The sequence below is a fragment of the Massilia rhizosphaerae genome, assembly GCF_016093545.1.
In the GTDB taxonomy this organism is placed as follows: Bacteria; Pseudomonadota; Gammaproteobacteria; order Burkholderiales; family Burkholderiaceae_D; genus Telluria; species Telluria rhizosphaerae.
The window spans coordinates 1-57,671 of record NZ_JADKYX010000027.1; the positions used below are offsets into that span (position 1 = coordinate 1).

40 protein-coding genes (1 of these 40 running past the window's edge) are annotated in these 57,671 nt (G+C 69.2%); 19 read left to right on the forward strand and 21 right to left on the reverse strand.

The features are described 5' to 3' along the window. Positions 1 to 764: 764 nt before the first annotated feature. On the reverse strand, positions 765 to 1,658 hold the full coding sequence (locus ISF28_RS27645; protein WP_198120400.1) for a LysR family transcriptional regulator: 894 nt from the start codon (positions 1,656 to 1,658) through the stop codon (positions 765 to 767). A gap of 103 nt (positions 1,659 to 1,761) precedes the next feature. Between ISF28_RS27645 and ISF28_RS27650 the strand changes: the two genes are divergently transcribed. Further along, on the forward strand, positions 1,762 to 2,367 hold the full coding sequence (locus ISF28_RS27650; RefSeq protein WP_198120401.1) for a glutathione S-transferase family protein: 606 nt from the start codon (positions 1,762 to 1,764) through the stop codon (positions 2,365 to 2,367). Between the two features lie 7 nt (positions 2,368 to 2,374). Continuing rightward, entirely contained in the window at positions 2,375 to 3,274 is a 900-nt protein-coding gene (locus ISF28_RS27655; RefSeq protein ID WP_198120402.1) for a pyridoxamine 5'-phosphate oxidase family protein, read from the forward strand. 9 nt (positions 3,275 to 3,283) lie between these two features. Here the strand turns inward: ISF28_RS27655 and ISF28_RS27660 are convergent, their stop codons facing one another. From ISF28_RS27660 to ISF28_RS27680, 5 genes are all read right to left on the reverse strand, one after another. After that, complete coding sequence (locus tag ISF28_RS27660) at positions 3,284 to 4,414, reverse strand: DNA topoisomerase IB (RefSeq protein WP_198120403.1); 1,131 nt, start codon at positions 4,412 to 4,414, stop codon at positions 3,284 to 3,286. A gap of 106 nt (positions 4,415 to 4,520) precedes the next feature. Next, on the reverse strand, positions 4,521 to 6,677 hold the full coding sequence (locus tag ISF28_RS27665) for a PEP-CTERM sorting domain-containing protein (RefSeq protein WP_198120404.1): 2,157 nt from the start codon (positions 6,675 to 6,677) through the stop codon (positions 4,521 to 4,523). A 185-nt stretch (positions 6,678 to 6,862) separates the two neighbouring features. Continuing rightward, positions 6,863 to 8,503 carry a Na+/H+ antiporter gene (locus ISF28_RS27670; RefSeq protein ID WP_198120405.1) on the reverse strand — a complete coding sequence of 547 codons (1,641 nt, stop codon included), beginning with the start codon at positions 8,501 to 8,503 and terminating at the stop codon, positions 6,863 to 6,865. 72 nt (positions 8,504 to 8,575) lie between these two features. Further along, positions 8,576 to 10,816 carry a hybrid sensor histidine kinase/response regulator gene (locus tag ISF28_RS27675; RefSeq protein ID WP_198120406.1) on the reverse strand — a complete coding sequence of 747 codons (2,241 nt, stop codon included), beginning with the start codon at positions 10,814 to 10,816 and terminating at the stop codon, positions 8,576 to 8,578. A 5-nt stretch (positions 10,817 to 10,821) separates the two neighbouring features. After that, the gene (locus ISF28_RS27680) at positions 10,822 to 11,991 is read right to left on the reverse strand and encodes a pyridoxal phosphate-dependent aminotransferase (RefSeq protein ID WP_198120407.1); all 1,170 of its coding nucleotides are present in this window, start codon (positions 11,989 to 11,991) and stop codon (positions 10,822 to 10,824) included. Between the two features lie 200 nt (positions 11,992 to 12,191). On the opposite strand from ISF28_RS27680, the gene ISF28_RS27685 reads away from it, so the two are divergent. Then, complete coding sequence (locus ISF28_RS27685; RefSeq protein ID WP_198120408.1) at positions 12,192 to 12,548, forward strand: hypothetical protein; 357 nt, start codon at positions 12,192 to 12,194, stop codon at positions 12,546 to 12,548. A gap of 56 nt (positions 12,549 to 12,604) precedes the next feature. After that, positions 12,605 to 13,210 carry an isochorismatase family protein gene (locus ISF28_RS27690; protein WP_198120409.1) on the forward strand — a complete coding sequence of 202 codons (606 nt, stop codon included), beginning with the start codon at positions 12,605 to 12,607 and terminating at the stop codon, positions 13,208 to 13,210. 23 nt (positions 13,211 to 13,233) lie between these two features. On the opposite strand, the gene ISF28_RS27695 is transcribed toward ISF28_RS27690, so the two are convergent. Genes ISF28_RS27695 through ISF28_RS27705 form a run of 3 tightly spaced genes read right to left on the reverse strand, consistent with a single transcriptional unit; the run spans position 13,234 to position 17,473 of the window. Continuing rightward, the gene (locus tag ISF28_RS27695; protein WP_198120480.1) at positions 13,234 to 14,727 is read right to left on the reverse strand and encodes a tetratricopeptide repeat protein; all 1,494 of its coding nucleotides are present in this window, start codon (positions 14,725 to 14,727) and stop codon (positions 13,234 to 13,236) included. 8 nt (positions 14,728 to 14,735) lie between these two features. Continuing rightward, complete coding sequence (locus ISF28_RS27700) at positions 14,736 to 16,997, reverse strand: xanthine dehydrogenase family protein molybdopterin-binding subunit (RefSeq protein ID WP_198120410.1); 2,262 nt, start codon at positions 16,995 to 16,997, stop codon at positions 14,736 to 14,738. Then, entirely contained in the window at positions 16,994 to 17,473 is a 480-nt protein-coding gene (locus tag ISF28_RS27705; RefSeq protein WP_198120411.1) for a (2Fe-2S)-binding protein, read from the reverse strand. The genes ISF28_RS27700 and ISF28_RS27705 overlap by 4 nt, the downstream gene beginning before the upstream one ends. Before the next feature lie 160 nt (positions 17,474 to 17,633). Here ISF28_RS27705 and ISF28_RS27710 point away from each other — a divergent pair, with 160 nt between their 5' ends. Beyond that, positions 17,634 to 19,997, forward strand: coding sequence for a diguanylate cyclase domain-containing protein (locus ISF28_RS27710; RefSeq protein ID WP_198120412.1), 2,364 nt, complete (start codon positions 17,634 to 17,636; stop codon positions 19,995 to 19,997). On the opposite strand, the gene ISF28_RS27715 is transcribed toward ISF28_RS27710, so the two are convergent. The 6 genes from ISF28_RS27715 to ISF28_RS27740 all read right to left on the reverse strand — a co-directional run bounded on the left by ISF28_RS27715 (position 19,979) and on the right by ISF28_RS27740 (position 25,139). After that, entirely contained in the window at positions 19,979 to 21,307 is a 1,329-nt protein-coding gene (locus ISF28_RS27715) for an erythromycin esterase family protein (protein ID WP_198120413.1), read from the reverse strand. The two genes, ISF28_RS27710 and ISF28_RS27715, sit on opposite strands and share 19 nt — an antisense overlap. A 7-nt stretch (positions 21,308 to 21,314) precedes the next feature. Next, the gene (locus tag ISF28_RS27720; RefSeq protein ID WP_198120414.1) at positions 21,315 to 22,505 is read right to left on the reverse strand and encodes an SRPBCC family protein; all 1,191 of its coding nucleotides are present in this window, start codon (positions 22,503 to 22,505) and stop codon (positions 21,315 to 21,317) included. Continuing rightward, the gene (locus tag ISF28_RS27725) at positions 22,477 to 23,196 is read right to left on the reverse strand and encodes a phosphoribosyltransferase (protein ID WP_198120415.1); all 720 of its coding nucleotides are present in this window, start codon (positions 23,194 to 23,196) and stop codon (positions 22,477 to 22,479) included. Before ISF28_RS27725 ends, ISF28_RS27720 begins: the two co-directional genes overlap by 29 nt. A gap of 94 nt (positions 23,197 to 23,290) precedes the next feature. Beyond that, a complete protein-coding gene (locus ISF28_RS27730) occupies positions 23,291 to 23,758 on the reverse strand; it encodes an Hsp20/alpha crystallin family protein (RefSeq protein ID WP_198120416.1) in 468 nt (155 codons plus the stop codon). Between the two features lie 282 nt (positions 23,759 to 24,040). After that, entirely contained in the window at positions 24,041 to 24,883 is an 843-nt protein-coding gene (fghA, locus tag ISF28_RS27735) for an S-formylglutathione hydrolase (RefSeq protein ID WP_198120417.1), read from the reverse strand. Between the two features lie 79 nt (positions 24,884 to 24,962). After that, positions 24,963 to 25,139 carry a hypothetical protein gene (locus ISF28_RS27740; protein WP_176936514.1) on the reverse strand — a complete coding sequence of 59 codons (177 nt, stop codon included), beginning with the start codon at positions 25,137 to 25,139 and terminating at the stop codon, positions 24,963 to 24,965. Positions 25,140 to 25,322: 183 nt separating this feature from the next. Between ISF28_RS27740 and ISF28_RS27745 the strand changes: the two genes are divergently transcribed. The 6 genes from ISF28_RS27745 (at position 25,323) to ISF28_RS27770 (ending at position 30,259) form a co-directional block, all read left to right on the forward strand. After that, positions 25,323 to 25,541 carry a hypothetical protein gene (locus ISF28_RS27745; RefSeq protein WP_229519433.1) on the forward strand — a complete coding sequence of 73 codons (219 nt, stop codon included), beginning with the start codon at positions 25,323 to 25,325 and terminating at the stop codon, positions 25,539 to 25,541. Positions 25,542 to 25,987: 446 nt separating this feature from the next. After that, on the forward strand, positions 25,988 to 26,269 hold the full coding sequence (locus tag ISF28_RS27750; RefSeq protein ID WP_198120418.1) for a hypothetical protein: 282 nt from the start codon (positions 25,988 to 25,990) through the stop codon (positions 26,267 to 26,269). A gap of 8 nt (positions 26,270 to 26,277) precedes the next feature. Continuing rightward, positions 26,278 to 26,616 carry a PepSY domain-containing protein gene (locus tag ISF28_RS27755; RefSeq protein WP_198120419.1) on the forward strand — a complete coding sequence of 113 codons (339 nt, stop codon included), beginning with the start codon at positions 26,278 to 26,280 and terminating at the stop codon, positions 26,614 to 26,616. Between the two features lie 10 nt (positions 26,617 to 26,626). Next, complete coding sequence (locus tag ISF28_RS27760) at positions 26,627 to 27,094, forward strand: DUF2271 domain-containing protein (RefSeq protein ID WP_198120420.1); 468 nt, start codon at positions 26,627 to 26,629, stop codon at positions 27,092 to 27,094. A 17-nt stretch (positions 27,095 to 27,111) separates the two neighbouring features. Beyond that, a complete protein-coding gene (locus ISF28_RS27765; RefSeq protein WP_198120421.1) occupies positions 27,112 to 29,307 on the forward strand; it encodes a PepSY domain-containing protein in 2,196 nt (731 codons plus the stop codon). Continuing rightward, positions 29,288 to 30,259 carry an FAD:protein FMN transferase gene (locus tag ISF28_RS27770; protein ID WP_370663512.1) on the forward strand — a complete coding sequence of 324 codons (972 nt, stop codon included), beginning with the start codon at positions 29,288 to 29,290 and terminating at the stop codon, positions 30,257 to 30,259. The genes ISF28_RS27765 and ISF28_RS27770 overlap by 20 nt, the downstream gene beginning before the upstream one ends. Positions 30,260 to 30,662: 403 nt before the next feature. Here ISF28_RS27770 and ISF28_RS27775 read toward each other — a convergent pair whose 3' ends face one another. Further along, positions 30,663 to 31,307 carry a phosphohydrolase gene (locus ISF28_RS27775; RefSeq protein WP_229519434.1) on the reverse strand — a complete coding sequence of 215 codons (645 nt, stop codon included), beginning with the start codon at positions 31,305 to 31,307 and terminating at the stop codon, positions 30,663 to 30,665. Between the two features lie 125 nt (positions 31,308 to 31,432). Between ISF28_RS27775 and glpD the strand changes: the two genes are divergently transcribed. After that, a complete protein-coding gene (glpD, locus tag ISF28_RS27780) occupies positions 31,433 to 32,989 on the forward strand; it encodes a glycerol-3-phosphate dehydrogenase (protein WP_198120422.1) in 1,557 nt (518 codons plus the stop codon). A gap of 32 nt (positions 32,990 to 33,021) precedes the next feature. On the opposite strand, the gene ISF28_RS27785 is transcribed toward glpD, so the two are convergent. After that, the gene (locus ISF28_RS27785; protein WP_198120423.1) at positions 33,022 to 35,709 is read right to left on the reverse strand and encodes a M1 family metallopeptidase; all 2,688 of its coding nucleotides are present in this window, start codon (positions 35,707 to 35,709) and stop codon (positions 33,022 to 33,024) included. A gap of 175 nt (positions 35,710 to 35,884) precedes the next feature. Here ISF28_RS27785 and ISF28_RS27790 point away from each other — a divergent pair, with 175 nt between their 5' ends. Then, positions 35,885 to 36,508, forward strand: a complete 624-nt coding sequence (locus tag ISF28_RS27790) for a glutathione S-transferase family protein (RefSeq protein ID WP_198120424.1) — start codon at positions 35,885 to 35,887, stop codon at positions 36,506 to 36,508. Here ISF28_RS27790 and ISF28_RS27795 read toward each other — a convergent pair whose 3' ends face one another. After that, a complete protein-coding gene (locus ISF28_RS27795) occupies positions 36,509 to 37,363 on the reverse strand; it encodes a CheR family methyltransferase (RefSeq protein ID WP_198120425.1) in 855 nt (284 codons plus the stop codon). Further along, entirely contained in the window at positions 37,363 to 42,276 is a 4,914-nt protein-coding gene (locus tag ISF28_RS27800; protein ID WP_198120426.1) for a response regulator, read from the reverse strand. Before ISF28_RS27800 ends, ISF28_RS27795 begins: the two co-directional genes overlap by 1 nt. Positions 42,277 to 42,695: 419 nt before the next feature. Here ISF28_RS27800 and ISF28_RS27805 point away from each other — a divergent pair, with 419 nt between their 5' ends. Next, the gene (locus tag ISF28_RS27805) at positions 42,696 to 43,427 is read left to right on the forward strand and encodes a helix-turn-helix transcriptional regulator (RefSeq protein ID WP_198120427.1); all 732 of its coding nucleotides are present in this window, start codon (positions 42,696 to 42,698) and stop codon (positions 43,425 to 43,427) included. Here ISF28_RS27805 and ISF28_RS27810 read toward each other — a convergent pair. Both ISF28_RS27810 and ISF28_RS27815 read right to left on the reverse strand, forming a co-directional pair. After that, complete coding sequence (locus tag ISF28_RS27810; protein ID WP_229519436.1) at positions 43,402 to 43,617, reverse strand: helix-turn-helix domain-containing protein; 216 nt, start codon at positions 43,615 to 43,617, stop codon at positions 43,402 to 43,404. The genes ISF28_RS27805 and ISF28_RS27810 overlap by 26 nt on opposite strands. Before the next feature lie 222 nt (positions 43,618 to 43,839). Beyond that, on the reverse strand, positions 43,840 to 45,879 hold the full coding sequence (locus ISF28_RS27815) for a prolyl oligopeptidase family serine peptidase (RefSeq protein ID WP_198120429.1): 2,040 nt from the start codon (positions 45,877 to 45,879) through the stop codon (positions 43,840 to 43,842). Between the two features lie 108 nt (positions 45,880 to 45,987). Here ISF28_RS27815 and ISF28_RS27820 point away from each other — a divergent pair, with 108 nt between their 5' ends. The 5 genes from ISF28_RS27820 to ISF28_RS27840 form a co-directional block, all read left to right on the forward strand. Continuing rightward, positions 45,988 to 48,474: a CHASE domain-containing protein gene (locus ISF28_RS27820; protein ID WP_198120430.1), complete on the forward strand. Its 2,487-nt coding sequence runs from the start codon at positions 45,988 to 45,990 to the stop codon at positions 48,472 to 48,474. A 70-nt stretch (positions 48,475 to 48,544) separates the two neighbouring features. Further along, a complete protein-coding gene (gene recC, locus ISF28_RS27825; protein WP_198120431.1) occupies positions 48,545 to 51,958 on the forward strand; it encodes an exodeoxyribonuclease V subunit gamma in 3,414 nt (1,137 codons plus the stop codon). Then, entirely contained in the window at positions 51,955 to 55,593 is a 3,639-nt protein-coding gene (gene recB / locus ISF28_RS27830; RefSeq protein WP_198120432.1) for an exodeoxyribonuclease V subunit beta, read from the forward strand. The genes recC and recB overlap by 4 nt, the downstream gene beginning before the upstream one ends. Further along, positions 55,583 to 57,523 carry an exodeoxyribonuclease V subunit alpha gene (gene recD, locus ISF28_RS27835; RefSeq protein ID WP_198120433.1) on the forward strand — a complete coding sequence of 647 codons (1,941 nt, stop codon included), beginning with the start codon at positions 55,583 to 55,585 and terminating at the stop codon, positions 57,521 to 57,523. Before recB ends, recD begins: the two co-directional genes overlap by 11 nt. Positions 57,524 to 57,564: 41 nt before the next feature. Then, positions 57,565 to 57,671, forward strand: the beginning of a protein-coding gene (locus tag ISF28_RS27840; protein WP_198120434.1) for a DUF488 domain-containing protein. The gene runs 457 nt beyond the window's last position; the window shows 107 of its 564 coding nt (coding positions 1–107); its start codon is at positions 57,565 to 57,567; the stop codon falls past the right edge of the window.

Below are 57,671 nucleotides of genomic sequence, written 5' to 3' on the forward strand. Positions count from 1 at the left end.
GGAAGATGCCGCAGCGTACGTGGAAGCAGGCCGCCAACCAATTCGCCATCATGTTCGGCGAACGCTTCACAAACGCAATTACCTAACTACGAATTCTGGCCCCGCACACAGAATTTCTGACAGGTCCGAAGCCCACTCTCTGCGCTAAGCCCCGAGCCGGAAAAAACGACGATCTTGTTTTGCTGAACTTCGGGTTTCATTCATATTCCGCTGGGCAGGATAGAACTGTTTCAAAAGGCGTAGAGGGCGCGACCGTCCGCTCTTGGCCTCAGTGTACGACCCGTATTGCTCTTCTGGCACGTTGGAGTTTTGATAGGCGCACTCAGCGATTTGGCGAGCATGCAAAACCGGTCACGAAAGCGGTTGCAAATAACGAAGGTTGATTCATTGACGAGCAAGGCGGCCGGCCGACACCCGGCCATGAGTTCGTATCACCACATCCTGCTCGGCACCAAACGTTTTCCTTAAACCGCGCTCTCAAGCCGGCCGCACCCGAGGACCACTGGCTGGTGGCCTGCATCGGCAAAAAACCGTTCCAGTCCGGCGTCGCCCTGGCCACGATGTACGGCGTATGTGTGATCTTTGCCTACCACGTTCGCATCGAATACTTTCCGAGCGCTGCAGCGGCGGATCATCGGATGCTTCCTCGTGGCGTTCGGCCGCGAAGAACGAGGCGTCGCCGTTTTATGTCCTGGCGTCTTTTGCCGGTCGCTGCGGCGATATGCATTCTCGGTCCGGACACCCGGACGGGCCCGCGCGGCCGCTCAGCGGATCACCGCCAGCGCCGCGAATTCCTCGACCGCGAAGTCGACGAACGCGCGCAGCCGCGGCGCCATGTGGCGGCTGCTGCGCAGCACCAGGTGCACGGGCACCGGCTCCGGCTCGTAGTCGACCAGCAGGCGGCGCAGCAGCCCGGCCCGCAGGTCCGGCTCGACCTGGTACGACAGCGCGCGGGCGATGCCGAAGCCGTCGCGCGCGGCCGCCAGCATGGCCTCGACGTCGTTCACGCGCAGGCGCGGGCTGTAGCGCACGACGTGTTCGCGGCCCGCGCCGGCGAAGCGCCACTCGGCCACGCTGCGCACGGCCGTCGACATGATCAATTCATGGTCCGCCAGGTCGGCGGGCGCGCGCGGCGTGCCGCGCCGGTCGAGGTAGGCGGGGCTCGCGACCGTCACGCGGCCGACCTCGCCCAGCCGGCGCGCCACGAGGCTCATGTTCGACAGCGCGCCGATGCGCAGGGCGGCGTCGATGTCTTCCTCGATCAGGTCGACGTTGCGGTCGGACAGCAGCAGGTCGACCTGGATGTCCGGATGGCGCAGCAGGAAGCGCGTGACGATGGGCGCCACGTGGCGGCGGCCGAACGCGGTCGGCGCCGTGATCCGCAGCAGGCCGCGCGGCGCGCCGGCGCCCGGCGGCTGCAACGCCGCGTCGTAGTCGGCCAGCAGGCGGCGCGCCTGTTCCGCCAGGCGCAGGCCTGTCTCCGACGGCGTCAGGCGGCGCGTGCTGCGTTCGAACAGCCGGGCGCCGGCGCGCGTCTCGAGCTGGGCCAGGATGCGCGTGACCGCCGCCGGCGAGCGCCCCAGCTTGCGCGCGGCGGCCGCCATGCTGCCCGCGTCGAGGATGGCGATGAACACGTGCAGCTCGTCGAGTCGGTCCATGATTATTGCAAGTGTCGAAATGCTGAATTGCCATTATGCCGGATTCCGGTGTGAATTAAGCGGCAGTACGATGCATGCATCCTCAACGACCCGCGAGACGATCATGACCCACGCCCGCATCCTCCACGGCACCCGCCTGTCCGGCCACACGCACCGCGTGCAGCTGTTCCTGCACCTGCTCGACCTGCCGTACGCCTTCGCCGACAGCCCGGCCGACGTGCGCCGCTCGGCCGCGTTCCGCTCGCTCAATCCGCTGGGCCAGATTCCCGTGCTGCAGGACGGCGACGCCGTACTGGCCGACAGCAACGCCATCCTCGTCTATCTCGCGAAGCGCAACGCGGCCGGCACGGCGTGGCTGCCGGAAGACCCGGTCGGCGCGGCCCGCGTGCAGCGCTGGCTGTCGCAGGCGGCGGGCGAGATCATGTTCGGCCCGGCCGCCGCGCGCGTCTCGGCACGCTTCTACGACACGGGCGTGCCGCCGGCGCTGTCGCAGGCGCTGGCCGCCCGCGTGCTGGGCCTGATGGACGGCGAGCTCGCGGCGCGCGACTGGCTCGCGGCCGACCATCCGACCATCGCGGACGTCGCATGCTACAGCTACGTCGCGCATGCGCCGGAAGGCGGCATCGCGCTCGATCCTTACCCGCACGTGCGGGCCTGGATCGCCCGCGTGCAGGCGCTGCCGGGTTTCGTCGCGATGCCGCGCGAGTGAGGCGATCATGGATGGCGACCGCATTCCCACGCCGTTCCACGCCGGCGAGCTGCAGGCGCAGGCCATGGCGGGCATCGAACCGTTCAGCCCACCGATCCGCAACCGCATGCCGGACCAGCACCGCACCTTCTTCCCGCTGCTGCCGTTCGTCTGCGTGGCCGTGGCGGACGGAGGCGGGTGGCCCCTCGCGACGTTCGTGCAGGGACCGCCGGGCTTCGCCCATTCGCCCGATCCGGCGCGGCTCGAGGTCGCCGCGCTGCCGGCCGCCGACGACCCGGCGCGGGAACGGCTCGCGGCCGGCGCCGCGGTGGGCCTGCTCGGCATCGATTTGGGCACGCGCCGGCGCAACCGCCTGAATGGCGTGCTGGCGCGGGTGGACGGCGCCGGGTTCGCCGTCGACGTCGCGCAATCGTTCGGCAACTGTCCGCGCTACATCCACGTGCGCGCGCTCGTGCCGGCGGACCGCGCGCCGGGACCGGCGACGGCGTTCGGCGCCGACGTGCCGGCGCGGGCGCGCGCGATGCTGGCCGCGGCCACGACCTTGTTCGTCGCCAGCGCCAGCGGCGCGGACGCGCAAGGCGCCGCGGCGGGCCTGGACATCTCGCACCGGGGCGGCCCGGCCGGCTTCGCGCGGCTGGAAGGCAACGTGTTGTCCGTGCCGGATTACGCGGGTAACCGCTACTTCAACACGCTGGGCAACTTCGTCGCGAATCCGCATGCGGCCATCGTGCTGGCCGACGTGGCGACGGGCGACGTGCTGCAGCTGCAGGGCGTCGTCGACGTGGACTGGACGGCGGCCCAGCCGGAGCGCGTGCCGCCCGTGGAGCGCATGTGGCGCTTCCGGATCGTGCGCGGCTGGCTGCGGCCGGGGGCGTTCGGGCTGGCCGAGCGGGCACCCGACGCGTAATCGGGCCGGTCACGCGGCGCGGCGCTTGACGGCCAGCTCGCCGGCCGCCGTCTCCTGCGCGAGGCGCCGTTCCAGCAGCGCGAGGACGGCCGCTTCCTCGGGCTGCAAGTCCTCGAGGTCTTCGACGAGGCTTTCCTCGGCGCGGGCGCGCAGGCCTTCCAGCATCGTGCCGTCGAGGTAGGCGTCCAGCACGGCCGGGTGCACGTAGCACTTGCGGCAGACGGACGGCGTGTTGCCCAGCCGCTGCGCCACGGATTCGATGGCGCGCACGACGTTCTTCTTGGCCTGGGCGTCGGAATCGACGGCCTCGAACTCCTGCAGCGCCAGCGCCGCCAGCACCGTGCCCGACCACGTGCGGAAATCCTTGGCCGTGTAATCCTCGCCCGTGATCGCGCGCAGGTAGTCGTTCACGTCTGAGGAACCCACGGTGTGCCGTTCGCCGTCCTCGTCGAGATACTGGAACAGGTCCTGGCCGGGCAGGTCGCGCGTGCGCCGGATGATGCGCGCCAGGCGCCGGTCGTGCACCTTGACGTCGTGATAGATGCCGCTCTTGCCGCGGAAGCGGAACTCGACGTCGCTGCCGTCGATGCGGACGTGGCGGTTGCGCAGCGTCGTCAGCCCGTACGACTTGTTCTCGCGCGCGTATTCGTCGTTCCCGATGCGCATCATCGTCGCTTCCAGCAGGTAGACGATCGTCGCGAGGACTTTTTCGCGCGGCAGGCCGGGGAGGGCGAGCGCGCGGTCGACTTCCTTGCGGATCTTCGGCAGCGCCTTGCCGAAGTTGATCATGCGTTCGTACTTGACCTCGTCGCGCACCTCGCGCCATTTCGGGTGGTAGCGGTATTGCTTGCGCCCGCGCGCGTCGCGGCCCGTCGCCTGCAGGTGGCCGTTGGCCTGGGGGCAGATCCAGACGTCCGTCCACGCGGGCGGGATCGCCAGCGACTTGATGCGCGCGAGCGTGGCCTCGTCCTCGACCGGCTCGCCCTTGGCGCCGCGGTAGCGGAACGCCCCGTCTGCGGCGGGCTCGCGCCGGATGCCGGGGCGGTCGTCGTGGACGTAGCGCAGGCCGGCGGCCTTCGCGGCGGCGGGCGGATCGGTGTTCGGCGGCGGGGCGGCCGGGGGTGCGTCTTCGCTCTTCATCGGGCTCGTCGTTCGCAACGGGGTAGATGGGTCGGAGCCAGTCTACCCCGCCGCAGTCCGCGCACCGTTCGGGAACTAACGCAGGGCGCGGCTGCCCGCCGGGCCGTCAATGCACGGGCACGTAGCGGACGGCGCCGCTGGCGAGGACGTCGTACACGGACGTGTCGACCGTGTGCGTGCCGGGCACGCGGGGCGCGCCCTGGATCTTTTTGAGGTCGATGACGGCGAGCCAGCTGGGCGTGCCGGTGGCCCAGTCCGCGATCACGGCGTAGGCGCGGCCGTCGTTGGGGCTCGTGTACGCAGTGATCGTGTGCGGATCGTAACCGGCCGCGAAGTAGGCGCCGTCCGGCGTGTTCGGCAGATTGTTCACGACCGCATAGTCGACGAGGGCCGGCAACGTGCCGCCCGTGCCCGGCGTGGCCGGCAGCTGGAACACGGCGAAGCTCTGGCCGCCGAATTCGCCCGTCAGGATCCCCATGTGCTGGCCGCCCGGCGCCACCGAGATGCCGGAGATGCCGGCCGAGAACGAGCCGTCGAGCGCCACGACGCTGGACGGCGCCGTCCACGTGCCGATCGCGCTGCCGGAGCCGGGCGTGAAGCTGGCCTGGTTCAGGTCGGCCATCGACACGTTGGACGTGAACTCGTTCGACGCCAGCGCGATGCCGGTCGTGCAGTCGGCCGCGCTGGAATCGTATTCGCCGCCGCCGCCGATCGCGGTGTTTTCGTATTCGGCCAGCAGGCCGCCCGTGCCGGACAGGCGCACGAGGCCGTAGTTGTTGTCTTCGCCCGGGGTCAGCAGGAGGTTGCGGCCCGCGTCGACCGAGATGTTTTCGGACACGATGTGGTTCAGCCGCAGCGGCGTGCCGAACGCGTTGGTACCCAGGTTCAGCGCCTGGATGCCGGAGCCGGACGGGCTGTCGGACAGGCCCACCGTGACGTAGGCGGTGTTCGTCAGGCCGTTCACGGCCACGCCGCAGTTGCGGCAGGTGCCGCCGGAGAAGCTCGCGCCCATCGTGGCGCCGCTCGCCAGCGTATTGGTCAGCGTGTGGCCGTTGATCAGGTACACGTCGTTGGTGTTGGCGGTGCACACGGCCTGGCCCGTGCTCGGGTTGGCGGAGCAGGAATTGACGACGCCGGCAGTCGGGATCGACGTGGGCGCGCCCGCGCCTTCGATCGGCACGACCTGGACCCCGGTGGCGCCGCCGCCCCACCAGCCGTTCGGCACGTAGGCGGTGACCGTCGGGCCGAGCGCGACGGCGAGGGAGCTGGTCGGCAGGCAGGAGTTGAGCGTCGTGTTCGTCGTCGTCGCGTTCATCACGGCGCACGTGGTGCTGGCGAACGCGCCCGCGCCGCTGCCGCCGGACAGCGACACATAATACGTGCCCTGCGCGAGCGCGGCCGGGATCTGGAAGCGGACCTGGGACGTGCTGCCGATCACGGGGATGATGGCGGACGCCGGCGTGACGACCTGGCCGGCCACCGGGCCGCCGACGGCGCAGGTGGGTGCGATCGTCACCATCACGCCGGCGGGCGCCACGGCGGGCAGGCCCATCGCCGTGACCTTCAGGTACGACACGCCGACGACGCCGCTGCTGGGAATTGACGCGGCGGCCAGCTTGACGGCAGTGGTGGCCGACGCGCCGCCCGCCGCGGCGAGCAGGGCCGCGGCGACGGCCCAGCGCCCGCGCCGGCGCAGGCCGAAGGCGGCGGCGCCGATCAGCACGAGCCAGGCGGACGACGGCTCCGGCACGGACACGCTGCGCGGTTCGTGCACGTACAGGATGCCGAGCGAGCCGTCGTCCAGCGCCGGGCCGTGGATGTCGCCGAGCGTCACGGGCGTGAACGCGGCGTCGATGTCCATCATGGTGCCGGTCCCGGGATCGATGGACGTCGGGTTCACGAGGCCCGACAGCGTCGCCGCGACGGGCAAGGTGGTGCCGCCGATCGCGACGGTCGGGCCGTCCAGCGACATGCCGTCGATGCTGAGCGTAAAGTCGGACAGGCCGAATGCGTGCGAACTGCCGTCCGAGAACGTGACGAGCAGGTTCAGCGACGTGAAGGCGAGCGGCGTGGCGACCGGGAAGTCCGGCGCGAGGGCGTTCGGACCGGTGAGGTTGGCGATGTCGAACTGGGCCGTGGTGCCCGACGTGACGTCGAACGACATATAGCCGATCGCGACGGGGCTGGCCGCGGCCAATTGCGAGAACAAGAGCACGACGAGCGTGCCCAGCCATCTGATGCCGAGACTGAGTTTCCCCAACATGGTGATCTCCCTGATTATTGGTATGAGTGAAATCAACGACTTGGTACGTTCCTGCGAGCGACTATTGAGCAAGAATCACACCATGTTGGATAACCGCGTGTAATCAAGACCTTGCAAATTGGTTGCGACCGCATTGTAAAATTGGCCGACAGCGCGTCATGCGGGCCGGGTCGGGCCGGCGCCGCCTAGTCCTGCCGGTAAGTCGCTTCCAGCAGGTCGATCTGGCGCAGCAGCTTGCGCGCCGTCTCGTCCGGGACGTCCATGCGGCGGGCCAGGCGCAGCACGGCGTCGCGCTCGGCGTTCAGCGCCAGCAGCCGGACCGCGCGCTCCGCGCGTTGCAGCGCCTGGGCGTCGCCGTGGCCGTTGACGGCGTCCGTCGCGTCGAGGCGGTGGCGGTACAGCCGCAGCACGTGGCCCACGGCCTGTTCGCGCAGGCCGGGGTCGGCGGCGTCGGCCGGCGCGCCGTCGCCATCCCGCAATTTCTCGAGCGCGGCGATGGCGGCCAGCGTGGCCGCGTGGCGGGCATCGTCCTCGTCGCATTGCGCTTGCGGTTCGTCCGGCATCGTGAGGCCGCGCAGCAGGGCGGGCAGGGCGGCGCTGGCCAGCAGCAGCGAAAACACGATCACGCTGCTGGCGAGGAAGATCGCCAGATTGCGCGCGGGAAACGGCGAGCCGTCCGGCAGGGCCAGCGGCAAGGTCATCACGCCGGCCATCGTCAACGCGCCGCGCACGCCCGACACGGACGTGGTCAGCATTACGCGCAGGCGCGGCTCGAAGGCCCGGCGGCCGAGACGCTTGCGGTTCAGGATCGTCAGTCGCAGCGAAATCCACACCCACACGAAGCGCAGCAGCACGAGGCCCAGGCTGAGCGCCAGTGCGCGGCCGGCGAGCCACCACGGGTCGTACGGCTGGCCGCCGTGCGGACGCAGGGCGCCGCGCGCGATGTCCGGCAACTGCTCGCCCAGCAGCACGAACATGGTGCCGTTCAGGGTGAATTGCAGGGCGTCCCAGATGACGTTGCGGCGGATGCGCGTGCCCGGCGTCGCGGCGCCGGACAGTTCCAGGTAGCTCATCGTGACGCCCGCCGCGACGGCCGCCAGGATGCCGGACGCGTTCAGCCGCTCGGCCACGAGGTAGGCGCCGAACGGCGTCAGGAGGTTGATCAGCACGGGGACGCCGTCCTCCTCGCCGAAGCGGCGCTGCAGCAGGCCGTGCGTGCGCGTGATGGCGAAGGTGATGGCCACGCCGGCGGCGATGCCCGCCAGCGCGATCCACAGGAACGACAGCCCCGCCCGCGCCAGCGAGAAGTGGCCCGTCACGGCCGCCGCGACGGCGAAGCGGAAGCATACGAGGCCGCTCGCATCGTTGAGCAGGCTCTCGCCCTCGATGATGTGCTGCAGGCGCGGGGGCATCGGCACGCGCGCCGTGATCGACGACACGGCGACGGGATCCGTCGGCGCCACGATGGCGGCCAGCGCGAACGCGACGGCGAGCGGCATCGCCGGGATCATCCAGTGCAGCAGATAGCCGGCGCCGACGACGGTGAACACGACGAGGCCCAGGGCCAGCTCGAGGATCGTCGCCTTGTCGCGGAACAGCCCGATCTTGGGAATGCGCCAGCCGTCCACGAACAGCAGCGGGGGCAGGAACAGCAGGAAGAAGATTTCGGGATCGAGCGCGACGCCGTGCCGGAAGCCGCCCGCGATCACGGCGCCCAGCGCGATCTGGATCAGCGGCAGCGGCAGCGCGACGGGCAGCACGCGCGCCACGTAGCCGCTGGCGATCACGGCAACGAGCATCGCCAGGACGACTTCGACGGTCTCCATGCATCATCTCCTTGGCATCGATGATAAGGTTGGGCCCAACAGCAAGACCCACCAGCACGATGCGAAGACGCGTCAGCGCCTGATGTTGGCTTCCGCCGCGGCAGCCAGGATGTCCGCCAGCTGCGTCGTGTTGACCGGCTTGACGAGGTAATGATCGAACCCGGCGGCCGTCGACGCGTCGCGGTCCTGCTGGCGGCCGTAGCCCGTCATTGCGATGAGGGTCGCGCCGTTGGCCTGCGGCAGCATGCGCAAGCGACGCGCCAGTTCGTTGCCGTCGAAGTCGGGCAGGCCGATGTCGAGCAGGCAGACTTCCGGCACGAACGTCTTCGCCAGCTCCAATGCGTCGGTGGCGGAGTACGCGACTTCCACGCGGTGGCCGCCGGAACGGAGGAACAGCTGCAGCGTGTGCACGGCGTCGACGTTGTCGTCCACGAGCAGGATGCGCAGCGGTACGCCGCCGTCGCCCTGTTCGTCGCCGACGACGGGCGCCGGCGCCAGCACGACGTCCTGCGTGTAGCGGGGCAGCCGCACGGTGAACGTGGACCCCTTGCCGAGGCCGGGGCTGTAGGCCTTCACCTCGCCGCCGTGCAGTTCCACGAGGCTCTTCACGAGCGCGAGGCCGAGACCGAGGCCGCCCTGCGAGCGATCCGGCGTGCGCTCGGCCTGGGTGAACAGGTCGAACACGCGCTCGACGAGGCCGGGCTCCATGCCGATGCCGTCGTCGGCCACCGTCAGCACGTAGTCGTTGCCGTCGGCGTCCAGGCGCAGGTGGAGGGTGCCGCCTTCCGGCGTGTACTTGGTGGCGTTGTTGAGCAGGTTCGCGCACACCTGCACGAGGCGCTTGTGGTCGCCCTTCACGTACGCGGGCTGGGGTGGCAGCTCGATCACGACGCGGTGCCGGCGCGCCGCGATCAGCGGGCGGATCTGCTCGGCCGCGTCGTCGACGACGCGCTTGAAGTCCAGCACCTGGGTCGACAGCGACACGAGGCCGCGCGTGACGCGCGACACGTCCAGCAGGTCGTCGACGAGGCTCGTCATGTGGTCGACCTGGCGCACGATGATGGAACAGGTCTGGGTGATCTGGGCGTTATCGGAGTGCAGCAGCTTGAGCAGGTGGGCGCCCGTGCTGATCGGCGCCAGCGGGTTGCGCAGCTCGTGCGCGAGCATCGCGAGGAATTCGTCCTTCCTCTGGTCGGCGGCGCGCAGCTCGCGCTCGGCCAGCGAGCGCGCCATTTCCTTTTTCTGCAACGCGGCCGCCATGCGGTCCAGCGCCTGCGCCAGGTTGCCGATCTCCTCGTGGCCGTAGCCGATGCCGGAGCGCGCCTCGAGGTCGCCGGCGGCGATGCGCTCGGCGGTGCCCATCAGCTTGCGCACGCGCTGCACGATCAGCACGTCGCCGACGAGCCAGGCGGCCAGCAGCGCGAGCAGCGTCGTCGCGCCCAGGCCGAGCAGGGACATCATCTGGTCGTGGCGCGCGGCCGACAGGATCGTCTCGGTGGGGATGCCGATGGTGACCGTGTATTCGGTCAGCGACGGGGCGCCCACGCGGGCGAAGGTGTGCAGGCGCTCGATGCCGTCCTCGCCGCGGATCGTCACGGCGCGCTGGCCGGCCGTGTTCATTGCTTCCAGCGTGGCGGGCGACAGCTTGGTGCCGAAATAGCGCTCCGGATCGGGGCGGCGCGAGATGATCTTGCCGCCCGCGTCCGCCGTCGCCAGGATGGAGCCGGGCGGCAGGTTGATGTCGTTGACGAAGGTGTCCAGGCCTTCCAGGTCCATCGCCGCGAACACGACGGCCAGCACTTTGCCGCTGCGGTCGATGACGGGGTAGGTGAGGTTGATCGTGTGCTTCTTGATGACGCGGCCGAACACGTAGTCGCCGGCGATGAAGCGGCGTTCCGAGATGGCGCGGCGGAAGTGGGTGCGGTCGCCCAGGTTGACGGGATGCAGCAGCGGCACGGCGCTGCACGTCACGTCGCCGTTGAGCTGGATGAGGCCGAAGTTGACGAAGCCCTCGTTGCGATCGAGGACGTCGGACAGCAGCGACGTGCACTTGGCGGTGTCGCCCATCAGGTCGGGAACGCTGGCCAGGTCGACCAGGATCTGGCGCGCGCCCTCGATCGACTGGGCTTCGTTGGCGGCCGCCATGCCCGTCAGGCGGCGCAGGTTTTCTTCCGATGCCTTGATGGCATGTTCACGTTCGCGGACCCCGGACAGGATCGTCATCACCGCCAGCGGCGTGATCGCCAGCGCCACCAGCAACATGAGCCGGCTGCGCAGGCTGTTCAGCCGGAAGCGGCTCAAGCCAGATGTCATCTTATCTATCTTTTACCTGCCGCCACGCGGGCGGCAAACGCATCACCAAATTCGATTATCCTGCGGATTCCTTCGCGCAAGGTCGGCACATCGTCCGAAATATAGCCGAGTCGGACATGGCCCGGCTCGCCCAGCGCCTCGCCGGGCATGACGGCCACATTCTTTTCCTCGAGCAGCGCTTCGGCGAAACCGACCGTGTCCAGCGTCAGGCTGCGCACGTCTCCCCACAGGTACGGACCGGACGCCGGCGCGCGCATGACGATCCAGGGGACCTCGGCAAACAGCCGCACCACGAGGTCGCGCCGTTCACGGTAGTCCGCCATCATCGCGCGCGGCGCGCCGGTCGCGAATGCGACGACGGCGGCCACTTGCGACAAATGCGGCGCGGCGGCCGTGATCGGACCTTGCAGCGTCTGCATCGCGTCGACCACTTCGGCGGGCGCCAGCGCGAAGCCGACCCGCCAGCCCATCATGGCATAGCTCTGCGATGCCGAAAACAGCGTGACCACGCCCGTATTCCGCCAGTCGCACAATGCCGCCAGGCTGGTGTGCCCGCCGTCGAAGATCAGGTGTTCGTAGCTCTCGTCCACGATCACCCTGGCCCCGATGCGCTCCACCCATGCACGAAGGTGTTCCAGTTCCCGGCGAGTGTACACCTTGCCGGTGGGATTGTGCGGGTTATTGATGATGACGATGTCGGGTTGGCCGAGGCCGTCCAGCAGCGCGGGCGTGATTTCCTCGGGCAGATCGACGAGGATGGGGCGCAGGCCGAGCAGTTGTGACGTAGCAACATACGCCGGCCAATGCGGTTTGAAGACGAGGACGGTGTCGCCCGGGTCGCTGATCGTGTACAGGGCTTCGTACAGGCCCTGCTTGGCGCCGTTGGTGACGATGATCTCGTCGGGCCCGGCCTCGATGCCGTTTTCCGTCCGCAGCTTGGCCGCCAGCCGCGTGCGCACGTCGAGCGCGCCGGTCACGCCCGTGTAGGGCATGATGCGCTCGCGCTCGATGGCCTGCGCCACCGCGTCCAGCACGGGGCGAGGCGCCGGGAAGTGCGAGATTGCGATCGAGAAGTCGATGACGGGCTGGCCCTCGTTGCGCATGGCTTCCACGCGCCCGTGCATGGCGGTGGTGGCGAGGGGACGGGAGGAAGCGATCCGGGCTGAAATTTTCATTTGTTGTTCTCTTGGGAAGGTTGTTATTGAAAAGTCATGCTGCGCGGTGCTACGGCTGGGTGTTTCCTGATTGTACTAAAACGGTGAAACGATGCCGCACGCGTGGAAAATAGATTAAGGGAAATCGGCGCCGGGCGCGGGCGCCGTGCGGCGCGGTATTCTGGTACGGTGCCTGCAACGAGACCATGCGGGAGGACACCATGCAGCAATCCATCGTACGCACCTTCAAGCAAGTGACGGTCGCCGAGCAGGCGCGCATCGAGTTGCTGGCCGCCGGTGTCGAGCCGGACGACGTCGCGATCGACGTCCGCATCGACGAGAGCGGACCCGTGCAAGGCAATTTCACGGTCGGCGACGCGCCCGGCGTGACGGGCAAGACGGCCTATTCGCACACCTTCGCGCCGGTGGCGCAGGAGGACGTGCACGACTGCCAGGTCACGGTGTTCGCGGCCGACGCCGCGCTGGCAGCACGGGCCGCCGCCATCCTCGACCGGCTCGGCGGGCACGACCCGGACCCGGCCGCCGCCGCCCTCGCCGCTCGCCGGACGCGCCACTGAGTTTGCGCGACAATGGGATATCGCGGCAGCATGCCGCCGCCATCCGGAGAATGCGTATGAGCGCGATCCACCTCGACAAGGGCGACGCCCTGCTCGTGATCGACATGCAGGCCGACTTCCTGCCCGGCGGCGCGCTGGGCGTGGCGGGCGGCCACGAAGTCGTCGCCCCCATCAATCACCTGATCGCCTTGTTCCGCGCGCAAGGCCTGCCCATCTTCGCGTCGCGCGACTGGCACCCGCAGGACCACTGCTCGTTCCGGGCCCAGGGCGGACCGTGGCCGCCGCATTGCGTGGCCGGCACGCCGGGCGCCGGATTCGCGGCCGAACTGGCGCTGCCGGACGACGCCATCGTCGTCTCGAAGGCCACGACGGCCGGCGCCGACGCCTATTCCGCGTTCGGCGGCACCGACCTGGCCGCGCAGTTGCGCGAACGGGGCGTGGAACGCGTGACGGTGGTGGGCCTCGCCACCGATTACTGCGTGCTGAACACCGTGACGGATGCGCTGGAAGAGGGCTTCACGACGCTGATCGTGCCGGAAGCGATGCGCGCCGTGGACGTGCAGCCGGGCGACGGCCGGCGCGCGCTCGACCGCATGGTGGCGCGCGGCGCGGTGCCGGTGCGGCTGGGCGAGATCGGGATGGTGGCGTTGTCGGTCGCCTGAGGCGGCAGGGCGCGCCGTCGTCGTCACGTCAACAGCACCAGATGTCCCGCGATGTCGCGGCCGTGGTCGCGGCGCAGCGTGGCGCCTGCCGTCGCCACGACCCGGAACCCGGCGTCGATCGCCGTGCGCGTCACGTACTCCAGCGCATGCGCGAACCGGTTCGACGGCTGGATCGCATAGCCGCCTTCGCCGGCATCGTCCAGCGCCTCGCACGACAACGCGAACAGCCCGCCCGCGCGCAGCGCGTGGCGCACGCGCGCGAACAATGGCGCCAGGTCGCCGATGTACACGAGCACGTCGGCCGCGACGACGAGGTCGCAGCAGGCGCCGCGCGGCGCGAGCCAGTCGACGATGTCGGCGCACGCCAGGTCATCGTACAGGCCCAGTTCCGCCGCCTTGTCCAGCATGCGCTGCGACAGGTCGATGCCCGTGACGTGCCGCGCCAGCGGGCGCAGGAAAGGCGCGCACAGGCCCGTGCCGCAGCCGAGGTCCAGCGCCGAGCGCACCGGCGCCGCCGCCAGGTGCGGACGCACCAGCGCATCCAGCAACGCCGGCGTGCGGTAGCCGAGGACGTCGACGAGGTGGCGGTCGAAGCGGCCGGCATACTGGTCGAACAGGCTTTTCACGTAGTCGGCCGGCGCGGCGTCCGGCTGGTCGCCTTCGCCCAGCGCGGCCAGCGCGAAGCGGATGTCGTTCGCGTCCGCGCCCAGCGCGAGGGCACGGCGGTAGGCCGCGACGGCCGCGTCGCGCTGGCCCAGCGCACGCAGCGTGTTGGCCCGGTAATGCTCGGCCAGGGCGTAGTCGGGCCGCAGGGCGAGCGCCCGCTCGTAGCTGTGAAGTGCGCCGGCGAGGTCGCCCGATTTCTTGAGCGCCGCGCCGCGCGCGCACCAGGTCTCGGCCTGCGGCGCCAGGGCCAGGGCGCGGTCGTAGGCGTCGCCGGCGGCCGCGTGGCGGTCCAGCGCCTGCAGCGCGTGGCCCAGCGCGACGAAGGCGTCGGCATATGCGGGCCGCGCCGCCAGCGCCTGCTCGGCGCTCGCGGCCGCGTCGGCGTGGCGTCCCAGGTCGTGCAGCACGATGGCCCGGTGGCACCACGCCTGCGCCAGCGCCGGGGAAAGGCCGAGGGCGCGCTCGTAGCTGTCCAGGGCGTCCTGCAGGCGGCCCAGCCGGCGCAGCGTGTTGCCGCGGTTGTCCCACGCGAGCGCATAGGCCGGGTCGAGGCGCAGCGACGTCTCGTAGCAGGCCAGCGCGGCGTCGGCGCGGCCCAGGTCCTGCAGCGCGGCCCCCAGGTTGCAGTGGGCGCGCGCCTGGTGCGGATCGACGCGCAGCGCGTCCTCGATCAGCTCGACGGCGCGCGCGGGCCGGCCGCGCTGGCGCTCGATCACGCCCAGCAGGTGCAGCGCGTCGAACTGGCGCGGCGCGCTCGCGAGCACGCGCTCGTACATGGCCTGCGCCTCGTCGAACCGGCCCTGCTGGTGCAACCGCACGGCCTGGCCCAGCAGGCCGGCCACGTCGTCCATCGTCACGCTCAGCTCCAGGACAGGTCGGCTTTCGCGAGCGGCAGCTCGCGCACCCGCTTGCCGGTGGCGGCGAAGATCGCGTTGCAGACGGCCGGCGCGAGCGGCGGCAGCGCCGGTTCGCCCAGGCCCGTGACGGGGTAGTCCGTCTTGAGGAAGTGCGCTTCGACCTTCGTCGGCGTGTCGGGCATGCGCAGCAGCGGGTAGTCGTGGAAGTTGCTCTGCACGATGCGGCCCTTGTCGATGTCGAGCGCCGGGTACATCAGGGTCGACAGGCCGTCGATCACGGCGCCCTGCACCTGGTTCTCGGCGCCGGACAGATTCACGATCTGGGCGCCGACGTCCGCGACGACGACGACGCGGTCCACGTGCAGCCGGCCTTCCTTAGCCACGGTCACCTCGGCCACTTCCGCCACATAGCCACGGTGGCTGAAGTGGAACGCGATGCCGGCGCCCTGGCCCCGCGCGAATTGCCGTTGCCCCCAGCCGGACCGCTCGGCCACGGCCTGCAGCACGTTGCGCATGCGCCCCACGTTGTACGGCACGCTCCGTTCGCCGGTACCGGCCACGAGGTCCTTGTCGCCCAACAGGTCGAGGCGGAACGCGAGCGGATCGCGCCCCGCCGCGTGGGCCAGCTCGTCGATGAAGCTGTGGAACACCCATGCGAACACATTGCTGCCCGGCGCGCGCCACGGACCCATCGGGATGCGGCATTCGAGCGGGGTCTGTTCGATCAGGCAGTCGGCGACCCAGCGGCCGGGGAATTCGTCGCCCGACAGGTTGCCGCCGCTGCCCGGCTGCAGCACGCTGGCCGTGCCGCCGTCGCTTTCCTTTTTCTTGACGCGGTTGGCGAACGTGACGAAGTGGTCGTGCCACGCGACGACCTTGCCCTGCGCATCGACGCCGCCGCGCAGGAAGTGGAAGCCGCCGGCGCGGAAGTGGTCGTGCTGCAGGTCGTCCTCGCGCGTCCACGTCAGCTTGACGGGCGCGTCGACCTTCTGTGCGATCGCGGCCGCCTCGACGATGAAGTCGGACGACAGCCGCCGCCCGAACCCGCCGCCGCTGCGCGTGATGTGCAGGATGATCTTGTCTTTCGGGATGTTGCAGGTCGAGGCCACGAGCGCCTGGCCCGCGCCCGGATTCTGCGTGGGCGCCCACAGTTCCAGCGTGCCTTCGCGAGGCTTGAACCACGCCGTGCAGTTCTGCGGTTCCATGCTCGCGTGCGAGATGAACGGATAGACGTAGTTCGCCGCCACCGTGCGCGCGGCGCCGGCCAGCGCCGCATCGACGTCGCCATCCTTGCGCATGACGGCGGCGCCGGGCTGGCCGCTCGCGGCCTGCGCCTGGGCGACGAAGCCCGTCCAGCTGTGCTCCGCGCCTTCGCCTTCGTCCCACGTCACCCGCAGTTGTTTGCGGGCGCGGAACGCGTTCCACGTCGAATCGGCGACGATCGCCACGCCGGGCCGCAGGCCGTGCAGGTTCTCCGTGCCCTCGACGATGAACGCCGCCTTCACGCCCGGCATGCGCTTGACGGCGTCCAGGTTCGCCTCGACGGGGCGGCCGCCCGGCACGGGGCATTTCACGTACGTCGCGTACAGCATGCCCGGCAAGCGCGTATCGATGCCGAACAGCGGCTTTCCCGCGACGACGAGCGCGTTGTCGACGCCGCCCACGCGCGTGCCCAGCAGGCGGTACGTGGCCGGATCCTTGAGTACGACGTCGGCGGCCGGCGGGACGGGCAGGGCGGACGCGGTGCGCACCAGCGCGCCGTAGCCCAGCCTGCGGCCGCTGGCGCCGTGCACGACGGCGCCGTGCTCCGCGCGGCACTCGGGCGCCGGCACGTTCCACGTTTGCGCGGCCGCTTGCACGAGCATCGTGCGCGCCGTGGCGCCCAGGCGGTGGAAGTTGTCGTAGTTGGCCGGCGTCGACGTCGAGCCGCCGGCGCCCTGCGAACCATAGACCGGATTCAGGTCGCCCTGCACGACGCGGACCGTCTTCCAGTCCACGTCGAGCTCCTCCGCCAGCACCATCGGCAGCGACGTCTTGATGCCCTGGCCGATTTCCGGCTGCTTGGAGACGAGCGTCACGCGGCCGTCCGTGCCGATGCGGATGAAGGCGTTCGGGACGAAGTCGCCGGCGGCGCCGTCGGCCCGGCCGGTGCCGGGCAGCGCGGCGATCGCGCCGCCCGCCTGCACGCCGAGCAGCAGGGCCGCGCCGGCGCCGGCCGACGTGCCGAGGAAGCGGCGGCGCGCGGGGGACACGGGGCGGTTCATGCCTTGTCCTTTCGCTGGTCCGCGATCTCGGCCGCCCGGTGGATGCCGGCGCGGATGCGTACATAAGTCGCGCAGCGGCACAGATTGCCGGCCATCGCGTCGTCGATCTGGGCGTCGGTCGGGTGCGGGTGCTGTTTCAGCAGGGCGCACGCCGTCATGATCTGGCCGGCCTGGCAATAGCCGCACTGCGGCACGTCCAGTTCCGTCCAGGCCTGCTGCAGCGGATGCATGGCATGCTTGTCGAGGCCCTCGATGGTCGTGATGCGGCGCTTGCCGATGCGGCCGACCGGCAGCTGGCAGGCGCGCGCCGGCTGGCCGTTCACGTGCACGGTGCAGGCCCCGCAGGCGCCCACGCCGCAACCGTATTTTGTGCCGACGAGACCCAGGGTATCGCGCAGCGCCCACAGCAGCGGCGTATCCGCTTCGACGTCGACGGCGTGGGCCTTGCCGTTCACGTGCAGTGTGTATTTACTCATGTTTCGTGCTTGTTGTCGTGTGCCGGACCTGAACTGTGCAATGCTAAACCAAACAGCCCCGTCAAGACCAAGGGAATCGACGTTGCGCTGCACATTGGTCGAAATCCAAGCGGTATGACATACTGGTACGGCCCGATGCGTAGCGGCACCGCCGACCCATATGCGAAGAACTCTCCCTTTTCCGACCACCCTGCGCAGCCGCCTGGCGGGCGCCGTCGGCGTGCTGGTGCTGGGTGCCACCTTGCTGGCCGGCCCGCTGGCCGTGGACGTGGCCGAACGCGACCTGCGCGCCGTGCTGGGCGGCCAGCAGTATGCGATGCTGTCCGGCGCCGCCGCCTTCCTCGACGACCTGCTCGAAGCGCGCCTGCGCCAGATGGCCGCGCTGGCCGCCGCGCTGCCGGCGGACGCCCGCCGCGACCCGCGCCGCCTGCGGGCCTGGCTGGCCGGACGCACGGCCGACGCGGGCGAGGACTTCGTCGACATCGCCGCCTTCGCGCGCAGCGGCGAACTGGTGGCCTCTAGCGCATCGATGGCAAGCAGCCAGCCGCTGACGGCCAACGGCCGCGCCTATTTCGAAGAAACGCTGCTGCGCGGACGCGGCGTCGTGTCCGATCCGGTCCAAAGCCGCCTGTCCGGCGCCAACATGGTGGTGGTGACGGCGCCCGTGTTCGACGACCACGGCGCGATCGTCTACGTGCTGGCCGGCCGCATCGACCTGCGGCACGCCCGTTTCCTGCGCCACATCGATGCCCTGCGCCCCGGCAGCACGGGTTATCTGTTCCTGATGTCGGCCGACGGCGCGCCGATCGACGCGCCGGCCGGGGCGGGGCCCGGCACCCAGCCCGGCCTGGAACGCGCGCTGCATGGATTCGAGGGGTGGCTGGCCGGCAGCGACCGCGAGGGCCCCGCCATCGTCGCGTACCGCCGCCTGGCGACGACGGGCTGGATTCTCGGCGCGCGATTTCCCGAGGCCGAGGCGTTCGCGCCGCTCGCGCGCGTGCGCCGCACGGTGCTCGTCGTGGCCGGCGTCCTCGCGCTGGCGGCCGCGATATTGGCGTGGTGGCTCGTGCGGCGCGGCCTGCAGCCGCTGGATGCGCTGCGCCGCAACGTGGCCGCCGTCCGTCACGAAGGTGCGGGCATCGACGTGCTGGCGCTCGCCCGCCGGGACGAGGTCGGCGAACTGGGCCGTGCGTTCCACGACCTCGTGCACGCGCGCGAGCGTGACGCCGCCCGCATGCGCGCGATCGCCGACAATGTTCCCGCCGTGATCGCCTACATCGACCGCGACGAGCGCTTCGAGTTCACGAACGCCGGCTTCGACCGGATGATCGGCACGCCGCCGGACTGGGCGCTCGGACGCACCGTGCGCGAGGCGCTGGGCGAGGCCGGCTACACGCGGCTCGAGCCGATGATCCGCGCCGCCCTGCGCGGCGAGCGCGGCCACGTGGAAGACGTGCGCAGCGACGACGCCACGCGCCACCAGATGATCGACACCATCCCGGACGTCGACCGCGACGGCCGCGTCGCCGGGTTCTACGTGATGGCGATGGACATCAGCGAACGCAAGGAAGCGGAACTGGCGCAGGCCGCGAGCGAGCAGCGCCTGCGCCTCATCGCCGACAACCTGCCCGTGCTGATCTGCTACATCGACCGCAACCACCGCCTGGGTTTCGGCAACGCGACGTTCCAAGCCTGGCTGGGCCTCGATCCCGTCCTCCTGCCCGGCATGCATTTGCAGGAGGTGCTGGGCAAGCCCGCGTACGACGCGGCCCGCCCGCGCCTGAGACAGGCGTTCGAGGGCGTCGGCGCCACGTTCGAGATGCCGCTGCAGGCGCAGGGCCGGCACCGCATCCTGGAATGGACGTTCGTGCCGGACGTGCAGGCGCAGGGCCGCGTCGCCGGCGTGTATGCGCTGGCACACGACATGACCCGGGTGAAGGAGGCGGAAAGCCGGCTCGTGCAGATGGCGCGCTTCGACAGCCTGACGGGCATCGCCAACCGCCGCCTGTTCGGCGAACTGCTGGGCCAGGCGCTGGAGCGCGCCCGCCGCCAGCGCCTGGTAGCGGGCCTGGCCTACCTGGACATCGACCGCTTCAAGGCCATCAACGACACGTGGGGCCATGGCGTCGGCGACGAGGTGCTCAAGGAATTCGCCCGACGCCTCGTCGGCTGCGTGCGCGCGACGGACACGCCGGCGCGCCTGGCGGGCGACGAATTCGTCGTCCTGCTGGAAGACGTCAAGGGCGCGGAAGAAGCGGAACGGATCGGCGCCAAGATCGTGGAGGCCATCCGCCGCCCGTTCGCGACGGGGGCGGGCGACCTGACCGTGTCGGCCAGCGTGGGCATCGCGCTCGTCCAGGGGACGGACGGCCCGCTGCCCACGCAGGACCAGGTGCTGGGCTGGGCCGACGCGGCGCTGTACGACGCCAAGCATGGCGGGCGGGACCGCTGCGTCGTGCGCATGGGCGAAAATGCGCCGGCCGCGGCCGCCCGCGACGTTCGCGTTCAGAATCCGGTCGGGTAAGTCTCCGGCGGTTCCTCCGCATGCCAGCCGCCGCCCGGGTCGAGGGGGCGCACGGCCGTCGTGTGATCGATGTGAATCACGGCGTCGAACTGGCGCGCCAGTTCCGCCGCAAAATAATGGCTGTGGCGCTCCGTACGGGGCTGGTAGATGACGCCGATGGCCCGTTCCAGCTTACGTTCCAGCATCGTGTCGCGGATACGGTTGCCGCCGTCGCGCAGCGGCAGCATGAAGCGGGGAATGCCTGTTTCGTGCAGCAATTCCTCGTAGCTGCCCGGCATGCCGGGCCTCACGCGCTTGTGCTCGGCCGGCGCATCCCATTCGGACGCGGCCGTGACGAAGCCGTCGTAGGTGGAAAAACCGATCAGGCGCGTCTGCCCGTCGTATTCCTTGCGCGCCAGTTCGCCGACGTTCCACTCGCCCATCTCGCCCATTTCCGTCGCGCGCGCGTCGCCGATGTGGGAATTGTGTTCCCAGACGACGATCTTGGCCGGCTGGTCGTCTGTCGACAAATGCTTGGCGAGCGCGTCCAGCGTCTCCGCCATATGGCTGTCGCGCAAATTCCAGGACGACACGCGGCCCCGGAACATCGTCCGGTAGTATTCCTCGGCGTTCTTCACGAGGCGCGCGTTCTGCTGGGCGTAGAAGAACGCCTCTTCGTCGCCGTCGCGGTACATGTAGTCGGCCGCGCGTTGCTGTAGCTGCTGCAATTGTTCCAGCACGCCTTGCTCGCACGAGGCGGACAAGTCGAGGCTCGCCGTATAGCCGTAGTGCTGGCTGTCCTCGTGGTAATGGTCGAAGCAGGCATAGCGCTCGCGCGCCTGGCGCGCCGCGTTCGGGTCGACCTGGTCGAGGTAGCGCAGCACTTCCTCGATCGACGTGAACATGCTGTACAGGTCGAGTCCGTAGAAGCCGGCCTGCCGCCCCGCCGCGCCCATATTGTGGTGGCGCAGCCATTGCACGAAAGCGGCGACGTCCGTGTTACGCCACATCCAGTTCGGGAAACGCTTGAAGCCGGACAGGGCTTCGTCGGCGTTGCGGTCCTCGCCGCGGCCGCGCACATAGCGGTTGACGCGGTAGGCGTCCGGCCAGTCGGCCTCGACCGCCACGGCATGAAAACCCTTGTCCTCGATGAGGCGCCGGGTGATGCGCGCGCGTTCCTCGTAGAACTCGTGGGTGCCGTGCGTCGCCTCGCCCAGCAGGACGAAGCGCGCGTCGCCGACGAGGTCGAGCAGGGCGTCGTAATCGCGTTCGCCGCCCGTCAGCGGGCGGGCGGCGGCGCGGAGCGCGGAGACGGCGTGCGGGGTCGCCATGACCGCCTCAGTGCAGCCAGCGGCCGCTCGGGCGCGGCCGCGCGGCGTCATGCGGCACGGCGCCCCGTTCGATGAAGGTCTTCATGCGCGCCAGGTCGTCGTCCATCCGGGCCTTGGGATCGGACCCGAGCAGCGTCGCGAGACCGTGGCCGAGGGCGCCCACGGGCGGCGTGTACGACATGCGCACGGTGACCCGGGTGCCGCCGCGGTGCGGCTCGAACTGGACCGAGCCGCTCTGCGGGATCTCGGCGCCGGCTTCGCTGCGCCAGGCCAGGCGGTGCGGCCGGGATTGCTCGGTGAGGACGGAATTCCATTCGTACTCGCTGCCGCCGGGGCCGCGCACGATCCAGTGCGAGCGGCCGCGCCCGAGGTCGCGCACCTCGACGACGTGGGACATGAAGTGCGGGAAGTTCTCGTAATTGGCCCACACGTCGTACACGTCGTCCGGCGCGGCGTCGATGTGGATGGATTTGCTGAAGTCGACCGTCTGGTCCATGCCGATGCCGCGCCCGCGCAGCATGCCCGTCAGGGGCTGGTTGGCGGCGCCCCGCGCCAGCAGCGCGGCGCCGGCCAGGCCCAGCAGGAGACCCAGCGGCGAGCGCCGCGTCAGGGCATACAGGGCCAGCAGGCCGCCGCCCGCCAGCGCGGAATTGCGCGCGGCGGGCGTCCATTCGCCGTTCGGTCCGGTCTGCAGCGCATCGCGCATGCGCGCACGCAGGCCGCCCGCGGCGGACGGGCCGGTGAGCGCATCGGCCGTCTTGTCCATGCCGTCGCCGAGGGCGTCGCCGGTCCGGCTCAACGCGCTCCTGGCCTTGCTGGTGGCGCGGGTCATACCGGATTCGACGGCATCGCCGGCGCGGCCCAGCGTGTCTTTCGCCTTGTCGAGGCCGGCGTCCAGCGCCTCGCTCGCGGCGCGGCCCATGCGTTCCAGCGCCGAGCCGGTGTGCGCATCGCTCGCCGTCTCCGCCGCACGGTGGCGCAAGTCGTCGGCCGCGGCGCCCACGCGTTCGCGCGCTCCCTGCCAGACATTGCCCAGCGCGCTCGACGTGCGCGCGCCCGCGTTGCGCACGGCCGCGGCCGATTGGGCGCGCCGGGCGCCGCCGCGGTCCGGGTCGAGCATGTACATCAGCAGGGCGCCGGCGGCGGCACCGCCGATCCATTTCGCGATTTCAAAGCCTGTGTCCGTTGTGTTTCTCATGATTCGCTCCTCCGGTTGGTCTGGCCCCGGCCGCCGCCTCGTCGTGCCAGGCGGTGGCCAGCAAATCCTGCACTTCCTCGTCGCTGGTCTGTTCGAACACGTCGTACCACTGGCCCACCGAGCGGAATTGCGGCGGGGTCGACAGGCAGACGAGATCGTCGACGCGCGCCGCGAGCGCGGCTGCCGTGTCCGGCGGCGCGACGGGGACGGCCAGCGCCAGCGTGCGCGGTCCGAGCCTGCGCGCCACCTCGATCGCGGCGAGCATCGTGGATCCGGTCGCGACGCCGTCGTCGACGAGGACCGCGCTGCGCCCCGCGAGGTCGAGCGGCGGCCGGCCGCCGCGGTAGGCGCGTTCGCGCCGCTGCAGCTCGGCCAGTTCGCGCGCCGTCACGGCATCCACGTCGTGCGCGCTGACGCCCAGCAGGCCGGGCACGCCGGGCTGGAGCACGCGCACGCCGCCGCTGCCCACGGCGCCCATGGCGAATTCTTCGTGGCCCGGCATGCCGAGCTTGCGGACGACGAGGATGTCGAGGGCGATGCCGAGCCGCTGCGCGATGGCGAAGCCGACCGGGACGCCGCCGCGCGGCAACGCCAGCACGATGGCATCGGGCTGGCCGGCATAGGCGCCGAGCTGCTTCGCCAGCAGCCGGCCGGCCTCGGTGCGGTTCTTGAAATGACGGATGTCGGCCATGATGCGCGTTGTTCCAGAGGTTCCTTCCAATGCCGCGGCATGCGCGCGGCCGGGCGGCCGCGAGGACGCCGACCGCCCGGGGCCGCGTTGCGGCTTACTGGATCGTCAGCTGGCGCGCCGTGCCGCCCTGTTTCTTGGGCAGCGACAACATCAGGACGCCGTCTTCGAGCCGGGCCTGGGCACTGGCATCGTCGACCTCGGCCGGCAGGGTGAAGCTGCGCTGGTATTTGCGCGTCGAGCGCTCAGAATACACCACCTGTTCGCCCTCGCGCTGTTCGTTTGCCTGCTGGCATTCGCCCTCGATGGTGACGCGCTGGCCGTCGATGGACACGTGCACGTCGTCCTTCTTGACGCCCGGCAGCTCGGCCTTCACTTCGAAGGTCTTGTCGGTCTCGCTGACGTCCAGCCGAGGCATGCCGACGTCGTCGCCGGACCAGCGGCCCTGGGCGAGCGGGGCGAAGAAATCCTGGAACATGTTCTCGACCATGCGTCCGAACTGGTCTTCCATGGCGCCGGGGCGGAATGTGGAGAGCGGCGTCGCGCCTCTTCTGATCAGGTTCATGATAGACCTCCCTTCTAATAGGAATAGGAATGACGTTCAGGAATGACATCCGGCGGCGCGCCGGACGCCGCCAATCCCATTTATAGGGCGCATAAAACCGGTTTGCAAGGGGCGCACGAAACGTGCGCGGGTGGCCGGGTAGAACGTTTGATTCCCGCCAGTGCGCGAGCGGAAACGGGGAATTCTACGAACCCGCCCGGGTCCATGACAGCAACGGGATCGCCGCGCGTCCCCGGTCCGTTCCGTCCATCCGCACGACGCGGCAGGACGCGGGCCGCCTCTTCAACCGAGGTTGCGGCGGTGAAAGCGCAGGTGGTCGTCGACGAACGTCGAGATGAAATAATAGCCGTGGTCGTAGCCCGGATGGAGGCGCAGTTCGAGCGGCTGGCCGACGGCGCGGCAGGCTTCCTCGAAGGCGTCCGGGTACAACTGTTCGGCCAGGAACTTGTCGGCGAGGCCCTGGTCGATCAGGATGCCTTTGGGGAAGGGCGGGATGTCGGCGTCCGCCATCAGCTCGGTCGCATCGTAGGCGCGCCACGCGTCGCGGTCGGGGCCGAGGTAGCCGCCGAACGCCTTTTCGCCCCAGGGACAGCGGGAGGGCGCGGCGATGGGGGCGAAGGCCGACACGGAGCGGAACAGGTGCGGGTTGCGCAGTGCCAGCATCAGCGCGCCGTGGCCGCCCATCGAGTGGCCGAAGATGCCGACGCGGGCCGGATCGGCGGGCAGGGCGGCCAGCACGAGTTCGCGCAGTTCGAGGATGTGGCTGTACATCCGGTAATGGCCGGACCACGGGGTGCGCGTGGCGTCCACGTAGAAGCCGGCGCCCGCGCCGAAGTCCCAGTCGTCCGTCTCGCCCGGCACGTCGGCGCCGCGCGGGCTCGTGTCCGGGGCGACCAGGATCAGGCCTTCCTGCGCAGCCACGCGCTGGGCGCCGGCCTTGATCATGAAGGTCTCTTCGGTGCAGGTGAGACCGGCGAGGTAGAACAGCACGGGCAGGCGCTTGCCTTGCGCGCCGGGCGGGAGGTACACGGAAAAACGCATCGGCAATCCGATGGCGGCGGAATCGTAACGGTAGAAGCGCTGGACGCCGTCGAAACAAGCGTGTTCGCCGAGGAGTTCGGGCATGGTTCGGTCCGTCGGAGGATGGGGTGGCCAAAAACGCAAGTATGCCTCGTCCGGAACGGCGCCGCCAGCGCGCTGCGGATCAGCCGCCGCCAATCCCCCGCATCACGCGTCCCGTGCCTTCGCATTCGGGACAAATCTTGCCGTCGGCCAGCTTGCCGCTGCCGCCGCAGGTTTCGCACAGGTCTTCGCCGGCGCCGGGCGTGCCGGGTTCCGCTTCGTCGCCGGGTTTCAGGTCGGGATCGGGCATGGCGCTCATGGGTTCCTCATGGTGGTTGGGTGACGGGGCCATTCTAGGCGCGGCGGAAAGCGGGCGGCGCACGGCGCGACGCGGCGCCCTATGTCCAAAAAATAAATCGGAAATAAACTTGACTTTGGCCAAAGCTGGGAAATACTCGTTAGGGCAGCAATCCCTTTCAATCCATCAAAGTCAGGAACGGCGATGAACCACAACACCCTCGAGCTCGAAGACGGTCAGCTGACCGTCCCCTACCAGCGCCGCGATTCTCAGCAGAAAGATATCGTCGACCTGGGCATTGCACTCCAGCAGCGCAGCAATACGATGTCGGCGGTGGAATACCTCCGTTCGCAAAACGTCGGCAACGACGTCATCGAACGCGTGTTGACGGAGCCGGGCCGCAGGCGCTCGTGGTGTCGTTAAGGGATTGCATCGCATCACTTGTGCACAAAGTTGCTCGTTTCCGTCTTGCATTTTTCTGTGATTTGTGTTCCGCTTGACCTCGTAAACCATTGATTTTACGACGGTTGAGTTTTGCCCACGCAACGGGCAAATTGTTGAAACCCGCATTGCTGCTTGGTTTTGACATGTCAATAGGGTGTTTTTCCACAACCTTATACACAGTTTTTGTGGATATCTGAACAAGGCTTGATCATCGGGCAACGAGACGGGCGCGGCCGGCATAGCCGCATCCGTTCTCGTCGTCCCGGTGCCGGCCGGATGCCACACCGACATCGCCGCCTTTCCGTTTCCGGGCCGTCCGCGGCCATTGCCTCCGCTTCGCCCGCCGTCGCTTCGATCGCGCCCGCAGCCCCGTCCGCGGTTGGTAAGAAATCCTTAAGGTCTTCTCTCCAACATCGCGTTTGTCGATGTCTGCAAGAAAACCAACCATGGTCTGCTCCCGACTGACCTTATTCCTGGACGCTCTTGCCCAGTCGATCTTGCCGTTTCCCAGACGAGCCGCACCCGGCGCGCATATTGTTTGTGATTTGACTTCAATCAATTTTCAAAAAAATTGGATTGCGTGGAGAGACGCCTTTTTCGCTATATTTTTTGAAACCGTACCGGCATTGTCCATTCGCGTGAAACGCTTGCCATGCAGCCGCTCGGCCGTGCGCGCCTATCCGGGTTTGATTTTCCTTGCAGGTTGACACCTCTCATGAAACTGCTCCCCACAACCATCGTGCTGACGTCTCTCGTTTGCAGTGGCGCGGCATTCGCCGATATCGATTGCTCGGACCCGGTCGATCAGTGGAAACCACGCGAAACGCTGCGCCAGGAGGTGGAACGAAACGGCTGGACCGTACAGCGCATCAAGGTGGACGACGGTTGCTACGAGGTGAGGGCGGTCGATCGCGACGGTAACAAGCTGAAAGCGAAATATTCCCCCGGCACGTTGAAAATCCGCGGCTACGAAATCGAGTTCCGGTCGGACGCGGAGACTTCTTTCTCGCCCGCGCGCAAGCGGCATGCGTACGGACAAAAACACGATCAATAAAGGACATCCCATGAAATTTACCGCTTCTATTTGCGTCGCGACTGCACTGGCAGTGCCCGGCTTCGCCTGCGCGCGGCCCGTCACGCTGAACGCCCAGCTGCAGAACTACGGCGGCAACGGCGCCTACCTGGCCGTCTATTTGACCGACGCGGCCGGCAAGTACCAGAAGACCTTGTGGGTCGCCGGGAAGAAATCGAAGTATTACAAGCACCTGAGTGCGTGGGCGCGCGGCAGCGGCCTGGCGGCGCGCGAATTCGACGGCGTCACCGGCGCGAGTGTCGGCAGCGGCAAATCGCTCAAGGTCACCGTCGACCTCGCCGACGTCCTGATCGACGCCGGGTACGAAATCCGGGTCGACAGCGCGGTCGAGGATGGCCGGGACAACCCCGCCGAAGTGCGCGTGCCGCTGACGAAACCGGGAAGCGGCAAGGCCGTCAAGGGTCGAGGCTACGTCAGTACCTTCAGTTACGACCTGTGACCGCTGACGGCTGACGTATGCTACGCAAGATCCACTCGCTTCCGGGGCTCGTCGCCGCGCTGCTGGTCGCCATCGTCGGCATCACGGGTGCGGTGCTGTCCGCCGATCCGGTCATCGAGCGGATGGGAACCAGCATACCGGCGCACCTGAGCGTGGCCGAGTTGGCGGGCCGGGTGCGGGCGCATTATCCGGAGGCGGAACAGATCCAGCGCACGCCGTCGGGCGCCGTCGTCGTCTATTTCCAGACGGGGAGCGGCGCCGGCGCGGACCAGGTCGACCCTGCGAGCGGCAGCCGCATCGGCCCCTATGCACCGTCGGGATTCCTGCGTTGGATCAAGCAGTTGCACAGGTCCCTGTTGCTCGACACGGCCGGACGCGCCGTGGCCGGCATCACCGCGATCGCGATGCTCGTGCTGTGCGTGTCGGGCATCCTGCTGCTCGTCAAGCGCATCGGCGGCTGGCGCGCGCTGGCGCGGCCATTGCACGGCAGCAGGAGCCAGCGCTGGCATGCCGAGGTGGGCCGCATCGCCGTCATCGGGCTGCTGGTGTCGGCGGTCACGGGGACGTACATGTCGGCCGCGACGTTCGGCTTCGTTTCCGACGGGATGCAGAACGAGCCCGATTTCCCGTCGACCGTGTCGGGCGGGCCGGCAGCGCCCGTGGAGCGCCTGGCCGCGCTGGCCGCCACCGATCTCGCCGACCTGCGCGAACTCGTGTTCCCGGAACCGGGCGACACGGCCGCCCTCTACACCTTGCGTACCGCGCGGGGCGACGGTTACGTCGACCCGTCGACCGGCGTCTTGCTCGCTTTTCGCCCGCACGGCGGTGTGCGCGACGTCTACGAGCTGATCTACCGGTTGCACACGGGCGAAGGCCTGTGGTGGTTCGGCCTGATCCTGGGGCTGTGCGCGCTGACGTCGCCGTGGATGGCCGCGACCGGCGCGACCGTCTGGTGGCAACGGCGCCGCGCCAGGCCGCGCATCGCCGGCAACAGCCCCGTGCGGTCGGCGGAGATCCTGATATTGGTGGGCAGCGAAAACAACAGCACATGGGGATTCGCCCGCGTGCTGCACGACGCGTTGCGCCAGGCCGGCCGGCGCGTGCATACGGTGGCGATGAACGAGGTGTCGTTCGAGGACAATCCGGCCCGTCTCGTCTTCGTCCTCACCGCGACCTACGGCGACGGCGGCGCCCCGTCGTCCGCCGACCAGTTCCTGGCGCGGCTGTCCCGGTGCCCGCCCAATCCGGAAACCCGGTACGCCGTGCTCGGTTTCGGCGACAGCCAGTTCGGGCAATTCTGCCAGTTCGCGAAAGACGTCGACGCGGCGTTCCGCGAGCACGGCTGCCGCCGGGCCCTCGGACTGGTGACAATCAACCGCCAGTCGTCGCAGGAATTCGCGCGATGGGGCGTCGCGGTCGGCGACCTGCTCGGCGTGCCGCTGACGCTGGAACACACGCCGGCCCATCCGCGGACGTTTCCGCTCGGCCTGCAGGAACGCATCGACTATGGCCGCGAGGCGGCCGAACCCACGGTCGTCCTGCGTTTCGTCGCCGCCCCGGCGGGGCATGGGAAGAGGCATCGGCTGCCGCATTTCGAAGCGGGGGACCTCGTGGGCATCATCCCGCCCGGCAGCGCCATGCCGCGCTTCTATTCGCTGGCGAGCGGTTCCAGGAACGGCATTCTCGAGATCTGCGTGCGCAAGCACCCGGGCGGCGTGTGCTCCACCTATTTGCACGGCCTGAAGGTGGGGGACCGTATCGACGCGTTCATCCAGCCCAATCCGCAGTTCCGTCCCGCGTCCGGCAAATCGCCGGTGATCCTGGTCGGCGCCGGCACGGGCATCGGCCCGCTCGCGGGCTTCATCCGCAACAATACCGGCAAATACCCCATGTATCTGTACTGGGGCGGCCGCGATCCCGAATCGGACTTCCTGTACGAACCCGAGCTGAAGAACTACCTGGCCGACGCCCGGCTCACGCAGCTCCACACGGCATTCTCGCGCGTCGACAACGGCGTCCGCGTGCAGACGCGGTTGACGGAAGACGCGGACAATATGCGCAAGCTGATCGGGAACGGCGGCCAGATCCTCGTATGCGGCAGCAGCGCGATGGCGCGCAGCGTGAGGATGGCGCTGGACGAGATCCTGGCGCCCCTGAACCTGGACGTCCAAACCCTCAGGACGACTGGACGGTATCGTGAAGACGTCTTCTGAATTGCCGGCATCCGAAGCCTTGCAGCGTTACAGCCTCAACGGCAAGACGATGGGGACGCGCTACACGGCGCTGTTTTATGCGCCCGCGTCCATCGATGCCGCGGCCATCCAGGCCGAGCTGCAAGCGGCCGTCGACGAGGTGGACCGGCAGATGTCGACCTGGAAGCCCGACTCCGACCTGTGCCGCCTCAACGCCGCGCCGGAGGACACGTGGGTGACAGTCCCTCGCGCGCTGATGGAAGTCCTCGACACCGGACTCGCGGTCGGCCGCGAATCGAACGGCGCGTTCGACATGGGCGTCGGCGCACTCGTGGACACGTGGGGGTTCGGCCCATCGGCGCGCTCATTTGCGCCGCACGACCCGGCGCCGGGGCCGCAAACGCCCGCGCCCGCGGGCGCCGCCCTGGACGTGGACACCGGGCTGCGGCGGGTGCGCAAGCGGCGCCCCGTCAAGCTCGATTTGTCGGGGATCGCCAAGGGCTATGGCGTCGATGCACTCGCGCGCTGCCTCGACCGCCGGGGCATCGCCGACTACCTGGTCGGCATCGACGGGGAAATGCGCGCGCGCGGCGCCAAGCCCGCCGGGGAGGCCTGGGCGGTCGCGATCGAGCAACCGGTCTTCGGCCGGCGCGAGGTTGCCGGCGTCATCGAATTGCGCGACGCGGCCATCGCGACGTCCGGCGATTACCGCCATTGGGTCGACGTGGGCGCCAAAAGGTACGCGCACACGATGGACCCCCGGACCGGACTGCCGTTGTCGAATACCGTGGCGGCGGTCACCGTCTTGACGCCGACGTGCATGCTGGCCGACGCCTGGGCCACGGCGCTGCTCGTCCTGGGAGAGCGGGATGGGATCGCGCTGGCCAGGGACAAGGGCATCGATGCGCTGTTCGTGCTGCGCGACGGCGCGGGGCTGCGGGAGATCCTCGTTCCCGGCACCTTGCTGCAGTAAGGACGGCCCGCGAGCGCGAAAATGACGGCAAGATGACAGAAAAAGTGGGCAGGATCGGGACAGCGGGACAAAGTTATCCCCGCCGCGGGATTTTTGTAGGAATTTGCCTTACTTTCACTTCGTGCTTAAAACGCGGGCACCGATAAGTCATTGATTTTAAGGGGTTTCGTTTTTGCCTGTTGAATGGGCAGTTTGTTGAAACCCGCATCAATACTGCGCTTCCGGCTTGTCAAGAGTCGCTTGTCCACACAGTTATCCACATTTCTTGTGGATATTAAAATTAATCCAGTCGAATCAAATATTTAGCGCGTTCACTTGATACGGCATCGAGGATTTTTGCGTCCGTAAACACAGTTTGCGTAGGCAAGTCCGGACCGCCGATACAGGGCGCCGGCCGCGGCGCTCACGCGGCGTCTCCCGCGTCGATGCGGCGTTGCAGGTGCTCGAGCACGTCCAGGAAGCGTTCCGCAGCCACGGCAGGGGCCCACGGTTCCCACGGCGCGCAAGCGTAGACGGCCACGAGCGGGTCGCGCGCCAGCACGGGGGAGCGGATCTTGAGCGTCGTGCGCACTTCCTGCTCCGACCAGCCGGCCACGTGCACGGCCTCGCTGGCGGCGGCCAGGCGGTCGGCGCGCTTGTGCGCCTGGTGTTCGGCCGGCGTCCACGCGGGCAGGCGGTAGCGCAGGAACACGGCCTGTTCCAGGCGCCGGGTGAGGGCGCGGAAACCGTCGCCGAGGAACGGTTTGATGGGCGAAACGGCGTCGAAGCCGAGCAGGCCTTCTTCCGCGTCGTGCAGCAGCTCGCGCAGTTCGACGACGGGCGCCAGCGGCGCGGGCGCTGCCGCCCGGCGCAGCAGCATGACGGCGATCGAGTGCTGGGCCACGGACAGCGGCAGCGGCCAGGCCGAGTGGCCGCCCCAGCGGTAGGTGCGCGCGAGGCCGAGGGCGAGGTCGCTGTCGTCCCAGTCGAACGGCGTCGGGTTCAACAGGTCGAGCCGCTTGCCCGACGGCATGCGTACCCAGGCGCGCGTGTTCGGAAGGATTGCCATGGACCGATTCTACACGGGCCACCGCCGCCCCCGGCCGGATTGACGTGGCCGAACACAGGGCCCCGCTCGCGGTTTATAGTAGGCTGCGACCGGGCGGGGGCCCGGCGAACGGGAGCGCTGCAAAGATGGGAAACCTTGCCAAACGTATCGATTGCGACGTCCTCGTCGTGGGCGGCGGCATCAACGGCGCCGGCATCGCGCGCGACGCGGCCGGGCGCGGCCTTTCCGTCGTGCTGTGCGAAAAGGACGACCTGGCCCAGCACACCTCGTCCGCGTCCAGCAAGCTGATCCACGGCGGCTTGCGTTATCTGGAGCAATATCACTTCGGCCTCGTGCGCAAGGCGCTGGCCGAGCGCGAAATCCTGCTCAAGAGCGCGCCCCACATCATCCGTCCGCTGCGCTTCCTGATGCCGCACGCAGCGGGTGCGCCGGGCCAGCGGCCGGCCTGGATGATCCGCGCCGGGCTGTTCCTGTACGACCATCTTGCGGCGCGCGATTTCCTGCCGCCGTCCGGCACCGTCCAGTTGCGCACGAGCCCGGCCGGCGGCCCCCTGCAGGCCCAGTTCACGCGCGCGTTCGCCTATTCCGACGCGTGGGTCGACGACGCGCGCCTCGTCGTGCTGGCGGCGCTCGATGCGCGCGAGCGGGGCGCCACCATCCTCACGCGCACGCGCTGCGTGCGCGTGCGGCGCGAAGGCAAGCGCTGGGATGCCGAACTGCACGGCCCCGGCGGCAACCTCCACGTGCACGCGCGCTGCCTCGTGAACGCGGCGGGGCCGTGGGCGGGCAGTTTTCTGCAGGCGACGGGCGCGGGCCGGGCCCGGCCGATGCGCCTCGTCAAGGGCAGTCACATCGTCGTGCCGCGCCTGTTCGACGGCGACCACGCCTACCTGCTGCAACAGCCCGACGGCCGCATCGTGTTCGCGCTGCCGTACGAGGGCGCGTTCACGCTCATCGGCACGACGGACGTCGACGTCGACGCGCAGGACCTCGACCGCGTCGCCATCAGCCCCGCCGAAACGGCGTACCTGTGCGACGCCGTGAACCGCTGCTTCGAGCGCCGCATCGGGCCGGACGAGGTGGTGTGGAGCTATGCGGGGGTGCGGCCGCTGATCGACGAGGGCGAAGGCAGCGCGTCGTCCGCCAGCCGCGACTATCGTTTCGAGCACGATACGTCAGGCGGCGCGCCGCTGCTGTCCGTGTTCGGGGGCAAGGTCACGACGTTCCGCAAGCTGGCCGAGCAGGCCGTCGACTGGATCGGTCCCGTGCTCGGCCGTCATTTGCCGGCCTGGACGGCGCACGCCTGCCTGCCGGGCGGCGATGTGTACGGCAAGGTGCCGATCGCGCGCGCCGTGCTCGACTACGACGCCTGGGTGCGCACGCGCCGCCAGCAATTCGCGTGGCTGCCGGACGGGCTGCTCGTCCGTTATGCGCGCAGCTACGGCACGCGGCTGTCCGCGCTGCTCGCGCATTGCCGCGCGCGGGCCGACCTGGGCGCGGAAATCGTGACCGGCCTGTACGAGGTCGAGGCCGACTACCTCGTGCGCCAGGAATGGGCATTGTCCGCCGACGACATCCTGTGGCGCCGCACGAAGCTCGGCCTGCACGTGGCGCCGGGCGCGGGCCAGCGGCTCGACGCCTGGCTGGCCGCGCGGCGTCACGGCACGGTCGCCGTGCCGTGACGCCGCGGCCTTGCCGCGCGCTCATTGGCTACTCATTGGCTATTTTTGGCGAGCCAGGCATCGATCTCCGGCAAGCGCGCCGCGTTCACCTGGATGCGGTCCTTGATGGCGGCGATGGCGGCCTCGACGTCGCGGCGCGAGGTCGGCGCCAGGTTCGCCTCCGCATAGCCGGACAGCTTGCCGACCATGGCCGGGTCCGACGAGCCCGACGCGAGGCGCGCCAGGTAGCGGCTGCGCGAGCTGGCGTCCACGCGGTCGTTGATCTTGGCGAGATTGGCGATGGCGAAGTCGAACGCCATGTCCGGATAGCGCATCGCCACCGCCGAGATCATCGAGGCGCTCAGCGTCAGGCCCGGCTCGTCCGTGAGGGCGAGCTGCAGGGCGCGCATGGCGAGGGCGCGGTCTTCCGTCGTGGCCAGCAGGGTGTAGCGCTGGTCGCGCACGAGCGGCGACTTTTCTTCGCGGGCGGCCGCGTGCAACTGGTCCCAGGTGGCGGCGTCCGCGTGCTGGGCGACGACGCCCATGACGGTCTTGCGCAGCGGGCCCGGCACGGCATTGGGATCCGTCGCCAGCGCGGCGTAGCGGCGGCGCGCCTCGGCGATGACGTTGGCGTCGCCCAGTTCGCTCAGCACGACGATCAGCCGGTTGCGCAGCTTCGCGACGGCCGACGGCTCGCCCGGGCGCGCCGTCCAGCCGACCTGCGCCATCAGCGGGGCCAGGCGCCCGATCGCGAAGGCGTCGAAGCGGTGCTGGCGCGTCGTGTCGCCCCCGGCGGCCTGTTCGCGGTAGCGCATGTGGATGCCGTCGAGCATGCCGGCGATCTGCGACCACACGGCCGGATCGGCGCCGGCCGGCGTCGCCTTCACGAGGTCCAGCACGTCGGCGGCGGACTGCAGTCCGGCCAGCCCCAGCGCGCCGCTGTCGGCCAGCAGGCCGACCTGGTCGATCGGGGCCAGGTTCGCGAATTCGCCCGCGAGCCGGGCGAAATCGGCGGATGAGTACAAGGTGCGGTAGTAGCCGGTCTGGCCCGCGTTGACGATGACGGCGCCGCAGCCCGGCACCGTGATCGTGTCCTTGCCGCCGTTGACGAGCGTCGCCGCCTGCTTCGCGTTGCCGGCGATTTGCGCGATGACGGGCACGCGCCACGCCAGCGGGGTCTTGTCCGGCCGGTCGCGCGCGAATTCAGCCTGCGTCAGCGGCACGGTCGTCATGCCGTTGCGGCAGCTCGGTTCGCCCACCTTGATCAGCGGGACGCCGGGCTGCAGCGTGAAATCGTGGGCGATCGCCGTCACGGGCTTGCCGGCCGCCTTCTCGATCTGCTTCCACAAGTCGTCCGACACCGTGTTGCCGTAGGCATTCGCCTTCATGTAGGCGCGCACGCCATTGCGCCAGGCATTCTCGCCCACATACGCTTCCAGCATGCGGATCACGGATTCGCCCTTCGAATACGTGATCGCGTCGAAGGCCTGGTTGGCCTGCTCGACGGTTTCGACGTGCTGCACGACGGGGTGCGTGCCGGCGACGGAATCGCGGCTCATGGCCCGTTCGCGCGTGCCGACGGCTTCCAGGCGGGTGTTCCATTCCGGATGCAGGCGCGCCGTCGTGCGGCTTTCCATCCACGAGGCGAAGCCTTCGTTCAGCCACAGGTCGTCCCACCAGCGCATCGTGACGAGGTCGCCGAACCACTGGTGCGCCATCTCGTGCGCGGCGACCGAAAAGACTTCCTCGCGGTCGTGCTGGGTGGAGATCGCCGGGTCGAGCAGCAGCGCGTACTCGAACGTGAAGATGGCGCCCCAGTTTTCCATCGCGCCGAAGAACTGGCTGCGGCCCGGGCCCGCCACGTTGTCCAGTTTCGGCAGCGGATAGCGCATGCCGAAGTAATCGTTGTACTCGCGCAGGATCGCCTGGGCGGAGTCGAGCGCGAATTTCGCTTGCGGCAGCGCGCCGCGGCGGGTGACGACGCCGACTTCCGTGCCTTCGACCTTCGCGGTCGCCCGTTCGAAGTCGCCGGTCGCCATGAACAGCAGATACGTCGACATCTTCGGCGTCGTCGCGAACGTCACGTGGCGGCGGCCGTCCGGCAGCGTCTCCGTCTTTTTCGCCGGCATATTGCTGACGGCCATCTGGTCGGCGGGCACGACGACGTCCAGCGCGAAGCTCGCCTTGTACGCCGGCTCGTCCCACGACGGGACCATGCGGCGCGCGTCCGAATTCTCGAACTGCGTGAACAGCGCGCGCTGCCGCTTGCCCTCGGCGCCGGGGTAGTCCAGCGAGAACAGGCCGACGGCCTGCGTGCCGATCACGCCCGTGTAATCCATCGCCAGGTGGTACATGCCGGGCGCGACGGGCTGGGCGAACGTGAATGTCGCGGTCTGCGCCTCGGCATCGACGGCGACGGATGCCTCCCGGTCGGCGCCGCCGGCGGCCGGCGCCAGCGTCACCTTCGAGAACTTGAGGTCGGCCGCGCTCAAGGTGATCGTGCTGGTCGCCTTGGCGATGTTGATCGTGACGACGGTGCGCGCGCCGAACGACGCGCTGGCCGCGTCCGGCGTCAGCGAGACCTGGTAATGGGTGGGGATGACACCGCGCGGCAATTGCGTCGTCGTCTCGACGCCGGCCGTCGCGCCGGCGTGTGCGCGGATCGGCGCGGCGCTGGCATGGACGGCCGGCAGGGTCGCCAGCGCGAGGGTAATGGCGGCGGAGATCAGGCTGCGTTGCATGGGATTCCTATCGTTCGTGTATGTACGTCGGATCCGCGCGTGATGCCGGATGGGCGCGCGCGGCCAATCTTGAAATCTACGATCAAACGGCGCGTACTGTCAAATGACCAAGTGGACAGGCACCGCCGCGGTCGTGGGGGTATCATCCGCACGATCACACGACGAGGAGACCCGCATGAAACTGTACACGAGCACCCGCGCCCCGAACCCGCGCCGGGTCCTGATGTTCATGGCCGAGAAAGGCATCGCCGACGTCCGCACGGTGCAGGTCGACCTGGGCAAGGCCGAGCACCGCGACGAAGCCTTCATGGCGCTGAACCCGATGGCCCAGGTGCCCGTGCTGGAGCTGCCCGACGGCCGCACCTTGGCCGAGACGCGCGCCATCTGTACTTACCTGGAAGGCGTGCATCCGGATCCGAACCTGATGGGCGAGGGATTCGAGGAACGGGCGTTCATCGAGATGATGGACCGGCGTTGCGAGCTGCAGCTGTTCCTGCGCATCGCCAACTGCATCCGCCACACGCATCCCGGCCTGGCGATGCTGGAACAGCCGCAGTTCGGCGACTACGGCGCGGCGCAGGGCGCCAAGATGCGCGAGACGGCGCGCTGGCTCGACGGCGTGCTGGCGGACCGCGACTACGTGGCGGGCGAGCGCTTCACGATCGCCGACATCACGGCGTTCTGCGCGCTGGAATTCGCGCGCGGCCTGATGAAGTTCCGGCCGGCGGACGAAAGCCTGGTGAACCTGCAGGGATGGCGCGACCGGATCGCGCAGCGCCCGAGCGCGCAGGTGATCTGATCAGCCCACCCGCTTGTACCAGGGCCGCTCTCCCTCGATCGCCTGGTACGTCCCCGCATGCGCGTCCGCCAGGACCAGGGGCCGGTCGAGGCACAGCACGCCGAAGCGCGCCAGGCTGTCGTGGAACAGCCGCAGCACGCGCTGGCGCAGCACGGGCCCGAAGTCGGACAGCGCGCCGCAGCACAGGATCGCCTGGAATTCGTTGAACGACGCATCCGTCACGAGGCTGTACTGCGACCACGTGATGCGCCGCGCGAGCGGCGGCTGCAGGCGCGCGCGGCCGTCGCGCACGTCGAAATGGGCGGCCAGCGCCGATTTGCCGCCGCCGGCCGCGTGGCGTGCCTGCGCGGCGTCCAGGTCGGCGACGGACAGCCACGCGTCCTGGTGTTCCGCGACGAGTTCCTCGTTGGCGAGCGTCGCGTGGACTTCGACTTTGTCCAGCACCCCTTCTTCCGCCAGCACGACGGCGAGCGTCCACGCTTCGCCCACGCCCGCGCAGTCCGCGATCCACACGCGGGGCAGGGGCCAGGCCCGCAGCGTCGGCGCCAGCACCGTGCGCAGGCGCTGCGTGTGGCCGGGATTGTCGAACAGCGCGCACGGCGCGGGCGCGAACATGCGCAGCAGCGCGGACGCCGCAAGCGGGTCGTGCAACACCTTTTCCTGCAGCCCGGACAGCGTGGCGGCGCCGTGCGCGCGCAGCGCGTCCGCGAGCCGGCAGCGCAGGACCGTGCGGTCGTAGGCGCGGAAATCGTGGCCGAAGCGCTGGAACAAGGCTTCCAGCAGCAGCTCCGTTTCCAGTTCCTCGATCGCCAGGCCGGCCGCGAGGCCGGTCCAGGGACTCGTCACAGCCGCCATCAATGCAACCACACCCGCATCATCGACAGCAGCTGGGCCACGTCCACCGGCTTGGTGATGTAGTCGGACGCGCCGGCGGCGATGCACTTGTCGCGGTCGCCCTTCATCGCCTTCGCGGTCAGGGTGATGATCGGCAGCGACTTGAATTTCGGGATGCGGCGGATGGCGCGCATCGTGTCGTAGCCGTCCATCTCCGGCATCATGATGTCCATCAGGACGATCTCGATGGTCGGATCCTTTTCCAGCACCTCGATGCCGTCGCGGCCGTTCTCGGCGAACAGCACCTGCATCTGCTGGCGCTCCAGCAGCGACGACAGCGCGAAGATGTTGCGCAGGTCGTCGTCGACGATCAGTACCTTGCGCCCGGCCAGGCCGCCGTCCGCCGCGTGGATTTCTTCCAGCATGCGGCGCTGCGTCTCGGGCAGGCTGGCCTGCGAGCGGTGCAGGAACAGCGCCGTCTCGTCCAGCAGGCGCTCGGGCGAGCGGGCGTCCTTGACGACGATGGTCTTGGCGTAGCGCTTCAGCTTCGTGACCTCCTTGCGCGACAGCTCCTGCGCCGTGTAGATCACGATCGGCAGGTCGCGCAACGCCTGCTGCTTGCCGATCTGGTCGAGCAGGTCGAAGCCGGAGATGTCGGGCAAGGTCAGGTCCAGCACCATGCAGTCGAAGTGCTGCTGCGCGAGTGCCTCCAGCGCGCCCTTGCCGTCCTCCGCCGTCACGATGCGCACGTCCGAATCGCCGATCAGGCCGACGATCGATTCGCGCTGCGCCATGTCGTCCTCGACGACGAGCAGCGAGCGCTTGCCGCCCATGAGGAATTTCTGGATGCGCTTGAATTCCTCCTGCAGCATCTCGCGGCTGACGGGCTTGTTGATGTACGAGATGGCGCCCTGGCGCAGCGCCCGTTCGCGCTCGCGCAACGAGGACATCACGTGCACCGGTATGTGGCGCGTGCTCGGATCGCGCTTCAGGCGGTCGAGCACCGTGAAGCCGTCGATGTCGGGCAGGTCGATGTCGAGCAGGATCGCGGACGGCAGGTAGTCGCGCGCCAGCGATAGCGCGGAATCGCCGCGGTGCGTGACGATGCCCTTGAAGTTCTTTTCGCGCGCGAACTCGAGCACGGTCTTGGCGAAGCGCTCGTCGTCCTCGACGATCAGCACGGACGGGTCGCCCGGCACGATCAGGCCGCGGTCGTCCAGCATCGTCGCGTATTCGACGAGGCTGCCGGACGGGTCGGGCGCGGCCAGGTTCGCGACCGCGTCGGTTTCCGCTTCCAGCAGCAGCGCCGGCGCGGGGGATGCGGACGGCTGCGGCTGCGGCGGGGCCAGGCGCGCCGGTTGCGGCTGGCGCGTCTGCTCGTAATTGATGAAGCCCGCGCGGTTGTACGGCAGGTACAGCGTGAACGTGGAGCCGACGTTGACGGTCGATTCGACGCGGATTTCGCCGCCCAGCAGGCGCGCCAGTTCGCGCGAGATCGACAGGCCCAGGCCCGTGCCGCCGTATTTGCGGGCGGTGGAGCCGTCGGCCTGCTGGAACGCCTCGAAGATCAGCTGCAGCTTGTCGGACGGGATGCCCACGCCCGTGTCGCGCACGGAGAACGCCAGCACGGCGTCCGCATGCAGCAGGTGCGGGTGGTCGGCCGTCCAGCCGCTCGTCACAAGGCTGATCGTCAGCTGCACGTTGCCGTGGCTGGTGAACTTGAACGCATTCGACAGCAGGTTCTTCAAGACCTGCTGCAGGCGCGTGGTGTCGGTCATGACGGCCGTCGGCAGGTTGTCCGCCAGCTCCACCGTGAAGCCCAGGTGCTTGGCCTCGGCCATGTGGCGGAACGTGCGGTCCACGTAGTTGCGCAGGTTCGAGAAGCGGTATTCCGACACGTCCAGGGTGACGGTGCCCGACTCGATCTTCGACAGGTCGAGTATGTCGTTGATCAGGGTGAGCAGGTCGGAGCCGGAGCCGTGGATCGTCTTCGCGAATTCCACCTGCTTGGACGACAGGTTGCCTTCCGGGTTGTCGGACAGCTGCTGCGCGAGGATCAGGAGGGAGTTCAGCGGCGTGCGCAATTCGTGCGACATATTGGCCAGGAACTCGGACTTGTACTTGGACGACAGCGCCAGCTGCGTGGCCTTTTCTTCCAGCGCCAGCTTGGCCTGTTCCACCTCGCGGTTCTTGCGTTCCACCTCGATGTTCTGTTCGGACAGCAGGCGCGCCTTTTCCGCCAGTTCCTGGTTCGTCTGCTGCAGTTCCTGCGCCAGCGACTGCGACTGGGTCAGCAGCGATTCCGTCCGGCTGTTCGCCTCGATCGTGTTCAGCACGACGCCGATCGATTCCATCAGTTGGTCGAGGAACGACAGGTGGGTTTCCGTGAAGCGGTCCAGCGACGCGATCTCGATCACGGCCTTGACCTGCTGCTCGAACAGGATCGGCAGCACGACGATGTTGGTCGGCGGCGCGGAACCGAGGCCGGACGACACGACGATGTAGTCGCGCGGGACGTCCGTCAGCCAGATGCGGGTCTTCTCCAGCGCGCACTGGCCCACCAGCCCTTCGCCCGGCAGGAAGGACGTCGGCAGCTTGCGGCTGGAACGGTAGCCGTACGACGCGATCATGCGCAGGCGCGCGTCGGCTTCCTGCGAATCCATCATGTAGAACACGCCGTGGTGCGCCGACACGAGCGGCGCCAGCTCGGACAGGATCAGCTTCGTCACGGCCTGCAGGTCGCGCTGGCCCTGCAGCAGGCGGGTGAAGCGCGCCAGGTTGGTCTTGAGCCAGTCCTGCTGCGCGTTCTTCTGCGTCGTCTCCTTCAGGTTGCGGATCATCTCGTTGATGTTGTCCTTCAGGTACGACACCTCGCCGCGCGCTTCCACCTGGATGGAACGCGAGAGGTCGCCGCGCGTCACGGCCGTCGCGACTTCACCGATCGCGCGCATCTGGTTCGTCAGGTTCGCCGCCAGCTGGTTGACGTTCTCCGTCAAGTCCTTCCACGTACCGGCCACACCGGACACGTTCGCCTGGCCGCCCAGCTTACCCTCGGTACCCACTTCGCGCGCGACGCGGGTCACCTCCGATGCGAACGACGACAGCTGGTCCACCATCACGTTGATGGTGTCCTTCAGTTCGAGAATTTCGCCCTTCACGTCCACCGTGATCTTCTTGGACAGGTCGCCGCGCGCCACGGCGGTGGTCACCGCCGCGATGTTACGCACCTGGCCCGTCAGGTTCGACGCCATGAAGTTCACGTTGTCGGTGAGGTCCTTCCACGTGCCGCCGACGCCGGGCACGTAGGCCTGGCCGCCCAATTTACCCTCCGTACCCACTTCGCGGGCCACGCGCGTCACCTCCGACGCGAACGAGGATAGCTGGTCCACCATCACGTTGATGGTGTTCTTCAGTTCCAGGATCTCGCCCTTCACGTCCACCGTGATCTTTTTCGACAGGTCGCCGTTCGCCACGGCCGTCGTCACCTCCGCGATGTTACGCACCTGCGCCGTGAGGTTGCCCGCCATCGAGTTCACGCCGTCCGTCAAGTCCTTCCACGTGCCCGCGACGCCGGGCACGTTCGCCTGGCCGCCGAGCTTGCCTTCCGTACCGACCTCCCGCGCCACGCGGGTCACCTCGGACGCGAAGGAGTTCAGCTGGTCCACCATCACGTTGATCGTGTTCTTCAGTTCGAGAATCTCGCCCTTCACGTCCACCGTGATCTTTTTGGAGAGGTCGCCGTTCGCCACGGCGGTCGTCACGTCCGCGATGTTGCGCACCTGGCCCGTGAGGTTACCCGCCATCGAGTTCACGGAGTCGGTCAAGTCCTTCCACGTGCCCGCCACGCCTTTCACGACGGCCTGGCCGCCGAGCTTGCCTTCCGTACCGACCTCTCTTGCGACGCGGGTCACCTCCGATGCGAACGACGACAACTGGTCCACCATGACGTTGATGGTGTTCTTCAGTTCCAGGATCTCGCCCTTCACGTCCACCGTGATCTTCTTGGACAGGTCGCCGTTCGCCACGGCGGTGGTCACCGCGGCGATGTTACGCACCTGGCCCGTCAGGTTCGACGCCATGAAGTTCACGTTGTCGGTCAGGTCCTTCCACGTGCCGGCGACGCCGGGCACATAGGCCTGGCCGCCGAGCTTACCTTCCGTACCGACCTCCCTTGCTACGCGGGTCACCTCGGACGCGAAGGAGCGCAACTGGTCCACCATCACGTTGATGGTGTCCTTCAGCTGCAGGATCTCGCCGCGCACGTCCACCGTGATCTTCTTCGACAAGTCGCCGTTCGCCACGGCGGTGGTCACTTCCGCGATGTTACGCACCTGCGACGTCAGGTTGCCCGCCATCGAGTTCACGGAGTCCGTCAAGTCCTTCCACGTGCCCGCGACGCCCGGCACATAGGCCTGGCCCCCCAGCTTGCCCTCGGTACCCACTTCCCGCGCGACGCGCGTCACCTCGGACGAGAACGAGGACAGCTGTTCCACCATCGTGTTCGCGGTGGTGGCCGCGCGCAGGTACTGGCCTTTCAGCGGGTGGCCGTCGACTTCCAGCGCCATCGTCTGCGACAGGTCGCCTTTCGCCACGGCGCCGATGACGCGCGCCATTTCCGTCGTCGGGCGCACGAGGTCGTCGATCAGCGTATTGACGGAGCTGATGATGGTGGCCCAACCGCCCGCGGCGCCCGGCACGGACGCGCGCTGCGTCAAATGACCTTCGCGGCCGACGACGCGCGACACTTCGGTGACCGCTTCGACCATCTTTTCCTTGGTCTCGATGATGTCGTTCAGCGTATCGGCGATCTTGCCGGACATGCCGGTCCAGTCGGACGGCATGCGCACGGAGAAGTCGCCTTTTTTCAGCGCCATCAGCGTGGACAGCAACAGCTTGACGTCGAGCTGCTCAGCCATGTCGGTCATATTGTTCATTGACTAGGAATCCTCGATAGGGAAAGAACGGAAGGGGGCGTGCCAGCATCCGGTGGAACATCGCATGCACAGTTTTGGACAGGACGCATTGTTAAATGTCTAGAACACGCAAAGATACTCGGGTGTCGAGTCAAGTCAAGTATTGATGGCGGCCGCTCGACTAAATTGTTACCGATCCGATATAAACTTGCATTTTTGAAATTTTAAACGGACAATTCGCGCGAGGATAATTGAAAAGCGCCGAGCCCGGCGCACGATTCGATGACGGGCCGGATCCGGGGTGTATCGGAACGACAACTGAGCAAGGGCAATAGCTCTGCCATAATGAATAAAAGACTAATTTTTCGTGCTTTTCGGTTACAACTCATCTAGCATAGCGGATGTCATTACGTCCACTCCACCCACAGCGTGAGGCAGCCATGAAGACCGTCGATTTGGACGAGTTGTTACATACCGACACCGCGTCCAGTTGGGGCGAAGCGCTGTTCGCCCTGGGGCGGCAATATGGATTCGACAAGGTCTTGTTCGGCATGTCGGGCTCGCGGCATGCGCGCCTGGAAAACGCGTTTATCCAAAGTAACTATCCGGTGAAATGGCGCGAACGTTACGACGCCGAGCGGTTTGCCTACGTCGACCCCGTCGTGAGTCACTGCCTGGCCACCACGTTGCCGCTGATCTGGCAGCCGGAGATCTTCCGCAGTCCGGCCCAGCGCTCGCTGTACGAGGAAGCGTGCGGCCATGGCATCCGCGCCGGGGTGACGTTTCCGATCCATGGTCCGAACGGGGAGTTCGGGCTGCTGAGCTTTGCCGTCGACGCGGCGGCCGACGGCGCGTTCCTGCGCGACGTGTCGACCATGCTGCCGGATCTGGCGCTGGTGCGGGATTATGCGTTCGCGTCGGGCGTGCGCTTCTGCCCGCCGCCCACGCAGGAGGCGGCGCCGCGCCTGACCCCGCGCGAGCTGGAAGTGCTCAACTGGGTCATGGTGGGCAAGTCGTCGTGGGAAATTTCAAAAATCACCGGCTGCTCCGAGGCGACGGTGAACTTTCACATGGGGAATATCCGCCAAAAGTTCAACGTCAACACCCGGCAACAGGCGGTTGTGAGGGCAATTTCCTTAGGGCTGATTACCCCAGAAGATCACCATCGTTGAGCTTGCCGTTGACATACAGCTTCAACAGCAAGGCGACCGGGGCCGGAATGGCCAGACCCGTTTCGAAGCGGCTGCCGCTGGATTGCGTGACGCCAAAACGGCCCCAGAACTTCTCCTGGCTCTCGCGTTTGCTGATCCGATACTTCTTCAGATCGCTGATGGAGGGCGCCAGGGATGCGGGCGGTTTCATCAAGGTGCCTGCCAACGGTTCCCGCAGGCTTGCTTCGGTAACGAAATCATTAGCCATCGCCGCTCCTCCATGGAAAGATGTGTGGGAAACAAGTATTCCATGCAACATTCATTTAGCGTCCTAGCAACCCTGCTAGTTCCCCAACACATCTTCCGGTCGCGCCGAGCGGATAACTATCAGTTACAGAAGAAATACGCTACCAACCTCGTCAACATCTGGAGTTTATTTGAGTTGGCTCAATAAGAATAGATAAGTCAGCGCCCACATGGTTGCCGTCTGTTCGTTGTTGGCAGCGCCGGCGTGACCGCCTTCGGTATTTTCCCAGTACAAGACGTCGTGGCCCTGGTCCCGCATCAGCGCCGCCATCTTGCGGGCATGGCCGGGGTGCACGCGGTCGTCGCGCGTGGACGTCGTGAACAGCACGCGCGGATAGCGCTTGCCGGGGGCAACGTTCTGGTACGGCGAGTAGCGGGCGATGTAGGCCCACTCGTCCGGATCGTCCGGATCGCCGTATTCGCCGACCCACGAGGCGCCGGCCAGCAGCGTGTGGTAGCGGCGCATGTCCAGCAGGGGCACCTGGCAGGCGACGGCGCCGAACAGGTCGGGGCGCTGCGTGAGGGCCGCCCCGACGAGCAGGCCGCCGTTGCTGCCGCCCATGATGCCCAGGTGGCGCGGGCGCGTGATGCCGCGCTTCACCAGGTCCTCGGCGACGGCAATGAAGTCGTCGAACGCCTTCTGGCGGTGTTCCTTGAGCGCGGCCTGGTGCCAGCGCGGGCCGAATTCGCCGCCGCCGCGGATATTCGCCAGCACGTACACGCCGCCCTGCGCGAGCCACGCCTCGCCCGTCACGCCGCTGTAGAACGGCGTCAGCGACACCTCGAAGCCGCCGTAGCCGTACAGCAGCGTGGGATGGTTGCCGTCCAGCGGAACGCCGGCGCGCATCACGACGAAATAGGGCACGTCGGTGCCGTCGGGCGAGCGCGCCGCGAACTGGCTGACGGCGTACGGCGCCGCGTCGAAGAACGCCGGCATGGATTTCAGGAATGCGCGCGCGTCGCTGCCCGCTTCCATCAGATACAGGCTGCTGGGCGTGAGGAAGTCGGTGACGGTCAGGAAGACCTGGTCCGACGCGTACTCGTCGACGCTCGACACGTGCAGCGCACCCATGCCGGGCACCGCCACGTCGCGCCGGCGCCAGCGGCCGTCCGCGCGGTGCCACTCATTGATGCGGTTCTTGACGTTGTCGAGGATCGTGAGGAACAGCGATCCGCGCGTGGCCGCGATGCCGTCCAGCGACGTCGTCGGCGTCGGCGCGAACAGCACGTCGAAGTCGCGGTCGCCTTCCATGAAGCGGTCGAAGCCGATCGCGAGCAGGGCGCCCTGCGGCCACGTGGTCGCCCCGATCGTCCAGTCCGAGCGCAGCTCGACGATCAGTTGGTCGCGCAGCGCGAACGCGTTGGCGTCCAGGGGCTTGTCGATGCGCGCGAGCCGCCCGTCCGCCGGATCGCGCAGGAACAGTTCGCTGCTGTAGAAATCGATCTGGCGCAGGACGAACTGGCGCTCGAAGCCCGGTGTCGGCTCCTGCCAGGCGGACGCGGACAAGTCGTCCGGCAGCGCCGCGTAGACGAGCGTGGCGGCGTCCAGCGGCGTGCCGCGGCGCCAGGCCTTGACGATGCGGGGATAGCCCGACGCCGTCATCGAATCGGGACCGAAGTCGGTCGCGACGAACAAGGTGTCCGCGTCGATCCAGCCGGCGCTCGTCTTCGCCTCCGGCAAGGTGAAGCCGTCCGGCACGATGGCGCGCGCGGCCACGTCGAATTCGCGCACGACGTGGGCGTCGCCGCCGCCGCGCGACAGCGAGACGAGGCAACGCGTGCCGTGCGGCTCGAGGAAGGCCGCGCCGGCCCAGACCCAGTTCTCGCCCTCGCTGCGGGCAAGCGCGTCCAGGTCCAGCACCGTGTCCCAGGCGGGCGCCGGCGTGCGGTAGTCGTCCAAGGTCGTGCGGCGCCAGATGCCCCGTTCGTGGTCGGCGTCGCGCCAGAAGTTGTAGAACAGGCCGTCGTGGTGGCCGACGTACGGGATGCGGTCGCGCGCATCCAGGATCGTCTTGAGCCGCGCGCGCAGGGGCGCGTAGCCGGGCAGCGCCGTCAGCTCGCCTTCGGTTTCCTCGTTGCGTTCGCGCACCCAGGCCAGGGCCCGGTCCGAATCGACGTCTTCCAGCCACAGCCAGGGGTCCTGCAGGTCGTTGTCCGCTTCGCGCATGGGCATTCCTTTTCGTTGTGCTCGCAATTTCGTGCCGATTCGGACATACTAACAAACATCTAAAAATTTCCGCACGACAATATTTGTTGTCATTACGGGCCCGGGGATATGACAGACATCGCATCGCGCAACACGGGAAGGGCGGCCGGGCCGTGGGCCGGCGGCGTCGTACTGGCCCTGGCGGCGGGCGCCGGCCTGTACGCGGCCGCGGCCCACACGGTGGCCGCCGACGTGCAGGCGCGCTTCGATCACCTGGCGCGCAGCGGCCGCCGGCAGCTCGACGGGGCCGTGCATTCGTATGCGGACGTCGTGCGCGGGCTGGCCGGCCTGTTCCAGGCGAACGGCGGGACAGTCACGCGGCTGCGATTCCACAGCTACGTCCAGTCGCTGGGCGTGGCCGAACACTATCCGGCGCTGGAGTCGATCAATTACGCGCAGTACGTGGAAGACGGCGCGCGCGACGCCTTCGTCGCGGCCGTGCGCGCGGACCGCAGCCTCGAGCCGGACGGCTATCCCGGCTTCGCGATCCGGCCCGCCGGACGCCGTCCGTCGTACACGGTGTTGACGTACCTGGAGCCCCCGCTGCCGGAAAAATTCGGCGTCGACTTGACGGCCGGCGCGCCCGCCGTCGTGCAGACGCTGGCCGCCGCGCGCGACAGCGGCCGCATGGCGGCGTCGGGCCGGCCCATCGTCGTCGAGCATCCGGTGCGCCACCTGGCCCTGGCCCTGCGCATGCCCGTCTACCGTTCGCCGGCGGTCACCGGGCGCCCGCTCGACGTCGAAGGGCGGCGCGCGGCGTACGTGGGATCGGTCGGCATCGGCTTTTCCGTCCCGGCCCTCGTGCGGGGCGCCATGCAGGGCCACGACAAGGACCCGGTGGCGCTGCAGCTGTACGCGGCGGCCGACGGCCGCGCGCCGGGCCCGGTGCGCGTGAACGGGGCGGATACGCTGTTGTACGACGGCGCGCCGCCGGCGCTGGCCGGCGCCGACGACCTGCTGGAAACGGTGCTGCCCGTGCGCTTCGACGACAATCTGTGGAAGGCCCGCTTCGTCGCCCGCCGCGCCGACCTGGCGGGCGGGTTCGGGCGCGCGCTCCCGTGGCTGGCGGGCGCGGGCGGCTTCGGCGCGACGCTGCTGGTGGTCGGCTTGTTCATCAACCTGGCCCGGTCGCGCCGCGCGGCCGTGGACGGGCGCCGCCTGCTCGACCTCGTGCTGGACAACGTCGACGCCTACGTCTACCTGAAGGACCGCGACCGCCGCTACCGCTACGTCAACGCGAAGATGGCCGCCGCCTGCGGCTTGCCGGCGCGGGACGTCGTGGGCCGGCGCGACTGCGACGTGATGCCGCCCGCGCAGGCCGATGCCCTGTGGGCGCTGGACCGTCCGGTGCTCGAACTGGGCGAGCAACGCGCCGTGCAGAACGCCTTCGCCGGCGCCGACGGCATCGTCCGCCAGCTGTGGAGCGTGAAGGTGCCGGTGCGCGTCGACGGCGAGGTCGAGGCCGTGCTGTGCGTGTCGACGGACGTCACGGAACTGCATGCGCTGCAGGCCCGGGCCGACGCGGCCAGCCGCGCCAAGAGCGACTTCCTGTCGAACATGAGCCACGAGATCCGCACGCCGATGAACAGCATCATCGGCATGGCGCACCTGGCCCGCAAGCATGCGGACACGCCGCGCCAGCGCGATTACCTGGACAAGATCCACCAGGAGGCGCGGCACCTGCTGGGCATCGTCAACCACGTCCTCGATTTTTCCCGGATGGAGACCGGCACGGTCGAGCCGAGGCCGCACGACGCCGCGCCGGACGCCGCCCCGCGCGACGCCGCCGGATCCGGCGCGCTCGCCGGCCTGACGATCCTGCTGGTCGAGGACAACGCGTTCAACCAGCTGGTGGCGCGCGAGCTGCTGGAGGAAGCCGGCGCCGACGTGGTCGTCGCCGGCGACGGCGCGGCGGCGCTGGAGCGCATGGCCGACCGCCCCGTCCACTGCGTCCTGATGGACGTGCAGATGCCGGTGATGGACGGCATCGAGGCGACGCGGCGCATCCGCCGCGATCCGCGTCACGCGGACGTGAAGGTGATCGCGCTGACGGCGAACGCGGGCCTCGACGACCAGGCCCGCTGCCTCGCGGCCGGCATGGACGAATTCCTGGCCAAGCCCGCCGCGCCGGAGACGCTCGTCGCAACGATTGCGCGCGCGCTCGGCCGCGACGCCCGGCACGCGGACGCGCTGCTCGACCTCGGCGTGCTGTCCGATGCGCTCAAGGGCGAGCCGGCGCGGATGCGCCAGCACGCCTTCCAGTTCCTGGACGCGGCGCGCGACGGCGTGCACGAGATCGACCGCGCGCTGGCCGCGCGCGAGCCGGCGCGGGCGGCGCCGGTGGCGCAGCGCCTGAAGTCGGAAGCGCGCACGGTCGGGGCGCTGAGTTTCGCGCGCGCGTGCGGCGAGCTGTGCGCCGAGCTGGAACGCCAGGCCGAGCCGGGCGCGCCCGGCAACGCGCGCCTGCTGGCGGCCCGGTTGCGCGGCATGCTGGCGCGGCTGGAGCGCCACATCCACGCCGAACTCGGCGCGCGCCAGCAGGATCACCCGCCCTGAAGATTCGCCAGCTCTACCATCCGGAGGGCGGAAGTAGTATGCTGCGCGAGTCTTCCCGTCACCTCTCGTCATGTCATCCCCGATCCGCCCCGGCCTCCTGATCCTGCACGGCAACCAGATGGAGTTTCTGCGCGCCGCCGTCTTCGACTGGCTGCGCGCGAACCCGCTCGGGCCGCTGGAGGAAGAGATCATGCTCGTGCAGTCCAATGGCGTGGCCGAGTGGCTCAAGATCGCGCTGGCGGAAGAGCTGGGCGTGTGCGCGGCCACGCGCGTGGCGTTGCCGGCGCGCTTCCAGTGGGAAGCCTATCGCGGCATGCTGGGGCCGGAGCGGGTGCCGCGCCGCTCGCCGTTCGACAAGGATGCCCTCACGTGGCGCCTGATGCGCCTGCTGCCCGAGGTGCTGGACGGGGACACGTTCGCGCCGCTGCGCCATTTCCTGAACGACGGCGACGCCGAGCGCCGCCTGCAACTGGCCGAACGCCTGGCGGACCTGTACGACCAGTACCAGGTCTACCGCGCCGACTGGCTCACCGACTGGGCCGAGGGCATCGACCAGCTGCGCCGTCCCGGCGGCGAGCCGCTGCCGCTGGCGCCGGACCAGTGCTGGCAGGCGCGGCTCTGGCGCGAGATCCACGCGAGCCTGCCGCCCGAGCGGCGCTGGTCCGGCCGCGCGACGATCCACCAGCAGTTCATGGCGGCCGTGCAGGAAGACCGCGCGCCGGTGCTGCGGCTGCCGCGCCGCGTGATCCTGTTCGGCATGTCGACGTTGCCGTACCAGACGATCCAGGCGATGGCCGGCCTGTCGCGCCACACGCAGGTCCTGATCGCCGTGCCGAACCCGTGCCGGTTCTACTGGGGCGACATCATCGAGGGCCGCGAACTGCTGCGCGCCGCGTACAAGCGCCAGCAGCACCGCAACGGCAGCGACCTGGCCGACGTCCCCGTCGAGCAGCTCCACGCGCACAGCCATCCGCTGCTCGCGAGCTGGGGCCGCCAGGGGCGCGACTTCGTGCGCATGCTCGACGAATTCGACAACGGCGAGGGCGCGCAATTCGGCAACCTGCGCATCGACCTGTTCTCGGACGACGAGCCGGACACGCTGCTGGGCCAGGTGCAGGCCGCCGTGCGCGACCTGCTGCCGCTGTCCGAACATCCGCACGTGCCGCCGCCGTCGTCGGATCGCTCGATCGAATTCCACATCGCGCACAGCGCCCAGCGCGAGGTCGAAGTGCTGCACGACCAGCTGCTGTCGTGGTTCGCCGAAGAACGGGAAGAAGACGAGGGCGGCGCCCTGCGCCCGCGCGACGTCGTCGTGATGGTGCCGGACATCGAGACCTTTTCCGCGGCCGTGCACGCCGTGTTCGACCAGCACAAGCGCAGCGACCCGCGCTACATCCCGTTCGAGATCGGCGACGTGAAGGACCGCAGCCGGAACCCGCTGCTCGTGGCGCTGGAATGGCTGCTGCGGCTGCCGCAGCAGCGCTGCCGCCAGAGCGAGGTGCGCGACTTGCTCGACGTGCCCGCGCTGGCCGCGCGCTTCGGCCTGGAGGATGCGGACCTCCCGATCCTCGGCCACTGGATCGAGGGCGCCAGCGTGCGCTGGGGCCTGGACCAGCGCCACCGCGCCGGCCTGGGCCTCGGTTCCGCGGGCGAGCAGAATTCCTGGCTGTTCGGCGTGCGCCGCATGCTGCTCGGCTATGCGACCGGCATTGGGGCCAGCTACCGCGACATCGAACCGTATCCGGAAGTGGGCGGGCTCGATGCGGCGCTGGCCGGTTCGCTGGCCGAGCTGGTGGAAGCGCTGCTGGCCTGGCGCGAGGACCTGGACCGGACGCTCGCCCCGATGGAGTGGGGCCGGTGCGCGCGCGCGCTGCTGGCCCGCTTCTTCCGCGCGACGAACGAGGAAGACCGCCTGATGCTGCACCAGCTGGAAGAAGCGCTGCAATGCTGGCTGGAGATCTGCGAGAGCGCGCTGTTCGACGAACCCGTGTCGCTGGCCGTGATGCGCGAGGCCTGGCTCGGCCAGCTGGACCAGCCGGCGCTGTCGCACCAGTTCGTGTCCGGCGGCGTCACGTTCTGCACCTTGATGCCGATGCGCGCCGTGCCGTTCCGCGTCGTCTGCCTGCTCGGCATGAACGACGGCGACTTCCCGCGCCGCGGCCATCAATCCGATTTCGACCTGCTGGCGCTGCCGGGCCTCTCGCGCCCCGGCGACCGCTCGCGCCGCGACGACGACCGCTACCTGATGCTGGAAGCCGTGCTGGCCGCGCGCGAAAAGCTGTACGTCAGCTGGGTGGGCCGCAACGTGCGCGACAACACGGAGCAGCCGGCGTCCGTGCTCGTGGCGCAGCTGCGCGACTATCTCGCCGCCGGCTGGGACCTGGATCTGGCCGAACGCACGACCGTGCACGCGCTGCAGCCGTTCTCGCGCCGCTATTTCGAGCGCGGCGGCCTGCTCACGTATGCGGGCGAATGGCGGTCCGCGCATGGAGCCGACGCGGACCGCGCCGATGACGCGCTTGATGCCGATCCTCTGCCGCCGTTCGAACTGGACGAGGACTACCGCCTCACCCTGGGCGAACTGGCGAGCTTCCTGCGCCAGCCGGCGCGCTACTTCTTCCGCCGCCGCCTGGGCGTGACGTTCAACGACCTGGAAGTCGTCGGCGAGGACGAGGAACCGTTCTCCCTCGACGCCCTCGACCGCTATTTTCTGGAAGACACGCTGCTCGACGACAGCGGAACCCCCGAGCAACCGGACGAGGTGCGCGAGGTGTTGGAACTGCGCGCGGCGCGGCTCGCGCGCGAAGGCGTGCTGCCGATCGGCCTCGTCGGCCGGCAATGGCAGCAGCAGCTCGTCGACGACCTCGTCCCCGTGCGCCAAGCGTGGCTCGCGCTCGGCGGCCGCTATCCGCGCCCGGCGCCGAAACTGGCGGTTGGCGTGGACGTGGGCGGCTTGCGGATCGAGGACTGGATCGACCGCCTGCGCAGCAACGACGTCGAGACCGTGTGGCTGCTGCAGATGTCCTCGAAAGTCCTGGACCGCAAGGGCGAGCCGCGCGGCGACAAATTGATCGGCCCGTGGCTGCGCCAGCTGGCCGCCGCCGCGATGGGCGAGCGCGTCGGCGGCGTGCTCGTGGCGCGCGACGCCAGCCTCGCGCTGGCGCCGCTGGACCGCGGCGACGCGCTCGCGCAGCTGGAGACGCTGGTGACCTTGTGGCGCGCCAATCTCGACCGGCCGCTGCCCGTCGCCTGCAAGACGGCGCTCGCGCATTTCGGCGGCGGCGACGCGCGCGAGACGTACGACGGCGGCTTCGAGATCGACGGCGAAGTGATGGACCCGTGCCTCGCGCGCCTGTGGCCGGAATTCGCGCTGCTGCGCGCCGCCGGCGGCTGGCCGCTCGTGGCCGAGGCGTTGTACGGCCCGCTGGTCGCGTGGCTGAAGGACGGCGTGACCGTGACCCGCTTCGATGGAGACGCGCCATGAGCCGGCTGCTCGACGCGTTGACCTTCCCGCTGCACGGCTCGCGCCTCATCGAGGCCAGCGCCGGCACCGGCAAGACGTGGACCATCGCCGCGCTGTACCTGCGGCTCGTGCTGGGCCACGGCGACGCAGACGGCTATACCCGGCCCCTGATGCCGCCCGAGATCCTCGTGATGACGTTCACCCGCGCCGCCACGCGCGAGTTGTCGAACCGCGTGCGCGAGCGGCTCGTGCAGGCGGCGGCGTGCTTCCGCGGCGAGGCCGACGCGGACGACCCCTACCTGGCGGCGCTGGCCGACGCGTACGGCGACGCGCAGCAGCGCCAAGTGGCCGCGCACCGACTCGTGCTGGCGGCGGAGACGATGGACGAAGCCGCGATCTTCACCATCGACGCCTGGTGCCAGCGCATGCTGCGCGAGCACGCGTTCGACAGCGGCAGCCTGTTCGACGAAGAACTCGTCAGCGACGAGCGCGCCCTGTTCGAGGACGCGGCGCACGATTACTGGCGCCAGCACGTGTACCCGCTGTCGGGCAGCCTGCTGGCCAGCCTGTTGTCGTGCTGGAGCGACGTCGACGCGCTGAAACGGTCCGTGCGCGAGCTGGTGCAGCGCGCCGGGCGCCTCGACGACGGCGTCGAACGTCCGCTGGGCGACGTGATCCTCGACGCCGAGCGCGCGCAACGCGCCGAACTGGCGCGGCTGAAGGACGGCTGGCCGGCGCGCGCCGACGCGATGGAAGCATGGATCGCGGCGCAGCGCGGCGTGAATGCCAAGGCGTTCAACGGCAACAAGATGCGCCCGGACTCGCTGGCGAAAGCGTTCGACGCGCTGCGCCGCTGGGCCGGCGACCCGCAGGCGCACTATCCGCAATTGACCGACGCCCTGTGGCACCGGCTGACGCCGGACGGCATCCTCGACGCGTTCAGCAAGGACTACGACACGCCGATCCCGGAGTGCTTCGAGCACACGGCGGCGCTGAAGGAAGGGCTCGACGCCATCTCTCCGGTGGCGCACGCGCTGCTGCGCCACGCCGCGTGCGCCATCGCGCACCGCATGGCGGAACTCAAGCGCCGCAACCGCCAGTTCGGCTTCGCCGACATGCTGGTGCGCCTGAAGGATGCGCTGGAAGGACCGAACGGCGCGGCGCTGCGCCGGCGCATCCTCGACCAGTACCCGGTGGCGCTGGTCGACGAATTCCAGGACACGTCGCCCGACCAGTACCGCATCTTCGACCTGCTGTACCGCGTGGCCGACAACGAGGAGGCAGCCGGGCTGTTCCTCATCGGCGACCCGAAGCAGTCGATCTACGGCTTTCGCGGCGCCGACATCCACAGCTACCTGGCGGCGCGGCGCGCGACGGCGGGCCGCCACTACCAGCTGGGGACGAACTACCGCTCGACGCGCCAGCTCGTCGAGGCCGTGAACCAGCTGTTCCTGCACGCCGAAGGCCGGTACGCGGCCGGCGCGTTCCGCTTCCGCAAGGGAGAGGAGAATCCGCTGCCGTTCGAGGCCGTCGACGCGGCGGGACGCAGGCAGCGGCTGGTTGGCGTGGACGGGCCGTTCCAGGCGCTCGCCGTCGGCATGGCGGACATCGAGGACATGCGCGCGGACGACTACCGCGAATTCTTCGCCCAGCACTGCGCCGAGCACATCGTCCGCGTGCTGAACGACCCGAAGGCGGGCTTCGAAGACGACGCGGGCCGCTTCACGCGCCTGATGCCGGCGGATATCGCGATCCTCGTGCGCGACCGGCGCGAGGCCGCCGCCGTGCGCCGGGCCCTCGTGCAAAGGACGGTCGCCAGCGTGTACCTGTCCGACCAGGACTCGGTGGTGGAAAGCGACGAGGCGCGCGACGTGCTGCGCTGGCTGCAGGCCGTGGCGAACCCGCTCGACGTCACGCTCGCCCGCGCCGCGTTCGCGACCGCGACGTGCGCGCTGCCGCTGGCGCAGTTGGCGCAACTGGCGAGCGACGAACTGGCGTGGGAAGTGCGCGTCGAGCAGCTGAAATCCCTGCACCAGGCCTGGCAGCGCCAGGGCGTGCTGGCGATGCTGCGCCGCTTCATCCACGAACTGGGCCTGCCCGCCAAGCTGCTCGGGGCGCCGGGCGGCGAGCGCCGGCTGACGAACCTGCTGCACCTCGCGGAGCTGCTGCAGGAAGCGAGCCGCGAGCTGGATGGCGAGCAGGCCCTGATCCGCTGGTTCGCCGAGCAGGTCGAAGGTGTGGGCGAGGGGGGCGACGAGCGCGTGCTGCGGCTGGAGTCGGACGCGGAACTGGTCAAGGTCGTCACCGTGCACAAATCGAAGGGCCTGGAATATCCGCTCGTGTACCTGCCGTTCGCCGTCACGGCGCGCAAGACGGACCGCCGCAACCGCGCCTTCTTCGAATACGTGGAAGACGACGGCGAGCGCCGCATCGATCTCGCCCTGTCCGACGCGGCCATGGCCGCCGTCGACCGCGCGCGCCTGGAGGAAGACCTGCGCCTGTTGTACGTGGCGCTGACGCGGGCCCGCCACTTCCTGTGGCTCGGCGTGGCCGCGGTGGCGGCGCGCAAGAAGGGCGAGAACCTGCTGCACGAATCGGCGCTGGGCTATCTGCTGACGGGCGGCACGCCGGTGCCCGCCGCCGCCGTGCGCGAGCGCTGGGAGGAACTGCGCGGCGGCGTGGCCGGCATCGAGGTGCATGCGCTGGCCAGCCCGGACGGCTGCACGCGGCTGCGCCGCGACGACGTGCGGCCGGACCTCGTGGAGCCGCCGCGGTTCGACGCGCGCTTCGAGCGCAACTGGGCCGTCGGCTCGTTCACGTCGCTGACGAAGAACACGGTGGCCGCGGCGCCGCCCACACGCCCGCAGGAAGAAAACCTGCTGGAGGAAGACGACCCGGGCGTCGTGCCGGTCGCGCACAGCGAGGACGCGCCGTGGCACCGCTTCCCGCGCGGCGCCGGTCCCGGCAACTTCCTGCACGAGCAGCTCGAGTGGATGGCGAGGGAGGGTTTCGGCCAGGTCGACGAGGAAGAGTACCAAGCGCGAGTCGCGCAGCGTATCCGGCGCGCCGGCTGGGGCAACCGCGAGGCCGATGCCCTGGCGTGGCTGCGCATGATCGCGGTGACGCCGCTGCCGCCCGTCGGCTGCGCGCTCGCGGACATCGAGGCGCCGCTGGCCGAGATGGAATTCTGGTTCCCCAGCCGCCAGCTGGACGTGGCCGCGCTCGACCGCCTGTGCCGCCGCCGCATGCTGGGAAACACGCCGCGCCCCGTGCTGCCGGAGCGCCGGCTGCACGGCATGCTGAAGGGGTTCACGGACCTCGTGTTCGAGTGCCACGGCCGCTACTGGGTGCTGGACTACAAGTCGAACGCGCTCGGGCCGGGCGACGCCGCGTACACGCAGGCCGCGATGGCGGCCGGCATGGCCGAGCACCGCTACGACATCCAGGGCGCCATCTACATGCTCGCGGTGCACCGGCTGCTGCGCACCCGCCTCGGCGCCGCGTATTCGCCGCATGAGCACCTGGGCGGCGCCGTGTTCCTGTTCCTGCGCGGGATCGGCAACCCGGCCACGCACGGCTGCTATCTGCTGGAGCCGGACCTGGAATTGCTGGACGGGCTCGATCGCCTGCTGGGAAAGGACACGCATGACGCTTGAGCCCATCGACGCATCGGCATTCTGGGCCGAAGTGGAACGCCTGACGGAGGCGGGCGAGCTGCGCCGCCTGTCCGGCGTGTTCGCGCGCTTCGTCGCGACCCTGGGCACTGTCGATTCGATGCCGTTGCTGCTTGCCTCGCTCGTGCTGTCGGAGCTGGAAGGCCGCGGCCATAGCTGCCTGCTGCTGGACGACCTCGCGGGCGATCCGGCCGGGCTGCTCGGCTGGACGGACGAGGACTGGAAGGCGCTCGCGCGCGCCGCGAAGCCGCTGCCGCGCGGCGCGAAGGGCTGGGTCAACCAGCTGAGCGCCTGCGAGCAGGTGTGGCGCGTGGGCGACCTCGATTACGACCAGCCGCTCGTGCTGGACGAGTCGCGCCTGTACCTGCGCCGCTACTGGCGCGACGAAACGCTCGTCGCCACGTGCGTGCGCATGCGCGCGCAGGAGCGGCGCGACGTCGACATCGAGCAGGCCCGCACGTGGCTGGAAGCGCTGTTCGGCGCCCAGCGCGCGGGCGAAGCGCCGGACTGGCAGCGCATCGCCTGCGCCGTCGCGCTGCGCGGCGCGTTCGCCATCATCACCGGCGGCCCGGGTACCGGCAAGACGTACACGGTGGCGCGGCTGCTGGCGCTGCTGTTCGCCACGGCGCCGGATTGCGCGCGCCAGCGCATCGCGCTCGCCGCGCCGACGGGCAAGGCGGCGGCGCGCCTGAAGCAGGCGATCGACAAGGCGCTGGGCGAGCTGGCCGACCGCGTGGGCGGCGCTCTGCCGCTGCGCGAGCTGACGAAGCGCATGGGCGCCGCCCGCACCCTGCACAGCCTTCTGGGCGCGCGGCCGGACACACGCAGCTTCGCGCACCACCGCGGCAATCCGCTCGACGTCGACGTGTTGATCGTCGACGAGGCGTCGATGGTGCACCTGGAGATGATGGCGTCGCTGCTCGACGCGCTGCCCGCGGGCGCGACCCTGGTCCTGCTGGGCGACAAGGACCAGCTGGCGTCCGTGGAGGCGGGCGCCGTGCTGGGCGACCTGTGCCACGACGCCCAGGCCGGCCGCTACGACGCGGACACGCTGGACTATGTGCAGGCGGCCAGCGGCGAGGCGATCCCGGAACGCTATGTGGGCGACGGCGGTCCGCTCGCCCAGCAGACCGTCATGCTGCGCCACAGCCGCCGCTTCGGCGGCCCGATCGGCAAGCTGGCGCTGGCCGTCAACGGGGGCGACGTCGACGGCGCGGCCGCCGTGCTGCGCGCGCCGGAGGCGGCGGGCGTGCTGCGCTGGATCGATCACGCCCACCAGCACCACGTGATCCAGCTGGCCGTCGACGGCTATCGTCCCTACCTGGAACTGCTGCGCGCCGGCGGCGCCGGCCATGCCGGCCACGAGGACTGGGTGCGCGCCGTGCTGCAGCACTTCGAAGCCTTCCGGGTGCTGTGTGCCGTGCGCGAGGGCGAGTGGGGCGTCGAGGGCTTGAACGACGCCATCGAACAACGCCTCGCGCAGGCGGGTCTTATCGTGCGCGGCGATTGGTACGTCGGACGGCCCGTCATGGTCACGCGCAACGACTATCCGACCAAGACCTTCAACGGCGACATCGGCCTCGCGCTGGCCGACCCGGCCCGCCCCGGTTCGCTGCGCGTGTGGTTCCTCGAAGGCGACAACGTGCGCAGCGTGCTGGCCACGCGGCTGCGGCACGTGGAGACGGCCTATGCGATGACGGTCCACAAATCGCAGGGCTCGGAATTCGCGCACACGGTGCTGGCGCTGCCGAAAGAGGGCGGCGCCGTGCTCGCGCGCGAGCTGGTCTACACGGGGATCACGCGCGCGAGCCGGCAATTCACGTTGACGACGCCGGCGCCGGCCGTGCTGGGCGACGCCATCCTGCGGCGCACGCACCGCGCCAGCGGCCTGCGGGGCATGGTTGAAAGATAATCCGTGCCAGAATGGGCGCATCGCCACCGTGAGGGCTGCGCATGGAAACCGTCTGCACCATCGGCCATTCGAACCGTACGATTGAAGACTTCATCGGCCTGTTGCGCCAGAACGGGATCGCCTGCCTGCTCGACATCCGGACGGTGCC

Coding starts and splice junctions, on each gene's coding strand:
- ISF28_RS27645 (WP_198120400.1), bottom strand. CDS start 1,658: ATGGACCGACTCGACGAGCTGCACGTGTTCATCGCCATCCTCGACGCG.
- ISF28_RS27650 (WP_198120401.1), top strand. CDS start 1,762: ATGACCCACGCCCGCATCCTCCACGGCACCCGCCTGTCCGGCCACACG.
- ISF28_RS27655 (WP_198120402.1), top strand. CDS start 2,375: ATGGATGGCGACCGCATTCCCACGCCGTTCCACGCCGGCGAGCTGCAG.
- ISF28_RS27660 (WP_198120403.1), bottom strand. CDS start 4,414: ATGAAGAGCGAAGACGCACCCCCGGCCGCCCCGCCGCCGAACACCGAT.
- ISF28_RS27665 (WP_198120404.1), bottom strand. CDS start 6,677: ATGTTGGGGAAACTCAGTCTCGGCATCAGATGGCTGGGCACGCTCGTC.
- ISF28_RS27670 (WP_198120405.1), bottom strand. CDS start 8,503: ATGGAGACCGTCGAAGTCGTCCTGGCGATGCTCGTTGCCGTGATCGCC.
- ISF28_RS27675 (WP_198120406.1), bottom strand. CDS start 10,816: ATGACATCTGGCTTGAGCCGCTTCCGGCTGAACAGCCTGCGCAGCCGG.
- ISF28_RS27680 (WP_198120407.1), bottom strand. CDS start 11,991: ATGAAAATTTCAGCCCGGATCGCTTCCTCCCGTCCCCTCGCCACCACC.
- ISF28_RS27685 (WP_198120408.1), top strand. CDS start 12,192: ATGCAGCAATCCATCGTACGCACCTTCAAGCAAGTGACGGTCGCCGAG.
- ISF28_RS27690 (WP_198120409.1), top strand. CDS start 12,605: ATGAGCGCGATCCACCTCGACAAGGGCGACGCCCTGCTCGTGATCGAC.
- ISF28_RS27695 (WP_198120480.1), bottom strand. CDS start 14,727: ATGGACGACGTGGCCGGCCTGCTGGGCCAGGCCGTGCGGTTGCACCAG.
- ISF28_RS27700 (WP_198120410.1), bottom strand. CDS start 16,997: ATGAACCGCCCCGTGTCCCCCGCGCGCCGCCGCTTCCTCGGCACGTCG.
- ISF28_RS27705 (WP_198120411.1), bottom strand. CDS start 17,473: ATGAGTAAATACACACTGCACGTGAACGGCAAGGCCCACGCCGTCGAC.
- ISF28_RS27710 (WP_198120412.1), top strand. CDS start 17,634: ATGCGAAGAACTCTCCCTTTTCCGACCACCCTGCGCAGCCGCCTGGCG.
- ISF28_RS27715 (WP_198120413.1), bottom strand. CDS start 21,307: ATGGCGACCCCGCACGCCGTCTCCGCGCTCCGCGCCGCCGCCCGCCCG.
- ISF28_RS27720 (WP_198120414.1), bottom strand. CDS start 22,505: ATGAGAAACACAACGGACACAGGCTTTGAAATCGCGAAATGGATCGGC.
- ISF28_RS27725 (WP_198120415.1), bottom strand. CDS start 23,196: ATGGCCGACATCCGTCATTTCAAGAACCGCACCGAGGCCGGCCGGCTG.
- ISF28_RS27730 (WP_198120416.1), bottom strand. CDS start 23,758: ATGAACCTGATCAGAAGAGGCGCGACGCCGCTCTCCACATTCCGCCCC.
- fghA (WP_198120417.1), bottom strand. CDS start 24,883: ATGCCCGAACTCCTCGGCGAACACGCTTGTTTCGACGGCGTCCAGCGC.
- ISF28_RS27740 (WP_176936514.1), bottom strand. CDS start 25,139: ATGAGCGCCATGCCCGATCCCGACCTGAAACCCGGCGACGAAGCGGAA.
- ISF28_RS27745 (WP_229519433.1), top strand. CDS start 25,323: ATGAACCACAACACCCTCGAGCTCGAAGACGGTCAGCTGACCGTCCCC.
- ISF28_RS27750 (WP_198120418.1), top strand. CDS start 25,988: ATGTCTGCAAGAAAACCAACCATGGTCTGCTCCCGACTGACCTTATTC.
- ISF28_RS27755 (WP_198120419.1), top strand. CDS start 26,278: ATGAAACTGCTCCCCACAACCATCGTGCTGACGTCTCTCGTTTGCAGT.
- ISF28_RS27760 (WP_198120420.1), top strand. CDS start 26,627: ATGAAATTTACCGCTTCTATTTGCGTCGCGACTGCACTGGCAGTGCCC.
- ISF28_RS27765 (WP_198120421.1), top strand. CDS start 27,112: ATGCTACGCAAGATCCACTCGCTTCCGGGGCTCGTCGCCGCGCTGCTG.
- ISF28_RS27775 (WP_229519434.1), bottom strand. CDS start 31,307: ATGGCAATCCTTCCGAACACGCGCGCCTGGGTACGCATGCCGTCGGGC.
- glpD (WP_198120422.1), top strand. CDS start 31,433: ATGGGAAACCTTGCCAAACGTATCGATTGCGACGTCCTCGTCGTGGGC.
- ISF28_RS27785 (WP_198120423.1), bottom strand. CDS start 35,709: ATGCAACGCAGCCTGATCTCCGCCGCCATTACCCTCGCGCTGGCGACC.
- ISF28_RS27790 (WP_198120424.1), top strand. CDS start 35,885: ATGAAACTGTACACGAGCACCCGCGCCCCGAACCCGCGCCGGGTCCTG.
- ISF28_RS27795 (WP_198120425.1), bottom strand. CDS start 37,363: ATGGCGGCTGTGACGAGTCCCTGGACCGGCCTCGCGGCCGGCCTGGCG.
- ISF28_RS27800 (WP_198120426.1), bottom strand. CDS start 42,276: ATGAACAATATGACCGACATGGCTGAGCAGCTCGACGTCAAGCTGTTG.
- ISF28_RS27805 (WP_198120427.1), top strand. CDS start 42,696: ATGAAGACCGTCGATTTGGACGAGTTGTTACATACCGACACCGCGTCC.
- ISF28_RS27810 (WP_229519436.1), bottom strand. CDS start 43,617: ATGAAACCGCCCGCATCCCTGGCGCCCTCCATCAGCGATCTGAAGAAG.
- ISF28_RS27815 (WP_198120429.1), bottom strand. CDS start 45,879: ATGCGCGAAGCGGACAACGACCTGCAGGACCCCTGGCTGTGGCTGGAA.
- ISF28_RS27820 (WP_198120430.1), top strand. CDS start 45,988: ATGACAGACATCGCATCGCGCAACACGGGAAGGGCGGCCGGGCCGTGG.
- recC (WP_198120431.1), top strand. CDS start 48,545: ATGTCATCCCCGATCCGCCCCGGCCTCCTGATCCTGCACGGCAACCAG.
- recB (WP_198120432.1), top strand. CDS start 51,955: ATGAGCCGGCTGCTCGACGCGTTGACCTTCCCGCTGCACGGCTCGCGC.
- recD (WP_198120433.1), top strand. CDS start 55,583: ATGACGCTTGAGCCCATCGACGCATCGGCATTCTGGGCCGAAGTGGAA.